The sequence below is a fragment of the Microcoleus sp. S28C3 genome (genome assembly GCF_036700785.1).
Taxonomy (GTDB): domain Bacteria; phylum Cyanobacteriota; class Cyanobacteriia; order Cyanobacteriales; family Microcoleaceae; genus Microcoleus; species Microcoleus asticus.
Window position 1 is genome coordinate 1 of record NZ_JAUBPO010000045.1, and the last position, 57,671, is coordinate 57,671.

Sequence of the window (57,671 nt, forward strand, 5' to 3'; positions counted from 1 at the left end):
ATTGATAAGTTAGATTTAGACCCGGATTTGATTTTAAATCACCCTAACCTTCCTTCAGTCTTGTCTTATGGTACTCTGGCTGCTTAAAAACTGTCCGAACTATTGTTATATTTGTTGCCTTAGTCACTTGAGATGACAATGACAATTCGGCTTTTCAATCAAAGACTCAACCAAAGCATTCAAAGCAACCGCCGCCAACAATCCGCCGCCAAAAGTTCCCACAATCGTAATATAAGCAACGCCCGATCGCACTAACCGCCGTTTCGCCACCGGAGAATGACTAAAACCGATCGGCATTCCAACTACCAAAGCCGGTTGCAGTTGCCCAATCTCGATCGCCTCGCATACCGCCATCAGCACAGACGGCGCATATCCTATCACCAATATACATCCTTTTTCCATTTTCAACAACTTATCAAACCACTCACGCTGCTGCCAGAATTCCTGTTCCGCTTCCGCCGCAGCGTTGATATGCGGGTCATCAATTAAAGTTTCAATACTTGTTCCCAAATGCGCCAATCTTGTCCGATCCAAAGCCGCAAAAACAGGCGGCACATCAGCGACAATTTGACACTGATTTTTCAAAGCTTCCCGCGCCGATTTAATCGCCGTTGCGCTCAACTTCACAAACGGCAGCAGCGAACAATCTCCGCAGGCTAACACCAGTTTAGAAAGCAAGTCTACCTCAATTTCCGAGCGATCGGCCAAATCCGGCAACAAATGCTGCAACGACTCCCCAAAATCCTCCGGGTGAGTGTGCGCCCCCGCATCCCAACCCTCCCAAAGTTGTTCCAACTCATCCAACCCCCCCTCAGTTTCGGTCTGCAACAGCCTTAATTGCGCCAGTGCGTCCGCTTGCACCGCTTGACAAGAAATATCCCGCCCCAGCAATCCTTCCAGCGCCGAAGCCGTTTCTCTGAGGCGAACAATTTGCTGAATAACCGACAGATATTGCCGTTGCAGAGTCGCCATCAGCGCGTTAGGCGAAGCATCCGCATCAGTTTCTAACAGTTTGCGGATGTGAGACAGTTGAAAGCCTTGCTGTTTGAGTGCGACTATTCTTTGCAGTCTTTGCACGTCGCTGCGGGTGTACAGTCTGTAGTTAGAGGTCGATCGCACCGCCGGAGATAGCAGCCCCAAAGCGTGATAATGCCGCACCATCCGAGGGGTAATTGTGCCTTTTACCGCTTCTGTAAGTTGTTTGATTGTCAGGTATTCTTGCATGGGATTTTTGGATTTTGGGATTGTATATTTGGCTTTCTGATTCACCCAGAGTCCGCCGGGGAATCAATTCCCCGTCTCATAGCAGAACTCGGTTAAAACCGACTAAAACATTAAATTCAATTCTCAACTCTCTTGAGTCCTCTTTCAGAGGATTTGCGCTATGAGACAGGGATTTCAATCCCTGTCGGAATCTGGGACTCAACTATTCTTATTGCATTAAATTTTTGGATTTTGGGATTGTATATTTGGCTTTCTGATTCACCCAGAGTCCGCCGGGGAATCAATTCCCCGTCTCATAGCAGAAGTCGGTTAAAACCGACTAAAACATTAAATTCAATTCTCAACTCTCTTGAGTCCTCTTTCAGAGGACTTGCGCTATGAGACAGGGATTTCAATCCCTGTCGGACTGTCGGACTCTGGGACTCAACGAGGGGCGAGTTGATGCTGGATTTATTTTGGTTTCACTCTTGACATTGACATTAATGTCAATGTTTAAGCTACAGGAGTCATTCTACCAACTCAAATTTCCCCAATGACTCCCAATTCCCTGCCCATCTCTCGCCTCTGGCGCATCGCCGAAGAACACCCCGATGCTGTGACTGCCGCCCTGTGCGGAATTCTAGTAATCTTGGGTTCGCTAGCCCTGCAATTCGGCTGGCTGGGTGTAGCCGTGTTAATTTTGCCCGCAGCTTATGTTATTGGTGGCTATTCCAGCACCCGCGAAGGCTTAACTACGCTTTTTCAAGAACGCGAATTAGATGTAGATTTGTTAATGATTGTCGCTGCTTTGGGCGCGGCCGGTTTGGGGCTGTGGCGGCAAGAATATCATTTAATTGTTGACGGTGCGGTGCTGATTTTAATCTTTGCAATTAGCGGCGCGCTTGAAGGTTATGCTATGCAGCGGACTGAACGCAGCATCCGCAGTTTGATGAGTTTGACTGCGGATACTGCTAGGGTGGTAATGTACGGCGGGGAACGGCAAGTTGCGATCGACAAATTGGAAATTGGCGATTACATTTTAGTCAAGCCCGGAGAAATCATCCCCACAGATGCGATAATTGTTGAAGGCTACAGTGCGATCGATCAAGCCTCGATTACCGGCGAATCGATGCCCGTGGAAAAAACCAGGGGCGATGAAGTCTATGCAGGTACAATAAACGGTGTCGGCGCGCTGAAACTCGAAGTTCATAAAACTCCCGAAAGCAGCTTGATTCAGCGAGTGATTCGACTGGTTCAAGAAGCGCAAACAGCCGCGCCGCCTTCTCAAATGTTTGTGGAAAAATTCGAGCGCGGATATGCCAAATTAATTGTCGGTTTAGGCTTGCTGCTGGCAACTTTGCCACCCTTTGTTTTGGGCTGGAATTGGGAAGAGACAATCTACCGGGCGCTGATTTTCCTAGTAGTCGCCTCCCCCTGCGCGCTGATGGCTTCGATTATGCCGGCGCTGCTTTCGGGAATTGCTAACGGGGCGAGACAGGGGATTTTGTTTAAAAGCGGCGCGCAATTAGAGATGATTGGTAAAGTCAGGGCGATCGCCTTTGATAAAACCGGAACTCTCACCACGGGAAAACCCGAAGTTATCCAAATCGTACCAGCAGCCGGATATACTGAAACAGAAGTTCTGCAATTGGCTGCTGCCCTAGAAGCTCATTCCGAACACGCGATCGCCTCTTCAATTGTCAGCGCCGCCCAGCAGCAACAGTTACAATTGTCAACCGCTACCGACGTACAAGCAAAAATCGGTCAAGGAATTATCGGCAAAGTCAACAATCAAATCATTGCCATTGGTAAAGCCGATTTTGTCGAAGCAACTTCCGAATTGAGTCAAATCAGCCAGCAGTTGCAAGCAGAAGGTAAAACTGTTGTTTGGGTGGCAAAGGGCGATCGACTTTTAGGAATCATTGCAGTGGCAGATACCATCCGTCCCGAAGCAGCAGCAACGGTAAAACGCTTGCAAAAATTAGGCGTAGAACATATAATTATGCTAACCGGCGACAACGAGCAAACAGCTCAACACATCGCCCGTCAATTAGGCATCAAAGAAGTGTACGCCGAACTTTTGCCAGAAGACAAAGTGCAGGCAATTAAACAACTGCAAACCCAGTATCAAACTGTAGCAATGGTAGGAGACGGCATCAACGACGCCCCCGCCCTCGCTCAAGCTTCCGTGGGCATTGCGATGGGAATTTCCGGCAGCGATGTTGCTTTAGAAACTGCTGATATCGTATTAATGGCAGATAAGTTAGAGCAACTAGCTAAAGCAATTATTTTGGGCCGCCGCGCTCAAAAGGTTGTTAAACAAAATATTGTTTTTGCACTCAGTTGCATTATACTGTTACTGGCTGCCAATTTCCTAGGAAACATCACCATGCCTTTAGGCGTAATCGGTCATGAAGGGTCTACAGTAATAGTCACATTAAGCGGTTTGCGAATGCTCAGAAATTAGACCAATCGAGACAGAGGAAGAGTGATATCAAATCCGCTCTTCATCGGAATTATTAGTCTCTCTCTTCTCTTCCTCTGCGTTCTCTGCGTTCTCTGCGGTTAAAAATTCCCAATATTAAGAAAAACTACAATTTGTGTTTTGTTACTAAAAACACGCTAGGGTCAAAAGTATAGAATCATACCAAAACCTGAAGTTGCTCGAAAATGCAATAAAAATTAACCTAGAAAAAGTCTAGAAAATGGTATAGAACTGGTTGCACCAAGAGCAATGGAAAACAAGTTTTCTGTTGGAGGCAATATGAACGAAAAAGTCATTGGGGCCACGCGGAACGTTGCAATTGTTGGCCCTTATTTAAGCGGTAAAACCGCACTGCTCGAAAGTTTGCTGTCGGTGACAGGGACAATTACCCGCAAAGGAAATGTCAAAGATGGCAACACAATAGGTGATAGTTCGCCGGAAGCACGCGATCGCCAAATGAGCGTAGAAGTAAACGCCGCCACTGCTGAATATGAAGGCGTCCGCTTCACATTTCTCGACTGTCCGGGATCGGTAGAATTTGTCCAAGAAACTTACAATGCGCTGATTGGTGTGGATGCGGCGATAATTGTTTGCGAACCCCTTGCCGATCGCACTTTAACCCTCGCACCCCTGTTTAAATTCCTCGACGATTGGGAAATTCCCCACTTAGTTTTCATCAACAAGATAGATCGAGCTTACACAGACGAAACTACTTGTGGCACCAACTTCACCGAGGTGATCGACGCGCTCAAATCCGTTTCCAGTAGACCGATCGTACCTCATCAATATCCGATCGGCAAAAACGAACAAATCATCGGTTTTATCGACTTAGTAACCGAACAAGCTTACCACTACCATCCGGGCGCCGCCGCAGATCCAGTCCCGCTTCCAGAACACCTCAAAGCACAAGAAAGCGCAGCGCGGCAGCAAATGCTCGAAGAATTGGCGAATTTTGACGACCATTTACTCGAAGAATTGCTCGAAGAAATCAATCCCGACGCCGAAGAAATTACCCGCGATTTAAAGATGGAATTAGGCGCAGATTTAATTGTGCCAGTATTCATCGGCATCGCCGAACAAGATTTCGGCGTGCGGCCTCTGCTGGAAGCTTTGCTGAGGGAAGCGCCGACACCGGAAACTACAGCCGATCGCCGCGGCATTATACTAAGTGAAAACAAAGTTCTGGCTCAAATCCTCAAAACCTATTACACGCCCCAGGGAGGCAAACTATCGTTAGTGAGAATGTGGCGGGGGACGCTGACTGACGGAGCAATTTTGAACGGCATTCGAGTTAACGGTTTGTACCGCTTGACCGGCCAGCAAACGCAAAGTTTGCAATCCGTCAGCGCGGGGGAAATTGTGGCTTTGGGAAGGCTAGAAGGAGTGAAAACAGGCGATACGCTGGCGATTGACCGATCGGAAGAATTGCCAAAAGCCGAAATCATCCCGCCTGTCTACGCACTGGCGATCGTCCCAGAAAAGCGCAACGATGAAGTTAAGCTGAGCTCGGCTTTAGCTAAATTGCTAGAAGAAGACCCATCTTTAGTCTGGGAACAGCACGGCGACACTCACGAAATTATACTTTGGGGTCAAGGCGAAATCCACCTGAAAGTAGCTTTAGACAGGTTGCGCCGCAAGTATAACTTGCCGATGGTAACTCACTTACCGCAAGTGCCGTACAAAGAAACCATCCGCAAACCTGCATCTTCTATCCACGGGCGCTACAAACACCAAAGCGGCGGACACGGACAGTTTGGCGACGTGTACCTCGACATTCAACCGCAGCCACGAGGAGAAGGCTTCAATTTCACCGACAAAATAGTCGGCGGCGTCGTCCCAAAACAGTACATTCCCGGCGTAGAAGTGGGAGTGCGCGAGTATTTGGATCGCGGCCCGCTGGGTTTCCCGGTGGTAGACGTAGCGGTGACCCTGACGAACGGTTCCTACCATTCTGTGGACAGTTCCGAACAAGCTTTCAAGCAAGCGGCGCGTTTGGCGATGCAGGAGGGAATGGTCAAGTGCGAACCGGCATTGCTGGAGCCGATCGCCAAAGTTGAAATTTGCGCTCCGAACGAGTGTACATCAAAGGTGTTGCAGTTGGTCAGCGGACACCGCGGCCAAATTCTCGGCTACGAAGGTAAACAAGACTGGAAGGGATGGGATGCAGTTTCTGCTTATTTGCCGATCGCAGAAATGCAGAATTTGATCGTAGAATTGCGATCGCAGACAATGGGAGTCGGATTTTTTAATTGGGAGTTCGATCGATTGCAAGAAGTGCCGGAACCTTTAGCTAAACGGGTTTTGCTAACAACTGGCGGCAATGGAAACAGTAACGGTAAAAGTTAAGCTGTAAGGGCGGGTTTCATCAACCCTCTTGGGAAGAATTCAAAGGATAAATAAACCCGCCCCCGCCCCACGACCAATCTGAATGTAAATTTAGATTGTTCCTTGGGTGGGTGCGGGTTTTCGAGATTGTTTTTTTTCGGCGATTCGGGTTTGTGAAACCCGCCACTACGATCGCACAAATTATACGATCGCGAATCAACGAGACATGATATTAGAGAAGTCGATAATTCATCCGTGTATCCGTGTCAAAACCTGTGTGGTGCCTTCTTCCTTACCCTAAAAAGAAATAATCAAGTAACCATTCAGGAACTTAGCACCAGTAACAGACTTTCCAGTTAGCGCCGGAGGCAGCAAAATATTGCGCCGCTGATCGCCCGCTTCGATCGTCACTTCCGGCCCAGATTGAATCAATTTAATTTCTTTCTTGTCAAACCCAGGCAAAAACAAACTAACTTGACGCTGTGCAATGTTTATGTTAATCGGTTTAGGAGCTTTTGCCGCCTCAGAAAAATCTGGCAAAGCATCAATTAGCGGCTGCCAGTTATTGTCACTGTGCGCCGGAACCGAAACAGCCGTCAAAGGCTCAAAATCGGCAGTAATAGCTTCTGTAACCGATGCTTGATTAACAATGACACCGCCCACAGTCAAACCAACTTGTTGAGAACTTCCCCAAAGATAGCGAGCAGTTGCGATCGCACTTGCATCCCCAGTCGTCACCAAAAAAGCCGCCGTGCGGTTCGGATCTGCCAGCGCTTCCTTACCCTTATCCAAAAGATTATCGACTTGCTTAGTAGATTGAAAAGCATTGTCTCCCGACAAATCCACAGTCAACACGGTACTCACAACCGGTTGAATAAAAGGTGAAAGCGCTTTCCCCAAATCCGAATCTACCAAAGCTTGACGGAACCTGCGGATGTACCAACTCAGAATTTCCGGCATTCCCAGCATCCGCAGCGTATCCATGCCGCCATTGCCGTCATAAACAATTACATCGTATTGTTTGCTGTCCTCGTATTCCCGAAGTTCGTTCAACGCCAGCGCGCTGTCCATTCCCGGCAACACCCCTAATTCTTGACCGTAAATCTGCTTGAAAAACGGAGTGCGGACATATTGAGCTTCTAGTTGTTTAACTTCGTCCCACCTGCGTTCTAGCAGCGGCGCGCTTTGCACCTGAACTGCTTTGAGGTTGGGGGCGATTTCCTGGGGGTTGAGAGTCAGGGGAGCCCCTAGCAGGATGCCCAATGCAGGGCCCGGATCTTGGCCGAGCAGCAGAACTCGCTTGCCTTGAGCCGCGTATTTTTTAGCTGTTGCGATCGCGATCGTGCTGCGGCCAGTGCCGCCTTTGCCCAAAAATGTCAAAATCAAAGCCATTTTCTGTTCTCACTGCCAAAGCTTACTCTTTAACATTTAAGCGCAACCTTCAGCCAGAGTGGGGGAGGCGGGAGAGTGGAGGAAGAGGAGAGTCGGCGAGTGGGAGAGTGGGAGAGGGGAAGAATTGGGAAAATTTTTCCTCTTCCTTCTTCCATCGGACTGACATCCGTTACATCCGTTACATCCGTTACAGAATCCGTTGCCGAACTTCCTTCTTCCTTCTTCCTTCTACATCTGTTAAACGGGTTCTAGCTCATCTTCAAAGAACCAAGTCGCAAAACCATCAAACTTGACAACCACACCTACTCCGCTACCGTCAACCATTTTGAATCCGTCAACAGTGCCTACTGGATTCTCCTTTATCTTGCCCACTATATTTGGAGGTATCCGATCTCTGAGACGGCGCACCTTCACTCTCTGACCTACTTCTATTGCCACTGAAATTGTTCTCCTGCTCTATATAACCTATATACAACCGTCCATTTTACAGTTTGGCGTCTACTTCGGAACAGCAACACCAGCAAGCGATCGCTCGCTATGATTTTCCATCGAAATTTCCACCAACTTCCCCTAAAAAACCCTCTTCTAGTCGGGGTTGGTCGATCGTGTACCTTGATTCGCTTGGGTTTGCCTCATCAGGTTCCACAGCAGCAAGCTCAACTCCCAGACTCTCGCGCACCGCGAAGATAATTATTTTTTATCCCTTTGCAAAAACAATCTTTTTATTAATTGCCACAACTACAGGATTTCTCCCCAATTAGTCATCCTTCCGGCAGAAGCCAAAAAGCATTCAGAAGCAGTAATTAATTTTATGTTTGCTATATATAAATCTGCGCTCTCTAAAGTTGACCTCGGCTAAAATCCATACTGCAAAGCACTTTGAGTCTGGTCGGCCAAATTTCCCGAAGGTCAGATTTTAGTAAACTGCCATCTTGTAACAGTTTACTAAAATCTGAAAAAAAAAAAAGATTTAATGCTAAAATTTCAGGTTGAGAAAGTCTATTTTTGCTGTTGTCTTACCGCATAAAAAGTGGAACGCTTGCCGGATTTAGGGTGTCCAAGAGAGCAAATGAAGTCAAGGAACTTCAAGATCACAAAATTGAAATAATGAATAAAATTTTTACCTGCTGGCGATCGACCCAAATTCCGCTCCTAAGTTTATCGTTAGCTGTGTTCGCCTGTCTGCCGCTCGGTCGTGGGGCGATCGCCAGTCCGCTCTCTCCATCCCCCAAACAGCCGTCAAACGCTACTAAAATTGTCTCGGTCGATCGACCGCCAGCATTGCCAACAAACTCACAATCTCCAAAAAATCCGGCAACAGTGGCGGCGAATTCATCCCCAGCAGAGACAATAAAGGCTCAGGGAACAGCCGTCGGACGATCGCTCGAAATCCAAGAAATTCGCGGTACAGTCAGCTTTAAAGGGCGGCCGGCAGTTGTGGGCGATCGGCTTGTCGCCCCCGGAGACGAAATCATCACCGGCCCCGATTCCACAGCCCGTTTAGCGATCGACAACTACACCGGCATCGTGGAAGTTGCCGAAAAAACCGCAGTCAGAATATCCACTTTGTCAAACAGTGCAGGCGGCGAAAAAGACACAGCCATTTTTGTCAGCAGGGGGCGAGTCAGGTTGTCGATCGGCAAAACTGCCGCGACAACTCCCGCAGCCAACACCTCAACAATTATCCCGCCGAACCAAATAGCCGCCCTAAATACCTTCAGCGGACTCGGCAAATCCAGTCAAATTGCCCAACAAAAAAGTTCTGCCAAAACCGCCCCAGTCAGGGTTGAAACCCCAGAAGGCGTTGCCGGAGTTCGCGGCACCTCCTTTGGCGTCAGCGTCGGCGAAGGCAAAACCGCAGTCGAAACTATTGAAGGTGCAGTCGCAGTATCCGGCGGCAGCAGCGACTCAGAAATAGTTGTCAACGGCGGCAACGCCACGACAATTTTCCCTCAAACCTCGCCCGTGGCGCCCTCAGCGAGTCCTCGCCTAGCTCAACTCAAAGTCCGCAGTTTGGGGAGACTCAGCGGCAATATCTATCGCCTCAGCGGTCAAATTAACCCGATCGACATAATTTATGTCAACAACGAAGCGATTAAGATCGATCGAAAGGGCAACTTCAAAATCCAAGGAATTTTACCTACAAGTCGCCGCCTCACAATCGTAGTGCGAGGCCCGTCAACCACAGAACGGCATTACAGCCTCGCTGTTCCCTAAACAACCTTTTTAAGAGTAAAGTGCGCGGGCAGTCTCTGAGGAGCTGAGTTAGATTGTAAGTCCTATCTGGGTTGATTATCATGTGTAAGTGCGAAGCATTTCGCGGTGAAACTCCCTCAGCCCAGGTGCATCTAAATCTTACAGTTAAGTTTGATGCAATTATTGTGGGGGTGTCCCGTCAGCCGCAAAATACAATTTAGATTCCCAACAGATTAGTCAAAATCAATAAATTTTGCGGCTACCCTTCGCCCTTACGGTATTGTAAAACTTCATGACCAAAAATTTTTTGATGCTACAAGCCCCCGGATTTATCCGTGGAATCAATCCAAAATCTAAAATCTAAAATCTAAAATCTAAAATCTAAAATCGAATGACTCGCACTCCTCTCGAAGGTCGGACTCGAATGTTACTTTTTGCGTCAAATTAATTGCATGAAGTTCAAAAAATGGATCGACGAGCATCTCAAAGACAATCAACTGATCGGCCTGCGGCAATATATAATCACAAATCCTCCCTGGATAACAGGTGCCATAGCAGGTATAATGTCTGTAGCCATGCTGCAATTTGGAATGTGGAAACCCCTTGAATATTTGGGATACAAAACGCTATTTCAAATTCGAGAAGCGGGAATTTTGCCAAATCCCGGATGGGATTCTAGAATTGCCGTAATTGCGATCGAACGGCATTCCTTGCAGGAATACGGTCAATTTCCTTGGCCTCGCGACCGCTACGCCCAACTGCTAGAAGCACTGAAAAAATCTCCCCCCACAGCCGTTGGTTTTGACATTCTTTTCCTCGATCCGAGTCCGAAAGATGATATTTTAGCTGCTGCGATCGCCGCCAACGGCAAAGTTGTACTCCCTAGAACCATTAAAGAAGAACCAGTAGCATCTTTAAAAGCAGTCGCCGCAGGTGTCGGCCACATCAGCCAGGAAGCCGATAGTGACGGTATTAGCCGCAACTCAAAAATTTTTCTCAACGGGATTCCTAATTTCGGTTTAGCAATGACTCACAGGTACAATGCTGCTAATCCCCAAGATCCAGTATTGCTCCCACATTCCAAAAATAAGCAGGAAAAAAAAGTTTGGGTTAACTGGCCGGGGAAAACTGAAAATCTACCTACTTATGCTTTTGTTGATGTCGTAGAAGGTAAAATTCCCGCAGATGCTCTGACCAATAAGTTAGTTTTAGTGGGCATAGTTGCTACCGGTTTAGACCCGATATCTTCACCTCTCAATAAGACTACGGCTGGGGTTTATTTATATGCAGCTTTGGTTGACAATTTGCTCAATCAACGCTTGCTGCGGCGGCTGCCGGTACTCCTAGAAATTTTGTTATTGTTGGGGATTGGCCCGCTTACCGCTTTGGTTCTGGGCAACCGAGGTGTTACAGAGAGAATTGCGATCGCTCTCGGTTTGCCTATAGTTTGGATTGCGGCTGCTGCTTTGTTATTTGGCTTATTTTTTTGGTGGGTTCCGATTGCCGCACCTATTGGCACTCTCATTTTATCTGGCACTGCTTTGCAACTCCGGGAACAGTACGAAAAGCAGCAGTTGATGAGGTTATTTGAAAAGCACGTCGATCCAGAGACTGCTCAGCTTATTTGGCAACGCAAAGCGGAGATCTTTGAACAGGGAGAACTCGAACCTCAAGAACTTACAGCAACGGTGCTGTTTATGGATATTCGCAGTTTTACTTCGATTTCAGAAAAAATGCGACCGCGAGATTTACTCACCTGGTTGAACAATTATTTGGAAGCGATGACTAACTGTATTATGGATCACGGCGGCGTTGTAGATAAATACATCGGTGATGCAATTATGGCAGTTTTTGGGGTGCCTTTTTGCCATACCGAATATAGAGAAATTCAACAAGATGCTTTGAATGCAGTTGCGGCTTGCATTGCGATGCACGAACGGCTGCACCAACTTAATCAGCAGCTTAGAAGCGAACACAAACCTTTAATTAAGTTTGGCATAGGTTTGCATACCGGACAGTTAGTTGCTGGCAGCGTGGGCGGTTCCCGGCGTTTGAATTATTCTGTGATCGGTGATGCTGTCAACGTTGCTGCTAGATTGGAGGCGATGAATAAGGAAATTGTTTCTGACAGTCCTTTTAATTTGTTGGTGACGGGGAGGACTTTTGCTTACGTGCGCGATCGCTACGAAGGCCAAAAAGTAGGATCGATTCAATTGCGCGGAAAAAAAGAACTGACTGTGGTTTATGCTATTATGGGCGAAAAGCATTAGTCAGTAGTCAGTAGTCAGTTGTCAGTAGGGAAAAATAGCTTTTTCCCAATTCCCAATTCCTAATGACTACTGACTACTGACCAATCTAATCAAATACGCTCAGCCGCAGAGTTTTAGCTATTTGTTCTAACAGAAATAAGCCGCCGACAGAATTTCCCTCTTTATCCAGGGGCGGACTGTAAAAGCCGATCGCACCTTGACCCGGAATTACCGACAGCAAAGCCCCGCTAACTCCCGACTTAGCCGGCAGTCCCACCCGCAGCGCAAAGCGGCCCGATGCTTCATACAAACCGCAAGTTGCCATCAGTGCTTTGACAGTACGGCAGTTTTCCCGCATTGCTCGATCGCCACTATTTACCAAAACCATCCCCAGCTTAGCTAAATCCTCCACAGTTCCCGACAAACAGCAGACGCGATTGTAAGTTTCTAAAGCAATTTCCGCATTTTGAATATAACCCGATTCTACGATTTTTAAGGCAAGATTCCAATTATTTTGATTCGGGTTTTCCTTCACTGAATCGAGCATTAACTCGTCAACAAATAACTGACTTTTTGCCTGTTGATTCAGCCAACCGAGCAAGTTTTGACAGCGCGCCGCAGCATTTTGACCGGGAATCAAAGACGCTAGGGCGATCGCGCCGCTATTAATCATCGGGTTTCTCGGCTTTCCTTGGTCTATTTCGAGTTGAGTTAAGGAATTGAAAGGCAGTTCCGAAGGCTCCCAGCCAACGCAGTCAAATACTATTTTTTCGCCCAATTCGCACAGCAAATAAAGCAGGACGAAGGGCTTGACTGCACTCATCAGCGGGAATGTTTGATCGATGCTGCCCCAGCTCAAAATTTGACCGTCCGTTGCCAGAATTTGCACGGCAAACCTTTGTCTGTCTGCTTGTGCAAGGAGAGGTATGTACGCGGGAATTTGACCGGATTTACTGCGATTTATTGCCTCTTTTGCCCATGCGGTCAGTTGTTCTGGTTGCAGGGAAGATAGTTTGCTGGTGGATATTGTCAAATTAGATAACTTATTGGTTTAATCTAAAATAAAGTGCGATCGCCCGATCGAGATCACAAACTTTTCCATGCCCGATTTTAAAATAAATCTGACCAAGAAAATTACTTTGCATAAAAACCTGCTATTTGCCCAGATAAATAAGTAGCAGCTTCCAGGCAAAGTGGTTTCCCGACAACAACCAGCACTAGCTCAAAAGGGCGACCGATGGTGATTTCCCTGCCCCGCTGTCAGGGCAGGGTGCTTCTCTAACTTAATTCTCAAGGGAGAAATTCGCAATCCTTTCCGGATACCCCCCGAACCTCTGAGAATTTACCATCCAACCGAATCTACCAAAATCAGGATAAAAAAATGCCAGACGAAGCAAAAGCAGAAGCACCAAAACCAGAAGCACCAAAACCAGCTCCGCTGACTTTTAAGGGTGTGTGCAGCGACGGAGTTCTCAAAGGCAAAGAAATTCAAGGCAAACTAGATATCAAAGTCAACGTCGAATCTGTCACAACCCCTGAAACAAAGCCCAAAAAATCCGAGTGGGAGCCAGTGATCTTTTGGGTATTGTTTGCTTTCATGGCAAACTTGATTGTCGGCGACCCCGCCGGAATGAGAAAAAAATACAACTCCCCACAAAGGTCTGATTCTCATCAGATGTTAAACCAATCTGGGGAGCAGTCGCTGTTGCCTAAGAAAAACACCAACAACTCGCCGCTTTAGGCCCTGGGAGACTGCCAGCCGCGCAAATAGTAATAAAAAGACCCGAAATATTCCTCGAATACTCGCGTCGTAGTTACCAAAGCTTCTGCACGAGGCAAAAAATCTCCCGCGTCTAAGCGGAGTCTGGATTTCCCTCCTGATGTGGGTTGATAAGTGTAGAAGTCGGTAGCTCTAGGAATCACCTGAATTCCCATATTCGCAAATGCTAGGCTGGCTCGGCGCATCTGAATCGCAGATGTTACCAGAATTACTTTGCGCCCGACACCGCGGCCGTCGAGTATCTTTCTGACTTCTTCAGCACTGGTGCGTATGTTGCTGCCGTTATCGTCGAGAACGATACTGCTGCGCGGGACGCCCATGTTGTTTGCCAGCAACGTTTCGATATCCTTACCTTCGCCAACATAACCCTCCCACTCGGGTCTCGGGCCAGCGGTAACGATGACCATAGGTGCTAGTTGTTTTTTGTACAAAACTGCAGCATAGGGCAGGCGATTGCCTGCATCTGTCAGTTGAATCGCTTCTCGGTTGGCGGTGTGGTTGTTAGTCGTTCCCTTGCCGAGGAGGACGATTGCCGCTGCTGTTTCGTCGCAGCAAACTGTGCGAGCAGCAGCGTCCCGTTCTGCTTGGTCGGCGAACCAGTAAGCTACAACTGGCATACTCGAAAGGATCAAAACTAACAGCGCTGCCAGGATCATTCTCGGCGCCGGGTTGCGGATGCCCCCGTTCGTGATCAGCGCCGATGCAATCACCAGCAGCGTGATCGAAAAACCTAACGGCGTAAAGAAGAAGGCTATTATGCCGAAAATCGCTGCTCCGACTGGCGTGTCTGGCGCAAAAAAAGCCAGGAACAAAAGGCTGATCAGCAGCAAAACGCGCAGCCGGTCTAATAACGGATTGTCTTTGCCTCCTGATTGATCCCACCACGATTTGAGCAGTGAGAACAGGAGGAATAGAAATAGAATGCGAGCTAACAGTTCTGGCATCTTGCAATATTCTGTGTCTTCATAAATTAGTACAGAAGTTTGGAAACGAGCGCGAATTTAGCTGCGGGAGGAAATACGGGCATCGGTGGGTTTTTAACTTTCGCGAATCACGCAGTCCGATCGCATTTATCCTGATGCTCGATTCCGGTCAGCTATCAACCATTGGTTGCAGGGTGAAACCCGCTACTTCCAGTCACAGATTGCTGACAGTTAATTGGTAATTGATAACTGGTAATGGTTGATTGGTAATTGGTAATGGAGCGAGCACAGGCAGGTTGAATAGACAATTCAAGCCTGCTTTCTTCTGCCTACTTTTTTCCCCATTACCTGTTACCGATTTACCAATCCCAATTTATCGGCGCTTCAGTTGATTCCGAATTGCCTGCGTTACCGTTTGAATTACTTTAACACGAGCATAATACTTGTTATTGGCCGCAATTAGCGTCCAGGGAGCAGCAGGGGCACTGGTGCGCTGAATCATTTGATTCACCGCCACTTCATAATAATTCCACTTTTCCCGATTCCGCCAATCTTCCTCGGTGAGTTTGTATTGTTTAAATGGATTGTTTTGCCGCTCTGTAAACCGCTTTAGTTCTTCGTCAGGACTGATGTGCAGCCAGAATTTAACTAACACACAACCGAAACTGGTGAGTTGCTCCTCAAATTCGTTGATTTCCTGGTAAGCTCGACGCCATTCGGGTTCGGCGGCAAATCCTTCGACTCGCTCGACCAGCACTCTACCATACCAACTGCGATCGTAAATGCTGATTTTACCAGCCGTTGGCAGCCGCTGCCAGAACCGCCAGAGGTAGTGATGCGCTTTTTCTTCGTCTGTCGGGGCCCCAAAGGCATTAACGGTGTAACTGCGGGGGTCTAATACGTCCGTCAAGCGTTTGATCGCTCCTCCTTTACCGGCGGCGTCCCAACCTTCAAACATCACTAACACGGGGATTTTATCTTCGTAAATGCTTTGTTGCAGTTTACCAAAACGGGTTTGTTCCTCGCGAAGTTGCTCTTTGTATTCGTCGGGCGACAGCGATTGAGTTAAATCTACTTGGGCCAGTAAGTCGGGTTCGGTGGGTTCCAACCTTTCTTGAGGTGGCAATTTCACGGGTGCAGATTGCATCGGCAGTCTGTCTAAGGCTTCTGTAATTGTCGCGGCCATTTGCGTTAAAACTTTGACTCTCGCCCACCGCTGACAATCGCCTTCTACTAGCGTCCAAGGTGCGGAGCCCGTGCCGGTTTGGGCTACCATTTCTTCTGCTAAAGTTGTGTATTCTTGGTATTTTTTGGCTTGTTTCCAATCTTCGGGCCGCACTCGCCAAGCTTGTAAGGTATCGTCTTCTAGTTTTTTGAGCCGGTGCTTGAGTTCTTTTTTGCTCAGGTGAATCCAAAATTTGGCAATTGCCGCGCCGTCATCTACCATCTGCCGCTCGAAAGCGTTGATTTGCCTGATGACTGTGGGTACTTGGGCGTCGGAGACTCGATCGAACAATCGGTCTTCTAAAACATGAGTGTACCAACTGTGGTAGAAAAAACCAATTTTGCCGCGGGCGGGGAGTTGCTGCCAAAATCGCCACAGAAAAGGATAGCCCTTTTCTGCGGCTGACGGCGGCCAAATCGGGTGGACGGCAAACCCCCGCGGGTCCATGTACCCTACCATTTGTTTGACTAAAGCGCCTTTGCCCGCGGCTGCCCAGCCTTCGAGGACGATAATTGCGGGCAATTTTTTTTCCCAGCAGGCCAGTTGGAGCGATCGCAACTGTTTCATTAAAACTTCTATCTTGGCATCGTAGGTTTCTTTATCGAGGGAGATATCTAAATCGAGGTTTTCGAGCATATTTACCTCATATAAATCTGAGAAAACTGTTTAACGTTAGTTTAACGTTTGGATAAAATTAAATCCTCAAGTCCGGGAAAAACGTTATAAAAATTACAGTTACGGCTGCTTAAAAGCACGATCGCTCCTGCCCTCAAATGGCAGCCTCGTTAATACTAGCAAGATTCCCTCAATTTCAAACTTGCCAAAAAAAACGGCTCAGGTTATAGTTGAAATAGGTAACTTTTAAATAAGTTCAACTTCTCCCCTCCCCCGATCGGGCGAGTTAACAGGAGGAGGCAAAAATCCCTGAAAAAGGATTTAGTGTAAAAGAGAGCAAAAGTAAAAATCAACTACCCGGTGGGGGTGACAACTTCTTTACTTAGCTGTAAAAACTTTATTCAAACAATAGTTACTTAAGCACCAAGCTTGGTAACGAAAGAGAGCGCGACTCATCGACATCCAGCCATAAACTCACATATAAAACTAGCCCGGAAGGGCAAACCAATTTTTATGATTGCCTAATTAGATAAAACCTGAAAGCCTGGGTGATATAAACAGGTTTCTGAGTTTTATCGACACCACAATAAATCTGCATTACATCCGCGTTTCTCCGCATTCGGAAGCGGTTAAAAATCAAAAACTCGGATTTTTGCCAGAAATTCACTGTACTTATTTGCCAATACCAATTAAGAGGAACAGTCCGAAATTACGGATTGCAAGTTTTCTATGAATATCTTAACAACACGCTCCTACAAGGGCCAAACTGACTGGTGCGCGATCGCCAATTTAATCGATGCTTGCGAAGCAGTCGATCGCCTCGGCGAAGAAGTCTCAGCAACTGAACTCAAGCTAATACTTGATGCACCCAAACTCGACAAAGCCCGCGACGTGCAGTTGTGGGAAGATGGTAATTACAAACTAATCGGTTTGTCACTCCTAGATATGCCCGATTCCCAGGATGAAATAGACGCTTGTCTGTGGTTTTACGTGCATCCAAATCTGCGTAGCGAAGGTTTAGAAAAAGAGATAATTAAGTGGGGCGAAAAGCGGCTGCGCGAAGTCGCAAAAGAACGGAATTTGCCCGCGAAATTGCGTACCTACAGCCGCGAGGATAAAAAAGATGAGATGCGACTGTTAGAAAAACAGGGCTTTGAGGTCGATCGCTATTTTTGGACAATGGCCCGATCCCTTGCTGAACCCATTCCCACACCGGAATTTCCCGCAGATTTTGCGCTAACCCACGTATCGGGAGAACAAGACATTCAACCGTGGGTAGAAATGTTCAACCAGTCATTTATCGATCACTGGAACCACCACGATTTAACTGCGGAAACCGTGCGCTACTGGATGCAAGATCCGAATTATCAGCCGGAATTAGACTTGATTGCTGTTTCGGGCGATCGCAAATTTGCTGCTTTCTGCGACTGTCAAATCAAACCCCAAAAAAACGCCCGCAGCGGTACAAAAGACGGTTGGATTGAATTGTTGGGTACGCGGCGCGATTTTCGGAAAATGGGTTTAGGAAAAGCGATGCTGCTGGCTGGCTTGCACTCCTTAAAAGCGGCGGGTGCAAATACTGCGAAACTCAGTGTCGATGCTGACAGTTTGACGGGGGCGACAAAGCTTTACAAATCAGTCGGTTTCCGCCCGATGGAAACTTGGATCGAGTGGGCTAAGACTGTGTAGAAAAGGTTGGCCCTGAAGGCGAGAATCCCGACTGCTTAAAGAAGTCGGGGTTCTCAAGTGCGATATTGGGTCAAGTGCGAGATCCCTTTTGGATCGAACGGGCGATCGCGCTTTTCTTCATTTCCTAAATCAACCGGAAATTAGCGGATGTAATCGCATTGGCACTCACTCCAATCATCACACCTAACTCCTCTCCTGTCGAGAGATTCTTGATGAGAGTTCCCTGAGTATTTTGAGTTATTTCTAACTGACCAAAACTTAAACCTCCGCTTAATCCTATCAAATCTTGACCCCCTCTAAAATCAGCGATGATATCAAATACTCTACATACTGCGCATCGGCTATACTACAGGAGATATCGACATTCACGATATCCCTGTGGCTAAAAATAATCAAATCCTTTTTATTAGCACTTTGTTTATCAGTTAATTACTGTGGAACTTTAACCGCAAATAGTGGCGGATATACGCGGATGAACGCAGCTTAGGATACAGTTTGTTTAGTCACTTCGACATAAATATGTTCTAACCGCACCGGATACCGAGCGATTGAATCAATAGAAATTCCATCGAACAGCAAAATAATTTCTTTTAATTCTAAACGTTCGGGCAGCCAAAAAGCTAAATCGCTACCGTAGCGGCGGGGGATAAAACTGTATTGTTTAGCGCGGGCGATGACTTCAGCTTCTTCGTCGGTTTTTACCACGATAATTTCTTGAGCCGGAATCAGTTTTTGCAACTCTTCTAAACTGCCCTCAGCCACAATACTCCCATTTTTCAGAATTCCGATTCTCTGACACAGCCGCTCAGCTTCATCCAACAAGTGAGTTGTCAGCAAAATTGTAATTCCTTCCGATTGCAATCGCTGAATTAAATCCCAAATTTCGTAGCGAGCCTCAATATCTAAACCCGTTGTCGGTTCATCTAAAATTACTAATTTAGGCTGGTGTACCAAAGCCACGGCAATATTCAAACGGCGCTGCATTCCTCCGCTCAAAGTTTCCACCGGGCTTGTAGCTCTATCTGTCAAATTTACTGCTTTCAAACAGTGTCTTACTTGATAGCGGCGCTGCTTGCGCTCTAAACCATAAATTTGAGCAAAAAAGTTGAGGTTTTCTTCGCAGCTAAGGCTTTTGTAAAGCAAATTTTCTTGGGGCGCTACACCTATTAATAATTTAGTAGTTTCGGAAACAGGTTCACCATTGATAGAAACTTGGCCGCTGTCGGCATTTAGCAAATTGCATAAAATATTGATAGTGGTAGTTTTGCCCGCCCCGTTTGGCCCCAGCAAACCGTAAATTTCTCCAGCTTGAATGTGCAGTGTTAAATCTTTAAGCACTGAACGCTCGCCGTAGGATTTATTGAGTTTTTCAATTTGCAGCACAGCTTGAAATCTCCTAGTTTTTCCTATAATATAATACCAATCCTTGCAGGAGTCGTAATTTTTTTCCCCCACCCCAACCCTCCCCGAACCCGCTGGGAGTTTGTAAGAAATTCACAAATGATGCGAGGATTGCTATAGCCGTAAGGTGCGGTGTGCATAGAACGCTAAATAGGTGTAAGGTATGGTGTGCATTGAACCCTACATAATTAGGTTCAAATGAACCATGATTGAATTATTTTAAAGTAAATTAATTCACTCCTTCCCCTTCGTTTAAAGCCTTCTTTCTACTCTCAACATCCGTCGGTAAGAAAGCCATCCGGCTACTATCATTAAAACAGCAAAAATACACAAAAACTCGAAGTGCGACGAAATATCAGCCAAATCTTTGCCGTCAGCCCACACGCCCATCAGGGCTTCGTTCATGTGATAAATTGGATTGTACTGGGCGAGTTCCAGCAGACTTTTGGGAAACAGCGAAGTTGGCAAAAATGCGCCTCCTAAAATCAACAAAGGAACGCCGAAAGCTGCTACGAGCGAGTTGACATCTTCAGTGCGCCTTGCAAACTGGGTGCCGAGAATAAAGCCTACACCTACATAAGATACAATACTGAGCAGAATAATCGCGCATCCTAACAGGATAGAGCCTTGAAATTGTGCTCCCAAAAAAGAGGCGATCGTGTATACTAAAATTACCTGACCGATACCGATGCAACTGTGAGCAATAAAAATCCCTAAAAAGTAGGAAGTGCCGCTCAGGGGGGAAATAAACAAGCGTTTGAGAGTATGCTGTTCTCGCTCTGCTACTACGGTTGCTACGCTACCGCCGAGACAGCTAAAAAATAAAGCAGCTCCTACTAAGCTTGCAGGGGCGGCTGTTTCAAAAGCTTTTGCTGTTGTCAGTTGCGCGCGTTCTGCTAAAATTAAAGCGTTAATAATCAAGATAGAAATCGGAAAGATAGCCCAAAAAATTAAACTGCGTCTTCGCCTTCCCAATTCTATTAAAATTCGCTGCGCTACAGCGAGGGTTTCATACCAGTATTTCATCTTAAGTTTGTTAGCATTGTTATTGTCTGAAATCAAAACTTAAAGTTAATATTTTATGATACAGTCATGACATAAGCTTGTCAAATAACTGTTTAAAATGTACACCATTGAATTAACATCAACGGATTGGTTAAAAACAGAATCAGCACGCAAAGGAGGAAACGGAACTGCCGTTTTCCTACCTCAAAATAATCTCCAGAGGGAGGATATAACCATAGCGCGATTAATAGTAGGAAACGGCACTGCCGTTTCCTGATTTCCGCTAATGGGTAAAATCAATCGGACGGATGGGATGATGAAATTCCTCTCTCGATCTAACGATCGACAACACCGCTCTTCAGGAGGCGGCAATGCCGTTTTCCCACCCCAAAATAATCAATAATTCTTACTTAATCGCAAAATTCGTACCTCGGTAACATCCTTGAAAAGAAGTTAAACTGGTGCGGTTTATCTGTTCCAATTTAGTCACCAGGGAAGAAGTATTGGTACTTTCAGCCGTAGCACCCCACTTGTAGATAAAGTCGCCGATATAGTTTCCAGTTTCTTCGTAGCTGTGCTCTTCAATTGGAATTCCCGAAACTCCTGAAACAGTTTGGTTGTTGTATCCGTTAACAATTATTTTTTCGATAACAGCTCCCGGTTCTGCGGTAATGTTCCATTGCACCGGTTCATAAGCTGAAAGTGCGAGAATTATTGGCTTGTTTCGGCGTTCTACTTTGATTTCGATCGCACTTTTTGACAAATCTCGGTTCTTGTGATCCGCATTGGCTTCGTAAACGCCTATTAAATGAAGTTCTTTATTTCCGCTTGAGGAACCGATATAAGCTGAAAAATCGTCGGAACCGCCAAGCCCGCAGTTTGCCGCAGAACTAATTGGGGAAATAAAAGCTGTTTTTTCGGCTAGTTTCTGCTGCACCGCCGGCACTACCCACAATCCGGTTCCGATGCCTAATGCACCTATCAAAGCAGCCGCAATACCGAAAGGAAGGGCATTTGTGAGGTGGCGAACAACTGGTTTTGCTGTTAGTTGAGATAACGTTTGCTGCCAAGTTTCACCAGTTTGTCGATCGGCATTGCCGCCATCTAGACACGCCAATAAAGCTAAACTTTCCGGCTGTTCGAGCAGACTTTGAACAGTTTTCCCTTCGCCGACGTAGAGATTTCTAGTTTCAGTGTCTAAAAGCAGCCAGTAGCGATCGCCCTCGCCGAGGTTGTACTCTTGTACCGCAGGATCGACTAAATCGTGCTGCAAAAACACCAGCCAAGCCATATTATTGCCAGTGCCGACTGTTTTGCCGTCGCTGGAAATAAGTTGGTCGATATCCGGTTCCCAGCGCCAAGCTACCCAGCGACTATCTCCTCGATAGCCGAGGGATTTTTCAAGTTGCGGATGAGCGGTTATTTCTAAGCGTTGAACTAAGTTTGACACGAGATGTCCTCCTCAAGTGCGATCGGGTCTAGAGCAATTTTGTTCCAATTTATTAAAACAAATATTTTGCTCATGAAGAGTCTCCGAATAATCGGGTTAATTTTGTCTTGCTAATGTTATCAGCCGGTACTTTCCAAACCACACTGGCTTAACAAAAATATGCCTGTTTAATGGTTTAGCTTGAGAACTTGGAGCTGGCGAGCACCCGCCTGGTAATAATTTTAACCTGTGCTGATAACTAATCTTGTTACGGATTAAAGCTGGCTATCTATCACTGCTTCTACCTGGTTGTCCAGTTTTGAAAGAGTGCTTGGTCGATAGCGTCTACAAGTTCTTAGCTTAACTTTTATTTAGCTACTCTGCTACAAAATATGCCGATCGCACCTGACATCAATATTACCCATGCAAATAAATATCCCGGCTTTCTTGCGGGTGAAATATCCCTGAAAAAGAGACTGTTTGAGAGAAACCCGGTTTCTGTAAAAGTTCGCACACTTCGCCTATTACTGGCGGGGGCCATCAATCGCATCTCTAGTCGGTGCAACGCCTCCGGGGCTAAAGGAACTCGGCGGCACTCTCGGAAGATTGAGATTGGGATTGGGAACTAAATCGCTGTTGCTGTCACCAGCAGTTCCACCCGTGGGAGACGCACTGTTATTGGGAGTGGTATAGGGCGAACTTCCCGGATTGAGATTATTCTGATTGGTATTCGGCGAAGTTCCCGGATTGGCATTATTCGGAGTGGTACTCGGCGAAGTTCCCGGATTGGCATTATTCGGAGTGGTATAGGGCGAACTTCCCGGATTGAGATTATTGGGATTGGTACTCGGTGAACTTCCCGGATTGGCATTATTGGGAGTACCTGCGGGCGAAGTTCCCGGATTCTGATTATTCTGATCGGTATTGGGCGAAGTTCCCGGATTCTGATTATTCTGATTGTTGGGATTTGGCGTGCCTGTTGGAGTAGTTATCGGGGTGCCGACAGCATCTCTGGTGATGGGGTTGGGGTTCGGGGCAGCAGCCGGAGTGCCCCCATTGGGGTTATTTGCAGGAGCATTGGCGGGGTTGCCCGCAACCGGAGCAGTGTTTTGGGGAGCTGCATTGCTGCCGCACAAGCTTACTAAATCAAAAGTTGTGCCGCCTGGAGTTTCGAGGAAGCAAACCGGCACATTTACTTGGGGGTTTGAGGCTCTGGGAAAATCGGCTGTTCCCGGCATGGGACGGCTAAAGGCAGCTTCAGCCATCAGTGGGGTCAATGCCGCCGATAGAGCGGCGATTGTTCGCAATAATCTCATCAGCGTTTCCTCAAATATTGAACTGTGTTTGATCCAGTATTGCCTAGAAACTAGAAATTGTCTTCTTCCCAAAATAGGAGCTTTTGCTACTCCTGCTGATGTAGGCTGCGCCACTGAGCTTCAGAATTAAGACATTTGCATCTCAAGTAATTCCTGATGGTAACGTTCCAACTCATGCGGTTGATGGATCAGCGGCTGAAGTTGGCCGTTGTGGAGTTGGTAGGCTTGTGTGATTCCAATGCGGCTGAGAAAGTCGAGGTCGTGGGAAATGACCCAGAGGGCGCTCTGAAACTCATTGACTCCATCAACAATCTGATTCACTGTTTCCAAATCCAAATTATTTGTTGGTTCATCTAAAATGAGCCAATCAATTTGAGAAATGCCGATCGCAGCCAGCCCTAATCTCGCTAACTCACCGCCGCTTAAGGCAGATGCAGGCTTGTTCACCTCATCATTAAAAAATAGAAAATTTCCTAATTGCTGTCGCAGCAATTGATAGTCTAAGTTTGGGTTGGCCATTTGCATATTTTCTAGGACTGTCCGAGAGCGATCGACCATTTCATAGCTTTGATCGAGATATACCCCTTTTATGGCAGATTTTATGGCAATTTCACCGGCTTCTAAAATTGCTGGAGTTCGCTCCATTCCTAGAATGGCTTGAGCTAAACAGGATTTTCCTGAGCCGTTCTTTCCAGCAATAGCAATGCGCGAGTCTGACGATACATGAAGCTGAATGTTTTTGATTAATCGGCGCGCTCCTAATCTCAAATCAGCACCTTGGATATCGATTAAGTTTTTGTGTTTGTGACTGCATTCTTCTAATTTAACGCGGGTTGTTTTCGTCGTTCTGATTTTGGTTGCGGTAACTTGATTAGTTGCTTGTTCTACGGCTAGTTCATGTTTTTTCTTAGCAATTCCTGCCGTTACTTCAGCTTGTCGCTTCAACGCACCAGCGAGAATTTTCGGAATGCTGTCGGCACGTTTGCGACCTTGTTGGCGAGATTGGGCGGCTCGTTGTTGTTCGTGAGCTGCTGATGTTTTCGCTCGCTTTAGTTCTTTTCGCGCTACTTCGTGGGCGCGTAATGCGGCTTGATGTTCGGTTTCTTTTTGCGATCGGTAGAAGGAGTAGTTGCCACCGTAAACCTTTAACTCCGCTGGCGTTAATTCCCAAATCGTATCGACGGTGCGATCGAGAAAAAACGGCTTGTGCGAGACAATAACGAAAGCACCAGAAAATTCTTGCAGTGCTGTCTGCAACTGTTCCAAGGTTAACAGGTCTAAATGATTTGTTGGCTCATCTAACAACAGAATATCAGGCTGCTTCGATAGAGCGATCGCCAACCAAAGTTTCGTCAGTTCTCCGCCGCTCACTGTACTCAGAGGCTGAGATAGCGAGACTTCCGAGGGAAACTTCTCCTCTAGCAACGTCGTCACCGTCCACCATTCATCCGAATGAGAAGCGATCCAGTCCAGTACCAATTCATTCGATGCAGACAGATTCAGCGTACTGACTTGAGGCAGATAGTAAACACTACCTGTCCTCGCGACTCTGCCAATCTGCGGGATTAGTTGTCCGGCAAGTAGCTTGAGCAAGGTCGATTTACCGCTGCCGTTGCGACCGACTAAGCCAATGCGCGAGCTTTCATGAATCGCAACAGTGATATCTGCGAACAAAGTCCGTGTGGGTGCGACTTCGCAGGTCAAATTAGCTGCGTTGAGAATTGCTTTCTTTTGCATATTTCTGCTCCATCTTGGTTTGCTGAGCCGTCCTCGTAGTGCTGGACGCTCGATCGCAGTACGATCGAGAGGTCGCTACCCAATTCAAATCTCTGGCTTTCGTAGTTTTTAAAGCACAGAGCGTTGGAAATCGATCGGGATGGGTTAGCAACCAGCAGTTAGCTTCATGGCAGTAAGAATTAATAAACTACAATAAATTACAGTATATTACACGAGTTTTACGTTGTCAAGCCACAGATGTTTTGAATTCTGCGGTACAACGGATACAGTCTTGGACGCAAGGAATCTATTTGAACAGCATCTGTAGTGGTAAGGCGCCCACTGTACGCCATACTGGCTCTTCCGTACTTACTGTGCTTTTCTATCTGAAAATAATGGCACAAATTCTTATATAGCAAAGATTTCTGGTCTTATTTTAGTTGATTTTCGCCTTTTTGTTATTAAATTAAGACATAAATTGATTTTCAACTACTTAAACTAATAGTTTTGGACAGTAAGTAAGGAAGAGCCGGATATGCTGTATGATGTCCGGTCAATTACTTGTAATTGACCGGACATCATATAATAACAACTAACTTCCTTTAATACCTAATTCGCGGGTCAACGTAAGCATTCAAAATATCAATTACAATGCTGGCAATTACAACAATTGCTGCAAAAAACACCACAATACCTTGAACAGTTGGATAATCCCGCAAGCTAATCGCTTCGTAAAGGCGATTTGCCAGCCCCGGCCAAGAAAAAGTAACCTCTGTTAAAATAGCACCGCCCAACAGTGCAGCAAAAGTCAATCCTAAGACAGTAATCACCGGAATTAGCGCATTTTTCAGAGCGTGAGCCCATAAAATTTGCAATTCGGGAATGCCTCTAGCTCTAGCTGCTTCGACATAATCTGCTTGCAAAGTTTGCTTGAGATTCACTCTGACAATGCGCTCGAAAATGCCGCTCAAAAGAATCCCCAACGTCAAACTCGGAAGTGCCAAATAATGCAAAGATGTGAGAAACTGACCGGGGTTAGCGCTCAGGAGACTGTCAATCGTGTACAGTCCTGTGTAGCCTTGGGGGGCTGGAAATGTCACGGGAAAGCGAGTTCCCAAGGGAAACCAGCCCAACTGCACCGCGAAAATCAATTGCAAAACCATGCCGGCCCAAAAAGCGGGCAGCGAGTAAGTGATAATGCCAAACAAACGGCCGACAGCATCGAAAATAGTGTTGGGGCGGGATGCTGCCAGGGAACCGATACTGATGCCGACAATTAAAGCTATGGCCATGCTACAAACTGCTAATTCCACTGTAGCGGGGAAATAGTCTCCGATAATTTGCCACACGGTTTGTCCGCGAGTGGTGATGGAGGTTCCCAAGTCCAGACTTAATAAGTCTTTCATGTACTTAAAATATTGCTCCCACAGGGGTGCATCGAGGCCGAGTTGGGTTCGCATTGCTGCTTTGGTGGCTGCTGGAGCTCGCGAACCGAGAATGGCATCTATGGGGTCGCCCGGAGTGGCTCGCAGCAACAAAAATACTGCTGTGGTGATTGTCCACAACATTAGCGGTGCGAGAAGCAAGCGGAGAAAAATATAAGATTGCAGGGCTTTGGAACGAGACATAATATTTGGGAATTGCCAATTGCGAAATCATTAATCATTAGCCAGATGTGGAAGGCATCAGGCAGATGGAAGGTAGAAGCTGGAAGAAACAGATATTTTATATCTGCGACTTCCGTGCCGCGAATCAGGGGAATTGAGAATTGCGAATAGACAGTTAAGTTGATTTTTGCGAAAAAGCCGATCGACTTTTTCGCAATTCCCGATTTTCCTATTCGCCCAGCAGCGATTCAAATGCAGCTTGCAAAGACTTGATATCGCCTACTCTCGCTACTAACAAGTTTTCGCTGCCTGCATCCTGCAGCCTGTGCTTCCAATACTGGATGCTATCCGAGTTGTTCATCCAGAAACTAATCACGGTGTCTACAACTCGATCGACATCCCAGCCGCGATCGGGAGAAACTGTCTCCACGGATGCCACAAACGCATCGAGAGTACACTTCCGGTTTGCCAAGTATTCTACACCCGACGGCTGCTGTTGTTGCAGCAATTCCTGCTGCTGGTTAAAAAATGTTAAAGTTGGAGATACGCCCAGGATTTCAAATGTATAGTTCATGTCATCCTCCAGAAGTATTATTTTGCCAAAAGATCGATCGTCCAAAAAAGCCAAAAACGCTTTACTTTGCTGCCCTTGATGAAATGCAGATGCTTCAATTATCCTCTTTGTAGTCAGTCGATCGGAATGTTGGCCGCTTATCTTATTAATAGCAAATTATTTAATACCCGATTGTCAAATAATTTACATTTGTCCTGCCACAGTAGAAAAATTTTAAATCTAATTTTTATTAAGCAGCCGTAAAGGAGACCCTCCGCACCCGGAGAAAGCGATCCCATTGTAAATGAAAAATTTTAGATTAAAGAATTAAATAATTGGGAAGGACTGAAGACAACCAGGGTGTGGAGCACGGGCCTAAAGTTGCTTCTTTTACTGGGTGTGACGTTTTGACCGCGAGTCCGCAGAGCGATCGGCACATTCAGGCAAGTAGTGGCATCATTAATATTACAAGTTTTTACAGTAGCGGCGAAAACCTCAGCCAATTTTTGAGCGGCCGGTCACCGCACTTCACTCTTGCTGTACAACTTTGTAACTTATATCAAGGGCATCTTTTAAACGACAAACGATACGCAAACTCGGTAGGTGTCAGAATATTGATGTTATTGAAAAATCTGAGCAGTTGTCTGATGAAAAGCTCGCCCAAGATGTCACTGAGCCTAGTTTTGTTGATACCGCTGGTGGTGCAAATCTCCGTAGCAGTCGGCGTGACTGGATGGCTGTCGTTTCGCAACGGCCAGAAAGCCGTCAATGACCTTGCTACTAGGTTAAGTTTGGAAGTTGCAGCGAGGACTAAAGAAAATTTCCGCAGTTTTGGGGATGTGTCTCATTTATTCCTGCAAATGAATGCTGCTGCGATCGCCTCTGGAAACTTAGACCCGGAAGACTTCCCCAATTTAGAGCGCTATTTGTGGAACCAGACCAAGCTGAGCGATCGAACTACAACCATCTACTACGGCGACGAACAGGGCAAATTCCTCTTGCTCAAGCGAGAAGCAGAAAGCTTAGTATACATCAGAGACGAATCAACCGCTCCAAACCGCCAAATTTATCGCCTAGACAGCCAAGGAAATCGCACTGAGCTAATCAAAACCGTCGCTTATGACCCCCGTACTAGACCGTGGTACAAAGCTGCCAAACAGTTAGGAAAAGCCTCTTGGTCTCCTATCTACGTTTTCGCAGCCCCGCCAGTTCTGGGGATTACGCCGGTGAGGCCCATCTACAGCGAAACGGGTAGCCTGCAGGGGGTACTGGCAATTGACCTAACTCTTTCTCAAATCAGCGATTTTCTCAAAAGCATCAAAATTAGCCCGTCGGGACAAGTTTTTGCGATCGAACGCAGCGGAGAAATAGTCGCCAGTTCCACAGACGAACTGCCCTTTGTCACTGGCCAAGACGGACAAAAACGGCTGTTAGCGACACAGAGCAAAAATTTGCTAATTCGATCGGCCTCCACATACTTGCAAAAACGATTTGGCAATTTTGAACAAATTGACAGCCAAGGACAGTTTACCTTCGATATTGACGGCAAACGTCAATTCATTACAGTTGCTCCCCTGCAAGACGGCCGCGGTCTTGATTGGCTGATTGTAGTCGCTATCCCAGAAGCAGACTTCATGGGGCAAATTAACGCCAACACTCGCACAACTATCTTATTGTGCTTTTTTGCCTTCGTACTGGCGATCGGACTCGGAATTTTTACCACTCGCTGGGTTGTCAAACCGATTACCCGATTGCTGGAAGCTTCCAAAGCTTTAAGAAAAATGTCTGAGTCATCCGACTTCACCTCCGCAGAATTAAACGGCGAAGTCGAAGTCCAAGGCGTCAAAGAACTCGGCCTCCTAGCTCAGTCTTTTAATGAAATGGCCCGACAATTGCGATCGTCTTTTGTTGCCCTAGAACAAACCAACTCTAGTTTAGAACAGCGAGTAGCAGAGCGGACGGCAGAACTCGAAGCCGCCGAAGCAGAATTGCGGGCTTTGTTTGCAGCCATGAACGAATTAATTCTAGTTTTGGACGCCAGCGGTCGCTATTTAAAAATCGCACCCACAAATCTTTCCCTACTCTACAAACCAGCCGAAGAATTAGTTGGCAAAAAAGTCGGAGAGGTGTTTCCGCAAGCTACAGCCGACAATTTTCTCAACCACATCCGAGCAGCTTTAGATACTAAGCAAACTGTCAGCATCGAGTACGATTTAACCATTGACGACCGCAAAGTTTGTTTTGCCGCCAGCATTTCGCCGCTTTCAGAAGAATCCGTCATTTTTGTAGCCCGCGACATTACCGAAGAGAAGCGAGCGGAATCCGGGCGGCGCCAAAGGCAAAAACAATTGCTCACACAAAATACGGTTTTGGTAGAATTGGCAAGAAATAAAGCGCTGTATCGAGGCGATTTGCAAGTAGCTTTGAGGCAAATCACCGAAGCAGCAGCTCATACCCTACAGACAGAAAAAGTCGGCGCGTGGCTGTATGATGAGACTCGATCGAAATTGCAATGTCTCGACCAATTTCACCGCAGCAGCGAACAGCATGAAGCAGGGGCAGAACTCGCAGCAGCAGACTATCCAGCTTATTTTAAAGCTTTGGAAGAACACCGGACGATCGCAGCCGACGATGCTTTCTCAGATATTAGAACCAGAGAATTTGTGGCATCTTACTTTGGACTCACCGGCATCAAATCAATCCTAGGTGCGCCGATTCGACTTGGCGGACAAACAGTCGGAGTTATCTCTATCGAACAAGTGGGAACTCATCGCAACTGGACATTAGAAGAACAAAATTTTGCAGCTTCTCTGGCAGATTTAGTGTCCCTAGCCATAGAAGCTAGCGAGCGCGAGCGCACACAAATCGCTCTGCGTCAAGCAGAACAAAAATACCGCAGCATCTTTGAAAATGCCGTCGAAGGCATTTTTCAAAGAACCCCCGAAGGCCACTTCTTGAGTGTAAATCCAGCTTTAGCCCGCATCTACGGCTACGCCACTCCCGAAGAATTGATATCAAACCTCACAAACATCAGACAGCAAGCTTACGTCGATCCTCAGCGGCGCGACAAGTTTATGCAGGTGATGGAAGAATTCGGAGAAATTTCGGGGTTTGAGTCAGAAGTTTACCGCGTTGACGGCAGCGTAATTTGGATTTCCGAAAGCGCGCGTGCAGTGTGCGACGCCGACGGCGAGGTACTCTACTATGAAGGCAGCGTTGAGGATATTAGCGATCGAAAAGTCTTTGAATCCGCCTTGCAACTCGCAGCAGAAGCAGCCGAAGCCGCTTCCACCGCAAAAAGCGCATTTTTGGCAAACATGAGCCACGAACTGCGAACACCTCTGAATGCCATCATCGGCTACAGCGAAATGCTCCAAGAAGAAACCGAAGAATTGGGCTACAATGAACTCACCCCAGATTTAGACAAAATCCGCACTTCCGGCAGACACTTGCTGTCACTAATTAACGACATTCTCGACATTTCTAAAATCGAAGCCGGCCGCATGGATCTTTACTTAGAAACCTTCGACATCGCCGCCTTGATTGAAGAAGTCGCATCTACCGCCGCGCCGCTAATTGAGAAAAACGGCAACACTCTAAACTTGGATCGAATTACGAATATCGGCACTATGCACGGTGACATTACCAAAGTGCAGCAGATTTTATTAAATTTGCTGAGCAATGCCGCCAAATTCACTCAAAACGGTACAATTACCCTCACCGCCAGCCGAGAAAAAATCGCGGGCGACAGCAGCGAAGCCAGACAAGAAAACACTTCTGAATCTGTGGCGAATTCAGAATCTTCAATTCCTAGTAAAGAATTTTTAGTTTTTAATTGTACAGATACAGGAATTGGGATGAATCCGGATCAGTTGCAGCACATTTTCCAACCCTTTACCCAAGCAGACGCTTCCACCACGCGCAAGTACGGCGGCACCGGTTTGGGACTAGCAATCAGCCAGCGTTTTTGCCTAATGATGGGCGGAAATATTTCAGTAACAAGTCAGGAGGGTGTTGGTTCTACTTTTACTATCCGCTTACCTGTTAACAATTAAAAGTAGGGTGCGTCACTGCTGCCCAAGCTGTGCCTGGGAACGAGAAATTACCTTTGAATGCTTCTCGGATCGAGAGCATCGCGCAACCCATCCCCCAATAAATTAAACGCCAAAACAGTCAAAATAATCAGTATTGCCGGAGGCCAAACCAACCAAGGCTGCAATACTAAAATGGAAGCATTAGTAGACAGGGATAGCAAATTTCCCCAAGAAGGATCTGGCTGTTGAATTCCCAACCCAATTAAACTCAAAACCGACTCCGCCACAATAAAACCAGGAACCGACAAAGTGGCAGAAATAATTACGTAAGTTGCCGTTTGTGGCAACACGTGGCGGACAATAATATAAATTGGATTAGCGCCCATTGCCCGCGCCGCTTGCACGAATTCTAGCTGTTTAATTGACAGTACCTGACCGCGAATTACCCGCGCTAAACTCGCCCAACTAATAAATGAAGTAATCAGCACAATCAATATAAATCGCTCAGCGCTTGTCAATCCCGGAGGCAGCACTGCTGCTAGCGCTACTAATAAATAAAGACCGGGAATCGTCATCAATACTTCGGCGAAGCGCATTAAAATACTGTCAATCCAACTGCCGAAATAACCCGAGATTCCTCCGATTAACAATCCCAAGGGAAATGAAATTGCTATTCCTACTAAACCGATGCAGAGGCTAATTCTGCTGCCCTGTACTAAGCGACTGAATTGATCGCGAGCTTGTTCGTCCGTTCCTAAAATGTTAATTTGGCCTTCTCCTGTAGTACCAAACAAGTGCCTGTCTAATGGCAAAACTCCTAAAAACTTATAGGGAGAACCTTTGACAAATAAACCTAAAGCAGAGGGTTTTTGCCAGTCTACAATTACCTCGCGATCGCCCGTATTCGCATCCACCGGGCCCTGAGTAGTCGGATAAACGTGGGGCCCGATAAATCGCCCGTCTTTGGTGCTTAAATAAATCTGGGTCGGCGGCAGCAATGAACCGTTTAATTGAGAGTCGTAGGGGTCGTAAGGTGCCACAAATTCGGCAAAAAGTGCGACTGTATAAAAAATTAACAGCAGCACTGCTCCCAACCGAGCTAGAGGATTTTTTCTAAGATTTTGCCACCAATTCATAAGTTTTTAGGTTTGAGATTTTAAGTGGGTTAGTAATAAAGACTAAAGTGCTTAAAGTTCTTAGTAAAGACTTTAGCCTTTTCTTAATGGACTCAGCAGCCAAAAGTTAATTTCTGGCTTAGACAAGTTTTCATGACTGAAATACTTACTACAAAAATTAGACTATTTTTGTTCATCTGAAACCAAAATGATTCTACTTTCATCTTCGGATATTTTACCCAATTCCTCGCCGCTAAAAGGATTGTAGAAAAACGAGCCTGTTTGCGGTGGCAATTTGGGATTGAGTACAATTTCTACTATACTTTTTACTACCCCTGTTAGCGGAATTGCCAGGATAACTCCTAACAACCCTCCCACTCTACCTCCTAATAGTAAAGCTGTGAAAATAATTACCGGGCTCAATCCGGTGAGATTGCCCATGATTCGGGGCGCTACTAAATTATCCTTGATTTGCTGGAGACCGATCGCCACTACCAAGACTTGCAGCGCCAGCCACCAATCAATAAACGCTACAATTATACTAACAGTGCCAATCCCCAGCGTTGCTCCGATGAACGGAATTATTTCCGTCAATCCTATAAAGACGGCAAACAAGAGAAAAAACGGAACTTGCAGCCACCAAAAAGCCAGAGTTAGCGAGAGGGCCATAAATAGTCCCAGCAATAACTGTCCCGACACAAATCGCTGGAGGTTTCGCTCCAAAGTCTCTGTTAAAACATAGCGAATGTCTGGGGAAAAAATGCTGGTCAAACCCTGCCACACTCTTTTCCCGTCTAGGAGCATATAAAAGGAAATCACCACAATAAAAATTAAGTCCAAAAACCAGTTAAAAGTACCTACAACTAAGCCTAAACCCGTACCGGCGATCGCCTGTACTTGTCCCTGGACTCTAGCTGACAGTTGCTGCTCCAATATTTGCACGTCAAACGGTAAATTGCGCTCGGCACTCCAGGCTTGAAATTCACCTAGCTGCAGCCGCCCCGACTCCAGCAATTCCGGGAACCTCACCCCCAACTGCCTAGCTTGGCTGAACACCGGCGGCACAATAGTTAAACCGATTACTACTACTATCACACCCGCAGTTAAATAAACCAGCCCCGCCGCTACTCCCCGAGGCAAAAATACTTGCAGTCTTTTTACTGCATAATTTAATAAAAATGCAATGAGTCCCGCTGTTACTAAAATGCTGACGATTTCCCCAACATAACTGACAGCAGTCAGGGTAAACCATCCCGTCACTAGCACTAGCAGCCAAGTAATTAGAAACTGTTGGAGGGGAGAAAAGAGACTCTTCATTTTGATTTTATTTAAATAAACTGGCACAACTTTTTTAGCCGATGTGCCGTATTCTACAATAAACACATTAGAGTATAGATTAGCAATAATCAGTTCAAGATTAGACTGAATTCTCTCAGCATCGATCGGTTAGGTGATGGCAAAACCGCTTCGGGACAGACAATGCGAGTCCGATCGACCCCACGCTGCAAAATCACCCTAAAATTCAGTATGCCCGGGAGCCCGATCGAATTAAATGTCGATCGTACAAAGGCTCAATTCGACATTGTAAGGTGAAATGGCGCTACACTCACCCAAAAGGAGGACGCGCAACTGCTCAGGCCCTTCGTTAAAATGAATCAGATATAAAAACCGCAATCTTTCTTTACAATAAAAAAACCACAGGCTAATAGCGGCGAGAGGAATTACCGTGACCAATCAAGTTTTTTCAGAAGCGGAAGAAAAGAAACCCATTCCCCCCGTGCAGAGCGGACGCGACAACAACTCAGCAGTGGACATACCTGAAAGTGGACTCTCAGACCGCTCTCGCTGGCAATTTTCTCCTGAGGAAGATGAACGAGAAGTTGCCCTAGAATCTCCAGAAATGGAGGCGGAAGAATCTGAAGTTTTGGAGCCTGAAGAGCCAGAAGCCTCGCCCAGCAAAGGACTCAGGTGGCCTACCATGTTGGCGGGCGCAGGCATTGGCGTGGCTGCAACGCTGCTAGCAGTACAGTTGACTGGTGGGGGCAAGCAGAGCGCGCGTCCCGCAGCTCCAATTCCACCGGCAAATCAGCAGGCTACGGCTCAGACTGTGACAGTGGCGCCTGTGGAATCTGCCGAGGTGGGTGAAACTCTGGAAGCGACGGGCACCGTGGTCGCCTACGACTTGCTGCCGGTGCTGCCGCAGGCTAACGGTTTGCAAATCAAGCAGGTGTTGGTGGCGGAGGGAGATGCGGTAGAAAAAGGTCAGACGATGGCGGTTTTGGACGATTCGGTGCTGCGATCGCAAATTGCCGAAGCGCTTGCTGGAGTACAATCGGCTAATTCTACGGTAGAACAAGCCGAAGCTCAGGTGCAGCAAGCTCAGTCAGCCCAACAAGAAGCCCAAGCCGGCGTCGCTCAAGCTCAAGCTGGCGTTGAAAAAGCCATCGCTGACGCAGCGCAAGCCCAAACAGGCGTCGGCCAGGCCAGGGCCGGTGTGGAGCAAGCTAAAGCCGGTGTCACTCAAGCTAGAGCGGGAATTGCTTCCGCCCAGGCTAAATTAGCTCAAGCTCAAAGAGAAGTAAACCGCAGCCAAAATTTGGCTACTCAGGGAGTAATTAGTCAGCAAGATTTAGAAAAGCGCAAGACGGAGCGAGACACGGCCGTTCAAGACTTGAACAAAACTAAAGCTGACTTGAATACAGCTTTGGAAGAACAGAATAAAGCAGCGGAAGAAGTGCGATCGGCTATTGCTAAAGTAGCTACTGCTGAAGCTAATATCAGTACGGCTAGAGCGGCCCTCAGCAGCGCTCGCGCTAAAGTGAATACGGCCGGAGCGAGTGTCAGCAGTGCGAGAGCAAATGTCGGAAATAACGCAGCAACTGTCCGCAGCAATGATGCGCGAGTCCAACAGTTACAAACTCAACTAGAACAAACTATAGTGCGAGCACCGGATAGCGGCACTGTGGCTGAAAGAATTGGTCGAGTTGGGGATGTTTCTTCGGGGAGTCAAAAACTCTTTTCAATTATTCGGGGAAACAAGCTGGAACTACAATTGAAAGTGCCGGAAACTCAGGTTGCGCAAGTGCGGCCGGGAACAGCGGTGCAGATTACTTCTGACTCTGACAAGCGGATTAAGTTGTCAGGAACTGTGCGAGATATTTCGCCGCTAGTTGACCCGCAAAATCGGCAAGCTACGGTGAAGATTGATTTGCCGGCAAGCGCGTTTTTGCGATCGGGAATGTTTTTGCGCGCATCCCTTTCGACGGCAACGGCTCAAGGTTTGAAAGTCCCCGCTAAAGCTATTTTGCCGCAATCTGACGGCAGTTCTATTGTTTACAAACTTGTCGGCGAGGACAAGGTACAGGCTCAACCAGTGGAAGTTGGGGAAATTTCCGGGGGTGCTGTAGGCGATTTGACTGCTGCTAAGGTGGAGGTTAAAAAGGGTTTGAAGGCGGGCGATCGGGTAGTTATTGCTGGGGCTGGTTATCTGAAAGATGGCGATCGGGTTAAGGTTGTTAAATAGTTATTAGTGATTAGTTAGTAGTCAGTAGTCAGTAGTCAGTAGTCAGTAGTCATTAGTCAGTATTCAGTAAGTGTAAGGTGCGGACTTAGCACCCTACAGTATTACTTTTTTTAAACGAACGGCGAAGACGCGAAGGACGCAAAGGAAGAGAATAAAGAAGAGAATAAAGAAGAGAGAAAGCAGGAACTGTATTACCAATGCCCAATGCCCAATGCCCCATTCCCCATTCCCCATTATGTCTTTCAACATTTCGGCTTGGTCGATAAAACAGCCAGTGCCCACGATTGTTTTATTCTTAGTTCTGACAATCGGGGGTTTACTATCATTTCCGCTTTTAGGCATTGATGATTCACCGAATATTGATGTGCCTTCAGTTTCGATATCCGTCAGCCAACCGGGGGCAGATCCAGCAGAACTTGAATCTCAAGTCACGAAAAAAGTAGAAGATGCTGTTGCTGGTTTGGGTAATATCGACCACATTATCTCTACAGTGAATGATGGTTCTTCTAATACAACAGTTAACTTTTTATTGGGAACAAATAGCGATCGCGCTACTAACGATGTCCGCAACGCGATCGCCCAAATCCGCCAAAGCTTGCCCCAAGACATTAACGACCCCGTTGTCAAGCGAGTCGAATTTGCCGGCAGTTCAATTATGTCTTACGCGGTTGTTTCCGATCGCCAAACCGTAGAACAGTTAAGCGAATTAATCGACCAAAACATCAGCCGCGTCCTCCTCTCCGTCAAAGGTGTCGCTCAAGTGCAGCGAATCGGAGGCAGAGACAGGGATATTCGAGTCGATTTAAACCCCGAACAACTGCAAAGTCTCGGCATTACAGCTACTCAAGTTAACGACCAAATTCGCAATTTTAACATCAATTTACCGGGCGGCAGAACTGAAATTGGCAATTCCGAGCAAACAGTCCGCACCCTCGGCAGTGCCAAAACAATCGAACAGTTGAAAACTTATCAAATTACCTTGCCTAAAGGTGGTTTTGTGCCGCTTTCCACTTTGGGAGAAGTTGGTGAAGGCTATGCAGAAGCGCGTCAGGCGGCACGGCTCAATAACAAACCTGTAGTGGCTTTTTCCATCCTCCGCAGTACCGGCAGCACTCTGGTAACAGTAGAAGAAGCGGTGCGGGAAACTGTTAAAAGACTGGAAAAAACTTTGCCGCCTGATGTCAAGCTGGAACTTATTTATACTTTAGCCGACCACATTCGAGATTCTTATGAAGCTTCTGTAGATGCTTTAATTTTGGGGGCGGCTTTAGCGGTAATAACTATTTTAATCTTTTTGCGGGATTGGCGCGCAACTTTAATTGCTTCTGTTGCCTTACCGCTGTCGGCAATTCCTACTTTTGCTGTGCTCCGGCTTTTGGGCTACACCCTCAACAGTATGACTTTGTTGGCGCTGTCGCTGGTGGTGGGAATATTAGTAGATGATGCGATCGTCGAAATTGAGAATATCGAACGTCACGTCGGGATGGGGAAAACTCCCTATCAAGCTTCTTTGGATGCTTCGGCTGAAATTGGTTTGGCTGTTGTTGCTACTACGATGACGATTGTTGCGGTATTTGCGCCGGTGGCTTTTATGCCGGGAATTCCCGGTCAGTTTTTTCGGCCTTTTGGGGTGACGGTTTCGGCGTCGGTGTTATTTTCGCTGTTAGTAGCCCGAACCGTTACTCCGATGATGGCGGCTTATTTGTTTAAGGAGAAAGGACACCATCAGGAACTCAAAAAAGACCAACTTTCTTATCAGTACCGCAGGCTTTTGACTTGGGCGCTGAAGCATCGGGCGATCGTCTTAATTTTAAGTGTAGCTTTGTTTTTCGGCAGCGTTCAATTAATACCTTACATTCCGACTGGGTTTATCGATCGCGATGATACCGGACTTTCGACTGTCTCTATTGAATTGCCTCCGGGCTCGACTTTACAGCAGACAGATTCAGCAGTGCAGCAAGCAACTCAATTATTGCTCGCTCATCCAGCCGTAGATAGCGTTTTGGAGACTGAAGGTGCTCCGACAGTTTCCGGGGGTGCCGGAGGCGGCGGCGGGGGCGCTAGCGGGGTGAATACAGCCAGTCTTTACGTGAAATTGAAACCCGCCGATAAGCGGATCGGACAACAGCGATTTGAAGAGGAAATGCGGCCGAAACTTCGCGATGTTCCCGGTGTGCGGCTGAGTTTTGCTCAAGGGCGTGTGGGCGGTAGGAAGCAAATGTCGATCGTCCTAAAAAGCGAAAATGCCGAAGCTTTAACTAAAACTGCTGAAGCTCTCACGCTACAAATGAGGCAAGTTCCGGGACTGATTGAGGTACAGTCTAGCGCGAGTTTGGTAAAGCCAGAAATTTTGGTGAAACCCGATCCGAATCGGGCGGCGGATCAGGGTGTATCGGTGCAGCAAATTGCTCGAACTGCATCTCTGGCAACGATTGGAGATATTGACTCGAATCTTGCTAAATTTGATTTGCCGGACAGACAAATTCCGATTCATGTAATGTTGGCGCCACAGTTTCGCAGCGATATCGAAACAATTAAGAATCTGCAAGTACCGGCGAAAAATAATACTTTGGTGCCGTTGAGGGCCGTGGCGGATATTGGTTTGGGCAGCGGGCCTTCTCAGATCGATCGCTACGACAGAGCCCGTCAAGTATCTGTAGAGGGGAATTTGTTGCAGGGTACGACTTTGGGAGAAGCTTCGGTGGCGGTGAAGAAACTGCCTGCAATGAATCCTTTGCCCCCCGGCGTGGAACAGGAATCTTCGGGAGATGCGAAGGTGATGCAGGATGTGTTCAGCGGTTTTGCGGGGGCTCTGGGAACGGCGGTACTGTTTATTTATGCTGTGTTGGTGCTGCTGTTTGCCAATTTCCTGCATCCGGTGACAATTATGGCCGCCTTGCCTTTGTCTCTGGGTGGCGCGCTGCTGGGACTGCTGGTGGGACAAAAGTCTCTCGGGCTGTACGCTTTGATTGGCGTGGTTTTGCTGATGGGAATTGTGACGAAAAATTCGATTTTGCTGGTGGATTACGCGATTATGAATCAGCAGGAAGGCAAGCCGATGTACGAGGCGACGCTGGATTCGGGGGTGGCGCGGTTGCGGCCGATTTTGATGACGACGATCGCGATGATCGCTGGGATGGTGCCAATTGCTCTGGGAATTGGCGCTGGTTCGCAAACTCGCAGCCCGATGGCAATGGCGGTAATTGGCGGTTTGATGACTTCTACGCTGCTGACTCTGGTGGTGATTCCGGTGGTTTTTACTTATATGGACGGTTTGCAAATCTGGATTTTTAATCTGATGCGGGGGAAGAAAAGGGAGAGAAGGGCGATCGAAGGCAACATAGAAAGCCCAAATGGTAGAGTCAAAATTGGAAAATAGCGATCGGCTGCCGCCCAATATTGACCGTCAAAATGTTATACTCAAAATCAGAAAATAGTTGTACAATGTTTTTCTAGTCGTTTTTTACCGCGACGCCTCAAAAATCAAAGAAGGTGAAAGCAGGTAAAAAACACTAAGCGCGGGCGTAATTCAGTGGTAGAATGTCAGCTTCCCATGCTGAACGTCGTGGGTTCGAGTCCCACCGTCCGCTTTGAATGAATTTTCATAGAATTATGAAAATTAATTAGTGCTATAAATTCAATCTATGGCTTATTTCTTAACCGCTGCTTTATATAAGTTCGTTGAACTACCTGATTTTGCTGAGCTGAAAGCACCGCTACTCGATTGTTGCAACAACAACAACGTCAAAGGCACTATCTTGCTGGCCCAAGAAGGCATCAATGGCACTATTGCCGGTACGTCCGAGGGCGTACACGCAGTGCTGGCATTCTTGCGCAGTGACCCGCGTTTTGCCGATCTGGTACACAAGGAATCTTTCTCGGAAAAAGCACCTTTTTATCGCTTGAAAATACGCTTGAAGCGCGAAATAGTCACGATGGGGGTACCGGACATTAATCCCCGCCTCATGGCTGGCAAATATGTTAAGCCTGATGAGTGGAATAAGCTGCTTGACGATCCCGATGTTGTCGTGGTTGATGTGCGTAACGACTTCGAGGTATCTATGGGTACTTTTGAAGGCGCGATTAATCCAAAAACAAAAAGCTTTTCCGAATTACCTGAATGGGTGCTGCGGGAAACTGCTTTACGCAATAAACCCAAGGTGGCAATGTTTTGCACGGGTGGTATTCGCTGCGAGAAATCTACTGCTTTTTTGCGCAGTCAAGGTTTTGATGAAGTCTATCATCTCGAAGGCGGAATTTTAAAATATTTGGAAACGGTGCCGGAAGCAGAAAGTCGTTGGGAAGGTGAATGTTTTGTCTTTGATGAACGGGTTTCTGTTGGTCAGGGGTTAAAGTCGGGTAATTATGAACTTTGTCGCGGTTGTCGTCACCCGATTAGTCAGGAAGATAAGGCTTCTGAATTATTTGTACTTGGTGTGAGTTGTCCTCATTGTCATGACTCCAAAACTGAAACCAAAAAACAAGCCTTATCTGAACGTCAACGTCAGATTGAGCTTGCTAAGCGTCGCAACCAAGTACATATAGGCGCGCGCTACGATGATGCGAAGGAAAAAGTAGATGGTGCGATCGACTAATATGATTATTCACTAAGCTCAAAGAAACCCGGTTTCTCCGAAAAATCTTGTTTGGCGATGAGAAATATAGAAAGAAATCGGGTTTCTGACTCGTGTAGTATTGGCACTAAGCTCAAAGAAACCCAGTTTATACGAAAAATCTTGTTTGGCGACGAGAAATATACCAAGAAACCGGGTTTGGAACCCGAAAAACCCGATCGCGCGATCGACTAATTATATGTCAGCAACATATCCGATTTTGTATTCCTTTCGCCGCTGTCCCTATGCTATGCGCGCGCGCTTGGCCTTGATGGTTAGCAATCGGGTGTGTGAGTTGCGGGAAGTTGTTTTGCGAGACAAACCACAAGAGATGTTGGAAGTATCTGCCAAAGGTACAGTACCAATATTGATTGATGTTGACGGGCGCGTACTCGATCAAAGTATCGATATCATGTTGTGGGCATTGAGACAACACGATCCTGAAAAATGGTTGATGCCACAGCAAGGTTCTGTTGCAGAAATGCTGGAACAAATTGCTCTATTTGATGATAGGTTTAAATATCATCTTGACCATTATAAGTACCCCGATCGTTATCGCGGTGTTGATGCCCAAGTACATCGTTATGAAGGTTCTTTACTCCTGGAAAAACTCAACTCACAGTTAAGTGCCACTAAATATTTATTTGGTAACAATGTAGCATTCGCTGATATGGCGATCGCACCTTTTGTTCGTCAATTCGCTCATACCGATCGAAATTGGTTCAACGAACAGCCTTGGCCGCAGCTACAAGCTTGGTTAGCAGGGTTTACAGAGTCGGAAATTTATAGCAGTGTTATGCAGAAATATCCGAAATGGGAATCCGGTAATGCAGGCGTTATTTTTCCTTCCTCGTAATTACTTATTCTTATTCGCTGCCCGCATATTTATTAACTTCCCAAAATGTTATTTACCATGCTAAACTTATTGTTTTGAGAATACTAGATTTACTGTCATTTGACTAGAAAAGTGACGCAGGCAAAAATCGCCTTTTGCTAATTTTTTTAACGTGAAAGGATTTGCTGTATTCTAGTAAATGTTATCAGGCTAAAACTATGATTGATGTTGGTTCGTTAGTTCGATCGCCCAGAAACGATTTGGGAGTCGGAAAAGTTGTCGAGGTATCGCGTACTGATGCCGTAGTTGAATATTTTTGCTCAGTTAAAAACCGCATCCGCAAAACTGTGCCATTGGGTTTGCTGCAAGAAGCTAGACTTCAGCGCCAAACCCGCTGCTACCTCTGGAGTACAACTCAGGAAAGATGGATAATTGGGCGAGTTTATGACTGGGATGAAGATAAATTAGAGTACGAAATTGACCTCCCCGACAGCCAAAGTTTGCAAGCTGTCGAAACCGAACTTTACGTCCGCTGCAATATCCCGATCGCCGATCCGATCGACATTTTAGCAGTCAAAGGTCAAGAAACGCCGTATTTTCACGATCGCCGATTGGCATTCGTTCAATCTGCGATCGAACAGCGGGCCGTCAGCCGCGGCATGACGGGTTTAATTTCTGCTAACATAGACCTCTATCCGCACCAAGTAGAAGTCGTCCGCCGCGTCCTAGAAGACCCAATCGTGCGCTATTTATTGGCAGACGAACCAGGACTGGGAAAAACAGTAGAAGCCGGCACAATTCTCCGCCAATTCCTGCTAGACGAACCTAACGGACGCGCTGTGGTACTGGTTCCGAAATATTTGCTCGAACAGTGGCGGCAGGAGTTGGAAAATAAATTCTATTTGTCTCATTTTGCTGACCGAGTGCAGCTTGTTGCTGTTAGCGACATCAATCAAATTAGCCGCAACGCTAACCTAGATTTTTTGATTGTGGATGAAGCGCATGATGTGGCGGCAATGGCAAATTCGAGCGATCGCGCTCAGCAGCAGTCCTTTGAACTTTGTCAGAAACTAGCTCAAAAAAGTAAAAATGTATTGTTATTATCTGCAACGCCAGTTCTCGGCCGCGAGCAAGATTTTCTAACGATGCTGCACTTGCTAGATCCCACAACTTACCGTCAAGACGATCTGGAAAGCTTCAAAGAACAGGTGCAAAACCGTCAAGAAATCGGCCGCGCTTTGCTGGATTTTCGAGAAAATGCCAAGCCTGCTGTTTTGCAAACCAAACTCGCTCAACTCCGCACTCTTTTTGCAAAAGATGATTATTTAATCGGATTGGCAACAGAGTTAGAAAGCTGTTTGAAAACTAAAGAAACAGCAGAACAGGCTCGCCTTGTCCGAACTATTCGCACTCACGTTAGCGATACTTACCGCCTGCATCGCCGCATCCTTCGCAACCGCCGGGATGCGGTTGAGGATGTGATTTTCGACCGAGATGCTGTCCCCAAAGCCGAGTACGATCTGAATGATGAACAGTGGTCGGAAATTCAAACCGTACTCGATAAATGGCGCACAGTCGCTCCCAAGTCGAGCGAATATCAGAGAATTTTTCTGCTGTTTTTCCGCGCTTCTGGTACTTGGCTGAATGTTTTAGAACGGGTTGTCAAAGCTCGCTTGCAGAAAAAATCGACTCCAGAACTCGATCGCGAATTTGGACAAAATGACACAGCAATTTTGACCAAAACTGCGCTGTTTCCCGAAGAAAGGGAAATGCTGGAAACCTTGCTCAACACGCTGGAAAAGCCCCAGGAAGGGCTCGATCGACTGAGTTTGTTACGAATCGCCATTCTCCGATTTCTCGCAGTTGCTTTGAAGGTTCCGCGCGAGTATCACAGCAATTCTCGCGATTTGCTGTCGAGAATTCAACAGCAAATTAAACGACCGATTCCCGGCGAGCGTTTCCCGAAAATTGTGATTTTTACCAGTTTTACGGCAACTTGTAAAGAGATTGCAGAAAATTTAGCTAAAATCTTTGGTAAAAATGCGATCGCCAGCCATGACACGAGCAAATCGGCTGATGATGTTGAGGCTAGTCTCAAGCGGTTTAAGACTGAACCCCATTGCTTTATCTTAGTGTGCGATCGATCGGCGGAAGTAGGGGTAAACCTGCAATTGACAGATTGGTTAGTTCACTTCGATTTGCCCTGGTTTCCCAACCAGTTAGAACAAAGACTCGGCAGAGTCGATCGCATTGGCAGCAAAATGGGAGTGCAATTTTGTTTGTTTGCAGGGCCGGATTTGCCAGAGAGTCCCCACGAAGCTTGGTTTCAAGTTTTAAAAGATGGGTTTGATATCTTCAACAAATCTATTGCCAGCCTTCAGTTTTATGCTGAGGCAAAAATTATCAAACTTGAAGAAAAGTTGTTTGCTGAGGGAGGCAAGGGCTTATCCAGCGAAATTGAAGCGATTAAAACTGAAATCGAACAAGAGAAAATCAAAATTGACGAACAGTACGTTCTCGATGAAATTGATACTCTTGATGACAGTGCATCTCAGTATTTTGAATCTCTCGACAACTGCGATGCTAAGCATAAAGAAATGCAGCGGGCGACTGAAGGTTGGTTGTGTCAAGCTCTCCACTTCAAACAAATCGAACATCCGAGTGTATCGGGGTTGCTGCGCTATCAACCTACTCAAAAAACGTTGATTCCGTCGAACGATTTGAGAACCAGATTGATTCCTTATTGCCAGCAATATGGCAGTTACAATCGCCGTATTGCTTATCAGAATGCGGATGTCGCTCTTTACCGAATTGGTGAGGGATTAGTTGATGCACTTGGCTCTTATATTCGCTGGGACGATCGCGGTCAAGCTTTTGCCATGTGGCGCCATGATGAAAGTTGGGATGATGCGCCTGGGAAGGAGTGGTTCGGCTTCCAGTTTAATTATTCAATCCAGACTGATGTGCAGCCTGCCGAGCAAGTTTTGCAAGCACAAAATATCGAAAATTACAACTTGAAAGCTTTGCAGCGCCGCGCTGATGCTCTGTTTCTGCAAACTTTTGAAACTGTGTTTGTAGATGCTCGTACCGAGCCGATGTCTCTGGTGGAAGATGCGGAACTTCTGGCGATTTTGCAGCGGGCTTATAAGGGGAAAGGCGGGCCGAATCGGGATTACAATTTGTCGAAAAATCGCACGTCGCTGATTGACAGTTTTGTCGATCCGCTAGAATGGGATGATTTTTGTCAAAAGGGACGGGTGGTATCGGAGGAATTGCTGCGCGGGCGATCGGCTTTTGTGGAAATGTGCGAGCAATCTGCTGTCAGTGCTGCAATCCAACTCGAAAACCGGGTAAATCAATTGCAATTGCGCTTGAATCGACTTTCTAAATCCGAACAAGCTTTAGAATCGGTTTTGGCTGATGAAATCAGTACGGAAAGTTTGTTGAGTCAAGCGGTTTTAGCGGGTATTCGCCGCCCGCACATGACTCTTGAGTCTGTGGGATTTATTGTGATTTCTGGGCGTGCTCCTGTAAAGTCGGAGGATGAAGGATAATTTGTTTGGAAGTTCGATCGCTCTTTTTGACCCCATTCGGAAGCACAGGCGAGACGCTCGTGCCACGAGGGACGGATATGGATAAAAGGGCGATCGCTTTTTATTTAATTAAACTGTAAGAGTGAAAACAGCTTTAGGGTGGAAAGTAGCGATAAATATCTTTCCGGTGAAGAACTCTTGCAAAAGTAACTGTTTCGCCATCAAAATAAAAACCTATTCGATAGTCGCCAACCCGAAACCGATACGCATTATCCTCGCCTTTCAATTTTTTTAAGTTATAGCGTTTCCTATAGTAATGAGGTACAGTAGCAACAATGAGCAAACCAGTTACGAATATCTTTTTTAGTAACTTGTAGCATCGCATCTGTAATTGAATCAATTAAGTCTAAATAATTTCTGGCTTTAAGTTTTCTTAACAGAGATTTCACTTTTGACCAAAAATTTTCAATTGGGGAAAAGTCGGGAGAGTAAGGAGATAAATAAATTAACTTTGCTCCTGCCTCTTCGATAAATTCTTTCACCATTTCTCCGCAATAAATTTTAGCATTATCCATAACTACACAAGCACCTTGCCAAAGTTTAGGGACTAATTCTCTCAGGATAAATGCTTCAAATGTTATGACATTTACTGCACCATAAATATTTGTTGAAGCTACCACTTCTGTACTCGATAAAGCAGATATTAAAGAAATATTAGTTCCCCTTTTTAGTGGTTTTTCTCCTCTCGCTCTTTTACCTTTTAAGGCTCTGACTTATAGTCGTACCATTGCTAGATTAACTCCGGATTCATCTATAACTATCAGGTCTTCTGCCCTGATGCCCCTGATTTTATCCCAAAATTCTACTCGGGATTTTTGAACTCGTTCGCTTGTTTTCTCTGCCGCATATAGTGTTTTTTTTTGAAAGTATAATTGAGTTGATTGCTAATTCTTCCCATGGTCGATATACTTAATTTTATTCCGGTTTTTAACTCAAGCATTTCAGTGAGTTATTTTAAAGTTGCATCATTATTTTCTTCTATTATTTCCACTAAAGTCACTAATTGTTCGCTCTTTAATTTTGTGGGTGGACTTCTTCCTCGAGCATTCTTGACTTATATCTCCTGTCTACGCAGGCTCTTTTTAGTAATTTTTGAACAAAGCTCTTGGCTACCTTAAAACGTTCTGCTAGTTTTCTTATTGAGATATTTTCTTGTTCTCTCACTTCTATTATTTTTTTTCTAAAATCTAGTGAATACGGTTGCATTGATGATTTTCTTCTAAATAGTTTTACTTTACCAAGTGTACCTCATAGCTGTGAAAAACGCTATATATTTCTACACAAAGGGGTATTGACAAAATTTCCTCCCTTCTAACTTGTTACCAATGGGGTAACATTATCTTTGGGGTAGGCTAGCTTGTAACAATTCGGTTGCCTATCTTTTTTTAGCATAAATGGGCAAAATCTTTACTCCATAAAGATTTCAGGCGGGTTGTCACCCTCCCAGGGCGATCGCAAAAGTCGTTATTGCAGTTAGAAGAAAATGCTGGAACTTTGGAAAAACCTTTTTGCTATAGCACCGTTTATCCCTCACGGGCATTGCTATCTCTGGAAGCCAGGATTGGTGAGCCTTCATATCGCTTCCGACTCGCTGATTGCCCTGGCTTATTATTCAATTCCCATCACCTTGCTCTATTTTGTTCGCAAGCGACAAGATTTGCCCTACCCTTGGATATTTCTGCTATTTAGCACGTTTATCATCGCTTGTGGCACCACTCACCTGATGGAGATCTGGACGCTTTGGCATCCTACCTATTGGCTGAGTGGCTGCCTCAAAGCCATCACCGCATTGGTTTCAGTGGTGACAGCTATAGCGCTGGTGCCGTTAATCCCAAAAATATTAGCACTCCCCAGTCCCGCACAATTGGAGGCAGCTAATCGAGAACTAAAGCAGGAAATTAGAGAGCGTATCAAGGTAGAAGCAACCCTTCAAGAGCGGGAGCAGTTTTTAAGCAACATTTATAACTCTGTGACAGACACCCTTTGGGTGGTGGAGCAGCTTGAGGATGGCGAATTTCAATTTGTCAGCATGAATCGAGCTATTGGAACCCCAAGTGGAACTTTGGACGAGCATTGGATTGGTAAACGGCTGGACGAACTGTGGGACATCGAGACAACTGCTACGATTCGGGTGCGCTACTATGACTGTTTGCAGCAAGGTAAAACAATCTCTTATGAGGAGAATCTGCCTTTTGGAGAACAGATTTGTTGCTTTCTCACCACCTTAACGCCTTTAGTAGATCGCGATTTGCGAACTCGCTTACTCGGTATCAGCGTGAATATCACGGAGCGCAAGCGGGTTGAAAACGCTTTGAAAGAAAGTGAAGCTCGCTTCCAAGCATTCATGGATCACAGTCCTGCTGCTGCTTGGATTACCGATAGAAATGGACGATTTCTTTACTGCAGCCAAACCTATTTCCGGATGTTCAATTTGCCAAGTAACTATTCAATTGGCAAAACAGACCTTTCCATCTATCCAGCAGAATTCAGTCAAGAATATTTGAAAAATATTCGTAAAGTTGTAGAAACCAATCAAACGCTCGAAGCAATTGAACTGGCTCCCCTTGAGGACGGCAGCATTGGCGAGTTTTTGGTTTACAAGTTTCCTCTGCCCAGTTCATCAGGGCAAGTGTTGGTTGGCGGAGTCGCGATTGATATTACCGATCGCAAAAAAGCAGAGGCAGCTCTACAACAGCGAGAACAAGAGTTCCGCGCTTTAGTAGAAAATGCGCCCGACATTATCATGCGATTGGATCGGGAGTGCCGCTATCTTTATATCAACCCCACGGTTGAAAAACAATCGGGAATTCCTCCCGCTGCATTTATCGGTAAAACTATTAACGAGTTGGGTACGCCCGAAACGCTAGTTAATCTTTGGCGAACAGCCATTGAGCAAGTATTTGAAACAGGTCGCGAGCAAAACATTGAATACGAAATTCCATCTGTTGCAGGGCTAACTTATTATGCTTCTCGCGTGGTGCCTGAGTTTGGCAGTGATGGCTCGGTGCAATCGGTTTTAGCGATCGCTCGCGATATCAGCGAGCGCAAACTTGCAGAAGCAGCTCTAAAACAAGCTCGCGACGAGTTAGAAGTCAGAGTCAAACAACGTACTGCCCTACTCGCAACAGCAAATAAGGAATTGCAGCAGGAAATTAGCGAACGGCAAGCCGCGCTACGCGAACTCAAACAAGCACAAGCTGCCCTGAAAGCATCGGAAACCAGGCTCAAAGAAGTGCTTGACAATACAGCCGCTTTTATTTCCTCTGCCCGCATCCATCCCGATAAAGTTTGGGAATACAACTACTATTCCCCCAATGGAGAGGAGATTCTTGGCTACAAAGGAGAACAATTTGCTGCCGATCCTAATTTGTGGCTTTCTAGAGTTCCTGCCGAAGATATAGAGGCCATCGTGCTGCCAGCAATGGAAGATTTGTATGCCGGACGGCAAATAACCATCGAGTATCGATTCAGCCATAAAGATGGTAATTTGCGCTGGTTATCTAACACTTTGCTGGCTAGAAAACACAAATCTGAGGATTACTGGTTTGCCACCGGAATTGTTACCGACATCACCGAACGCAAACAAGCAGAAAAAGCATTGCAGGAAAGCGAACAGCGTTTTGCAACTTTAGCGAAAACTGCACCTGTAGGAATTTTCCGTAACGATACTCAAGGCTATTGCGTGTACGTCAACGAACGCTGTTTAGAGATGACCGGGCTTTCTTTAGGAGAATTAATCGGTGAGGGTTGGGCAACGCCGATATATCCAGACGATCGCGATCGCGTTACTACTGCTTGGTATAGCTTCGTACAACAAGGCATTCCCTATTACTGCGAAATCCGCTTGCAGCGGCGTGATAGCAGCATTATCTGGGTATTGGCACAAGCGATCGCCCAAAAAGACGCTGATGGAAACATCATCGGTTACATCGGCACTCTTACCGACATTACCGAGCGCAAACAATCAGAACAACTCCTAAAAGATTACAATCAACTTCTAGAAGCTCAGGTACAAGAACGCACGGCTGCACTGACTCAAACAAATGCTCAATTAGAGCAGGAAATTGAGGAACGCAAGCAAATAGAAGACCAATTACGGCGCAGCGAAGCTAAACTATCAGCCGTCCTAGATAATGCAGGGGCTTGTATTTATATCAAAGATTTGAATGGCACCTACATCTATGTCAATCGCTTAACTGAGGAATTTTTTGGGTGTAGCGCATCTGAAATTATTGGAGCGAACGATTGCAAATTTTTTGCTGAAGAATTTGTTTTAGCTTACAAAGAAACTTGCGATCGCGTAACAAACAGCGGTGTCGTCCATCGCTTTGAGGAAATTGGAATTGATAATAATGGAGAGCTGCATCACGTTTTATCGACCAAAGTTCCTCTAAAAAATTCTGACGGCAATGTTTATGGCCTGTGCGGTATTTCGACAGATATTACCGAACTCAAGAAGACAGAAGCCGCTCTCCGACAAAGCGAAGAACGAATGCAGGCGCTTTTGAGTGCCATCCCCGATTTGATGTTTAGGCATCGAGTAGATGGCACTTATTTAGATGTGGCAGGAAATGACACCTCCTTGTTGGTACCGCGCGAAATGCTAATTGGCACAAAGTTACAGGAAACGCCCATTCCCGAACAAATTAAAACCGACTTGCTCGAACGTTTCCAGGCAGTTGCGGAAACTGGAACGCCACAACTTTACGAACACGACCTGGAAAAACCGGATGGCATCTACAGCTACGAAACGCGCATTGTGAAAAGTGCTGTCGATGAGGTCGTGTGTCTCGTGCGCGATATCACCGAACGCAAGCGCGCGCAAGCCGCTCTCCAAGAAAGCGAAGAACGCTACCGTAGTGTGATAGCAGCGATGGCAGAGGGTATTGTCTTGCAAGATGCTAACGGTGCGATTCGTACTTGTAATGCCAGTGCCAAACGCATTTTGGGCTTGTCTCGCAAGCAAATGATGGGGCGCACTTCTCTCGATCCCGCTTGGCGAACACTTCGCGAAGACGGTTCGCCCTTCCCCGGAGAAGAACACCCGGCAATGGTGACGCTGCGAACGGGTAAAGCTTTCTCTAACGTGGTGATGGGAGTCCACAAACCAGATGGTAGTTTTACCTGGATTTCCATTAATACTCGACCTATATTTCGATTTGATGAATCTCTTCCTAAGGGAGTTGTATGCTCGTTTGCTGATATTACTGCTTCTAAACAGGCAGAAGAGGCCCTGCGGCAAAGTGAAGCGCGTTATCGTGGCATTCTTGAAGATCAGACAGAACTAATTGCTCGGTTGTTACCCGATGGCACTTTTACTTATGTCAACGAAGCTTACTGCCAATTTTTTGGCATAACGCGGGAAGAACTTGTGGGATATAACTACGAACCCGTTGTGCTTGAGGAAGATCGAGAATATGTCACTCAATGCGTCAATAAAATCAGTTGGCAAAATCCAGTTGTTACTGTTGAAAATCGAGTCATTGCTTGCGGGAAAATACGTTGGACACAATGGATTAACCGAGGCATATTTGATGACAACGGTCAGCTCGTAAAATTGCAAGTAGTAGGGAGAGATATCACCGATCGCAAACTTGCTGAAGAAAACTTGCGCCGCTACGAAAAGATTGTTGCCACTACTACTGATGCAATTTGTTTAATCGATCGCAACTATACCTATCAAATTGTTAACCAAGCATACTTGATTTGGCATAACCGCTGTCAGGAAGAGATACTCGGATATACTGTTAGTGAATTTTTAGGTAAAGACCTGTTTGAAACGCAAATCAAACCTAAAGTAGACCGATGTTTAGGTGGAGAGATTGTTCAATACGAAGAGTGGTTTAAATATGCAAACGGCGAAGAGAAATTTCTCAGCGCTATCTACTCTCCTTATGTAGAGCCAGATGGCAGTATTTCAGGCGTGGTGGCAAGTTTGCGTAACCTCACCAAACTGAAACAAATGGAAGTAGCTTTGCAGCAGAGCGAGTCTACCCTGCGAGCTTTCTTCAATAGCAGCGTCATGATGATGGGGATTGTAGAGCTGTATGAAGATGATATTTTGCTTCTGTCTGCTAACCTAGCAACAGGGCAGTTATTAAGCACCACTCTAGAAGCGTTGCAGAATCAATTCGTTAGCCAAACGGGAGTGCCGCGATCGCTTTTAGAACTTTGGCTGGGTCACTACAGGGAAGCTGTAAAAACTCAAGTTCCGGTTAGATTTGAATACTGTCGCGAAACTCCTACAGGACAAAAGTGGCTCTCTGCCAGCGTTTGCCCGATTTCCATTTGCTCCAGCGGTCGTCCGAGATTGTCGTATATTATCGAAGATATTAGCGATCGCAAACGAGCAGAAGAAGCACTGCGCCTTAGCGAAGGTCGGCTCAAACACCTAACGGCTAGTATTCCGGGAACCCTTTACTCCTATGGATACTATCCCGATGGTTCGACCAAGTTTGAATATATCAGTCTCGGTTGCCGAGATATGTTTGAAATTGAGCCGGAGCAGGCACTAGAAGAGCAAAGTACCATTTTGAAGCAATTTTCTTCTGAAGACGAACCTGAGCATAAAGAAGCAGTTGTTCGCGCCGTTCAAAACGTGCAACCTCTCACTTCTGAATGGCGCAATATAACTCCTTCTGGAAAACAAAGATGGCTGCGCGCCCAAGCTCAACCCGAATGCCGCGAAGATGGTTCTAAAGTTTGGCATGGGGTGATATTAGATATTACCGAGCGCAAACTTGCAGAAGAAAAGCTCGAACGGGCAGAGCATAAATATCGCACCTTGGTTGAGCAAATTCCAGGAGTCGTTTATATCTCTCCAATTGAGACAACAACCGAGAAAGCTTATATCAGCCCGCAACTGCAACAATTGCTGGAAATTCCTTCAGAAGAGTGGTCTGCTGGCTTCTTTAATAGTTGGGCTGATTTCGTACATCCAGAAGATCGCGATCGCGTTTTGCAAACCATAAGCACCAGTATTTCCACGAGAGAGCCATTGAGCGTCGAATATCGCATGATGACTCGCAATGGTAAAACGATCTGGGTAAGAGATATCTCAAATTTCGTTCTTGCCGCTGACGGACAGACTCAAGTGCTTCAGGGTTTAGCCTTCGATATTAGCGATCGCAAGCAAATGGAGCAAGCGCTGCAACAAAGCAACGAGCGTTTTCAACTAGCAGCATCGGCAGTAAAAGGATTTATTTACGACTCGGATCTCAAGCATAATATCGTTTTACGGACGCGGGGATTGTTTGAACTCGTTGGATACCTTCCTGAAGAAGCTGAAGCTAACTTCGAGTGGTGGAACGAACACGTTCACCCAGAAGATTTCCCCAAAATTTCTCAGCAACGATCTGAAGCCTTTGCGAACGAAACTCAAAGTTATTACGTGTTGGAATACCAACTTCGCCATCGAGATGGTCACTACGTTTACCTGTCCGATTACGGCACGATCGCGCGAGATGCCAACGGACAAGCAATTCGTGCCGTAGGTCATGCCATAGATGTCAGCGAACAGCAAGCTGCGCTTCAAGAACGCAGAAAGGCAGAAACAGCCTTGCAAAAAGCGCTCCAAGCCGCCCAAGCTGCATCCATCGCTAAAAGCCGCTTCCTATCCAACATGAGCCACGAACTGCGTACTCCTCTCAACGCCATTCTCGGTTTTAGCCAGGTGATGGTTCGCAGTAGTTCCGTTGCCTCTGAGCAAAAAGAACAGCTAAGAATCATCAATCGTAGTGGCGAACATTTGCTCAATTTAATCAACGATATTTTGTCAATGGCAAAAATTGAAGCAGGTCAAACTACGCTCAATGAAAATCGCTTTGACCTGTATCAGCTACTGAACGATCTAGAACAGATGCTCAAACTCAAAGCGATTTCCAAAGGCTTGCAGCTAACCTTTGAACCACCAGCATCAAATATTCCCCAATACGTGCAAGCTGACGAAAATAAATTGCGTCAAGTTTTAATTAATATTTTGGGAAATGCCATAAAATTTACTGCTTTTGGTCACATTGCATTGCGAGTGAAAAAGGGTCGGATATCCGAAAAATCTGACCTCCAAAACTTCAGCTCCAAAACCTATTTGTTGTTTGAAATTGAAGACACTGGCCCCGGCATTGCCCCCAATGAACTGGATACTTTATTTGACCCTTTCGTCCAAACAGAAGCAGGTCGCAAATCGATGCAAGGAACGGGGTTGGGCTTACCCATCAGCAAACAATTCATAGAGATGATGGGAGGAGAAATTGCTGTCAGCAGTCAACTCGGTCAGGGAACAATTTTCACTTTTGATATCCTCGCGAGCGAGGTTGCTGAACCTGATGAGAAGAGTTTATCGATTACCCAGCCGGTTATTGGATTAGAGCCAAATCAACCTGTGTACCGCATTCTAGTTGTTGAGGATGTCGAAGAGAACCGTCAGTTGCTCTTAAAAATACTCAAACCGTTAGGATTTGAAGTGCGAGAAGCGGTTAACGGTCAAGAAGCGATCGCTTTGTGGTCAACTTGGAAACCGCACCTAATCTGGATGGATATGCGAATGCCCGTCATGGACGGCTACGAAGCAACTAGAGAAATAAAAGCTCTGGAACAGCAAAGTGGAATAGCTGGAGAGAATCACAACTTACCTGCCAACTCATCACCTACTAACGCAACAAAAATTATTGCTTTAACTGCTAGTGCTTTTGACGAAGATCGAGCCAAGATTATGACAGCAGGCTGCGATGACTTTATACATAAGCCTTTCCGAGAGTCGATGCTATTTGACAAGATGGCTCAACACTTAGGAGTCCGTTATATCTATCAAGAGGATTTGCAGCATAGCTCACCCCAGCCAGCAACACTGAGAAACTTAACACCAGAGGATCTAAACGTCATGCCTTCGGAGTGGATAGCACAGTTCCGACAAGAGGTGCTTTATGCCAACGACGAGTTAATATTGCAGTTAATCGACCAAATTCCCGAAAGCGAGGCAAGTTTAGCACACACCCTCACAGATTTGGTTAATAACTTTCGCTTAGATATACTTTTCGATCTAATCCGAGCATCTATTAATGAATAATCATCAAGTACCCGCTTCCTTTGGGAACATCCTCATCGTTGACGATCATCCAGACAACCTCCGAGTTTTGTCCGCTATCCTTACCGAGTCTGGATATCAAGTCCGGAAGGCAATTAACGGTCAGCTAGCTTTAAAAGTTGCCCAAAATTCTCCCCCTACTCTGATTTTACTTGACATCTTGATGCCAGAAATGGATGGCTATGAGGTTTCCTCGTTGCTCAAAACTCATCCACAAACAGCGGAGATTCCAGTAATTTTTATCAGCGCTCTCGATGATGTATTTGATAAAGTAAAAGCCTTTGATGCTGGAGGGGTAGATTACATTACCAAACCCTTTCAGTCAGCCGAAGTTTTAGCTCGCATTAAAAACCAACTAATTATCCGCAATCTGTATCTCCAACTTCAGAAGCAAGCAGAGAAAATCGCCGAGCAAAATGCATTGCTACAACAGGAAATTAAAGATCGCAAACAAGCAGAATCTGCTTTGGTTGAAGCTAATATCAAGCTACAGTGTCTCGCCTCTTTAGATAGCTTAACAGGGGTCGCTAATCGTCGTCAGTTCGATGAATCTCTCAATAAAGACTGGCAACGGATGGCACGAGATCAATTACCCTTATCTTTGATTTTAGGCGACATTGATTATTTCAAAAAATACAATGATACTTATGGTCATTTAGCCGGGGATTTCTGTCTACAGCAAGTGGCTCAAGCGATTAGCCGTGCTATTAAGCGTCCGGCAGATATATTGGCTCGTTACGGAGGTGAAGAATTCGCTGTAATTCTACCTAATACAAAAGCTGAAGGAGCGCTAAAAGTCGCTGAGGCGATGCGGCATGAAGTGCTAGATCTTAAAATTGCCCACCCTCAATCTGCTGTTAATAAATACGTCACTTTGAGTCTGGGCGTTTCCAGTGTAGTTCCCCAGCACACCTCTGACCCCTCAATCTTGATTGCTGCGGCTGATAAAGTATTATATGAAGCTAAAGAGCAGGGGAGAAACCGCTCAATTGTGAAAACTTTTTAATCATTAGGCTTTGAGTTCAACTCAACTTGCTTCCCAGATAAATTGATTTATAGCGTTTCCTATAGTAATGAGGTACAGTAGCAACAATGAGCAAACCAGTTACGAATATCTTTTTTAGTAACTTGTAGCATCGCATCTGTAATTGAATCAATTAAGTCTAAATAATTTCTGGCTTTAAGTTTTCTTAACAGAGATTTCACTTTTGACCAAAAATTTTCAATTGGGGAAAAGTCGGGAGAGTAAGGAGATAAATAAATTAACTTGGCTCCTGCCTCTTCGATAAATTATTTCACCATTTCTCCGCAATGAATTTTAGCATTATCCATAACTACACAAGCACCTTGCCAAAGTTTAGGGACTAATTTTCTCAGGATAAATGCTTCAAATGTTATGACATTTACTGCACCATAAATATTTCTTGAAGCTACTACTTCTGTACTCGATAAAGCAGATATTAAAGAAATATTAGTTCCCCTTTTTAGTGGTTTTTCTCCTCTCGCTCTTTTACCTTTTAAGGCTCTGACCTATAGTCGTACCATTGCTATATCAACTCCGGATTCATCTATAAATATCAGGTCTTCTGCCCTGATGACCCTGATTTTATCCCAAAATTCTACTCGGACTTTTTAAACTCGTTCGCTTGTTTTCTCTGCCGCATATAGTGTTTTTTTTGAAAGTATAATTGAGTTGATTGCTAATTCTTCCCATGGTCGATATACTTACTTTTATTCCGGTTTTTAACTCAAGCATTTCAGTGAGTTCTTTTAAAGTTGCATCATTATTTTCTTCTATTATTTCCACTAAAGTCACTAATTGTTCGCTCTTGAATTTGGTGGGTGGACTTCCTCATCGAGCATTCTTGACTTATATCTCCTGTCTACGCAGGCTCTTTTTAGTAATTTTTGAACAAAGCTCTTGGCTACCTTAAAACGTTCTGCTAGTTTTCTTATTGAGATATTTTCTTGTTCTCTCACTTCTATTATTTTTTTTCTAAAATCTAGTGAATACGGTTGCATTGATGATTTTATTCTAAATAGTTTTACTTTACCAAGTGTACCTCATAGCTGTGAAAAACGCTATAACTATTGTCTGTAAATCATTAACATTGGGAATTTCCCCAAAAGCAAACTCCTTGATTTGCTGAAAAACAGGCGTACTTTTAAGAGCTTTTAAATCCTTCACAAAACTGGGCAGATATTCTACTTTCATTCTGTTTCCAGTTCTGCAAGTGCTTGCCGCAAATTTAACGGCTTTTCATTTTTTACTTCGCGCATAGCCAACAGAAGTCCTCTATCTTCGATAGCTTCTAGGAAATACTGATAGTCGGTATAATCTAGAATGACTTGACTAATGTTGCCTTCGGCATCTAATATTAATTTTTTGGCAAGTGGATAATCTTCTATCTTCATATACTTTTATGTTGAGATGAGTTGGGAGGGAATGATGGTTCTATTTTAACAGCGATTTTTTTTACAAGGTTTGATGATGGTCGATTCCCTACGGGATAGCTACGCTTCACGCTTTTTTTGAACCGCAGATGCAGGCGGATAAACGGGGATGGACGCAGATGGATCAAAGGGATCTCGCACTTAGGGACTAAACTTCCTCAAAAATTGCGCCTCGCTGCTGTAGATTCACCTGCATCTCCTCATCCATGCCTGAATTGTTCCCAAATCTGGCTGCCTCGACATTCGCACCGCTGAAATTAGTATTTGTTAAGTTCACTTCCAGCAGATTTGCGCCGCTCAAATTGGCACCGCTGAGGTTAGCTAAAGCCAGACTTGCTTTGTGCAAATCTGCGCCGCTTAAATCAGCATTTCCTAAGAAAGCGCCACTCAAATCTGCACCGCCGAATTTGGCATTTTGCAGGTTGGCGTCGCTGAAATCGGCATCGCTTAAGTTTGCACCCCGGAAATTTGCCCGATCGAGATTTGCGCTGCTAAAATCCACTGCACTTAAAGTCGTTCCGCGCAAGCTGCTACCCGCGAAATCCAGTGCTGGATTGAGATTGGCAATTTTTGCCAACTCCACAAAGTTGTCTGTTTCAGCGGAGATAACGCGATCGACCATTTTCTGCAATTCCGATTCAGCTTCCGGGACAATTTCCGCTTCGCGCGGTTCAACCGGAGGCAAATTGTAGGAAAATAGCGCCCAACTGAGAGCTGGTTGGAGTTTATTTGCTTGCAAATATACAGTCAGGATTCTTTCTAAAACTGAATGTTGATTTGGCGTGATATCGTGCGGCCATAAACCCTCCGCATCTGTGAGATAAATATCTTCTTTAGCCGCTTCAAAAGCCGCTGCCATCCGAAATTCATCGGCAGCTACTTCTCCTAGCTTAGCACTTTTTAGCAAACCTTTTAATACTGATTTGCCCTGTTCTACTGCAAAAATCCAAGCTGGCGTTGTATCATTGCTTATTGTGGAAACTTGACAAAATATGCTCTCTGTTTCCTTGCTTTTTTGCGGATTCTCGCCGCCCTGAACTCCCCGCTGATTTTCGCTAACTAAAATTTCTGCACTATTTTTAATCGGCAGGGTTTCTTCTATTGGCAAAAGCTTAAAAGAACCGACTAGCTGACGCGATGCTACGGGAATTTCGCAATTTTCTAGATAAAGATTGAGCGTCCCGCCTTGCAGACCAAATTTGACGCGACCACCTAGCAGGGGTTCCCAATGCTCGTTAAAATTCAGGCTCAAGTGAATGTCGAACTGCTGGGTTTGGGCTGCAACCGATGGAACTGGAATTGCTTCTAATTGC

Annotated in this window: 36 protein-coding genes, 1 tRNA gene and 2 pseudogenes (1 of these 39 running past the window's edge); 17 read left to right on the forward strand and 22 right to left on the reverse strand. The window is 45.9% G+C overall.

Going from position 1 to position 57,671, the window contains the following annotated elements:
• Positions 1-123 precede the first annotated feature (123 nt).
• Positions 124-1,224 carry a precorrin-8X methylmutase gene (locus QUA13_RS15065; RefSeq protein WP_333199698.1) on the reverse strand — a complete coding sequence of 367 codons (1,101 nt, stop codon included), beginning with the start codon at positions 1,222-1,224 and terminating at the stop codon, positions 124-126.
• A gap of 377 nt (positions 1,225-1,601) precedes the next feature.
• Between QUA13_RS15065 and QUA13_RS15070 the strand changes: the two genes are divergently transcribed.
• From QUA13_RS15070 to QUA13_RS15080, 3 genes are all read left to right on the forward strand, one after another.
• Entirely contained in the window at positions 1,602-1,760 is a 159-nt protein-coding gene (locus QUA13_RS15070) for a hypothetical protein (RefSeq protein ID WP_333199699.1), read from the forward strand.
• Positions 1,757-3,670 (forward strand): heavy metal translocating P-type ATPase, encoded by a 1,914-nt coding sequence (locus QUA13_RS15075; RefSeq protein WP_333199701.1) that lies wholly within the window; start codon positions 1,757-1,759, stop codon positions 3,668-3,670. The genes QUA13_RS15070 and QUA13_RS15075 overlap by 4 nt, the downstream gene beginning before the upstream one ends.
• Positions 3,671-3,967: 297 nt before the next feature.
• The gene (locus tag QUA13_RS15080; RefSeq protein ID WP_333199703.1) at positions 3,968-6,034 is read left to right on the forward strand and encodes an elongation factor G; all 2,067 of its coding nucleotides are present in this window, start codon (positions 3,968-3,970) and stop codon (positions 6,032-6,034) included.
• A gap of 276 nt (positions 6,035-6,310) precedes the next feature.
• Here QUA13_RS15080 and QUA13_RS15085 read toward each other — a convergent pair whose 3' ends face one another.
• Both QUA13_RS15085 and petP read right to left on the reverse strand, forming a co-directional pair.
• Entirely contained in the window at positions 6,311-7,405 is a 1,095-nt protein-coding gene (locus QUA13_RS15085; RefSeq protein WP_333199705.1) for a Get3/ArsA fold putative tail anchor-mediating ATPase NosAFP, read from the reverse strand.
• A gap of 237 nt (positions 7,406-7,642) precedes the next feature.
• Positions 7,643-7,843, reverse strand: a complete 201-nt coding sequence (gene petP, locus QUA13_RS15090; protein ID WP_333064930.1) for a cytochrome b6f subunit PetP — start codon at positions 7,841-7,843, stop codon at positions 7,643-7,645.
• A gap of 669 nt (positions 7,844-8,512) precedes the next feature.
• Between petP and QUA13_RS15095 the strand changes: the two genes are divergently transcribed.
• Positions 8,513-9,622 (forward strand): FecR domain-containing protein, encoded by a 1,110-nt coding sequence (locus tag QUA13_RS15095; protein WP_333199707.1) that lies wholly within the window; start codon positions 8,513-8,515, stop codon positions 9,620-9,622.
• A gap of 431 nt (positions 9,623-10,053) precedes the next feature.
• Complete coding sequence (locus tag QUA13_RS15100) at positions 10,054-11,871, forward strand: adenylate/guanylate cyclase domain-containing protein (RefSeq protein ID WP_333199709.1); 1,818 nt, start codon at positions 10,054-10,056, stop codon at positions 11,869-11,871.
• 85 nt (positions 11,872-11,956) lie between these two features.
• Here the strand turns inward: QUA13_RS15100 and glsA are convergent, their stop codons facing one another.
• Positions 11,957-12,883, reverse strand: a complete 927-nt coding sequence (gene glsA, locus QUA13_RS15105) for a glutaminase A (protein ID WP_333199711.1) — start codon at positions 12,881-12,883, stop codon at positions 11,957-11,959.
• A gap of 348 nt (positions 12,884-13,231) precedes the next feature.
• On the opposite strand from glsA, the gene QUA13_RS15110 reads away from it, so the two are divergent.
• The gene (locus QUA13_RS15110) at positions 13,232-13,591 is read left to right on the forward strand and encodes a hypothetical protein (protein WP_333199713.1); all 360 of its coding nucleotides are present in this window, start codon (positions 13,232-13,234) and stop codon (positions 13,589-13,591) included.
• On the opposite strand, the gene QUA13_RS15115 is transcribed toward QUA13_RS15110, so the two are convergent.
• Together QUA13_RS15115 and pap are read right to left on the reverse strand one after the other, a co-directional pair.
• On the reverse strand, positions 13,588-14,574 hold the full coding sequence (locus tag QUA13_RS15115; RefSeq protein WP_333199714.1) for a YdcF family protein: 987 nt from the start codon (positions 14,572-14,574) through the stop codon (positions 13,588-13,590). The two genes, QUA13_RS15110 and QUA13_RS15115, sit on opposite strands and share 4 nt — an antisense overlap.
• Positions 14,575-14,926: 352 nt before the next feature.
• Positions 14,927-16,414, reverse strand: coding sequence for a polyphosphate:AMP phosphotransferase (gene pap, locus QUA13_RS15120; protein WP_333199716.1), 1,488 nt, complete (start codon positions 16,412-16,414; stop codon positions 14,927-14,929).
• Positions 16,415-17,122: 708 nt separating this feature from the next.
• Here pap and QUA13_RS15125 point away from each other — a divergent pair.
• Positions 17,123-18,082, forward strand: coding sequence for a GNAT family N-acetyltransferase (locus QUA13_RS15125; protein WP_333199718.1), 960 nt, complete (start codon positions 17,123-17,125; stop codon positions 18,080-18,082).
• Positions 18,083-18,206: 124 nt separating this feature from the next.
• Here the strand turns inward: QUA13_RS15125 and QUA13_RS15130 are convergent, their stop codons facing one another.
• From QUA13_RS15130 to QUA13_RS15165, 8 genes are all read right to left on the reverse strand, one after another.
• A complete protein-coding gene (locus tag QUA13_RS15130) occupies positions 18,207-18,365 on the reverse strand; it encodes a hypothetical protein (RefSeq protein ID WP_333199720.1) in 159 nt (52 codons plus the stop codon).
• Between the two features lie 200 nt (positions 18,366-18,565).
• Positions 18,566-19,465: an ATP-binding cassette domain-containing protein gene (locus tag QUA13_RS15135; RefSeq protein WP_172186835.1), complete on the reverse strand. Its 900-nt coding sequence runs from the start codon at positions 19,463-19,465 to the stop codon at positions 18,566-18,568.
• Positions 19,466-19,735: 270 nt separating this feature from the next.
• Positions 19,736-20,509, reverse strand: a complete 774-nt coding sequence (locus QUA13_RS15140) for an ABC transporter permease (protein ID WP_172186836.1) — start codon at positions 20,507-20,509, stop codon at positions 19,736-19,738.
• A gap of 385 nt (positions 20,510-20,894) precedes the next feature.
• The gene (locus QUA13_RS15145) at positions 20,895-21,938 is read right to left on the reverse strand and encodes a hypothetical protein (RefSeq protein ID WP_333185288.1); all 1,044 of its coding nucleotides are present in this window, start codon (positions 21,936-21,938) and stop codon (positions 20,895-20,897) included.
• Between the two features lie 503 nt (positions 21,939-22,441).
• Complete coding sequence (locus QUA13_RS15150; protein ID WP_333199722.1) at positions 22,442-23,233, reverse strand: hypothetical protein; 792 nt, start codon at positions 23,231-23,233, stop codon at positions 22,442-22,444.
• Between the two features lie 126 nt (positions 23,234-23,359).
• Complete coding sequence (abc-f, locus tag QUA13_RS15155; RefSeq protein ID WP_333199724.1) at positions 23,360-24,970, reverse strand: ribosomal protection-like ABC-F family protein; 1,611 nt, start codon at positions 24,968-24,970, stop codon at positions 23,360-23,362.
• 581 nt (positions 24,971-25,551) lie between these two features.
• A complete protein-coding gene (locus QUA13_RS15160) occupies positions 25,552-26,577 on the reverse strand; it encodes an ABC transporter permease (protein WP_333199726.1) in 1,026 nt (341 codons plus the stop codon).
• 208 nt (positions 26,578-26,785) lie between these two features.
• Positions 26,786-27,130, reverse strand: a complete 345-nt coding sequence (locus QUA13_RS15165; RefSeq protein WP_172186840.1) for a hypothetical protein — start codon at positions 27,128-27,130, stop codon at positions 26,786-26,788.
• Positions 27,131-27,444: 314 nt separating this feature from the next.
• Here QUA13_RS15165 and QUA13_RS15170 point away from each other — a divergent pair, with 314 nt between their 5' ends.
• Positions 27,445-31,164, forward strand: coding sequence for a PAS domain S-box protein (locus tag QUA13_RS15170; protein ID WP_445242717.1), 3,720 nt, complete (start codon positions 27,445-27,447; stop codon positions 31,162-31,164).
• Between the two features lie 47 nt (positions 31,165-31,211).
• Here the strand turns inward: QUA13_RS15170 and QUA13_RS15175 are convergent, their stop codons facing one another.
• A complete protein-coding gene (locus QUA13_RS15175) occupies positions 31,212-32,279 on the reverse strand; it encodes an ABC transporter permease (RefSeq protein WP_333199728.1) in 1,068 nt (355 codons plus the stop codon).
• Between the two features lie 162 nt (positions 32,280-32,441).
• Positions 32,442-33,575: an AI-2E family transporter gene (locus tag QUA13_RS15180; RefSeq protein ID WP_333199730.1), complete on the reverse strand. Its 1,134-nt coding sequence runs from the start codon at positions 33,573-33,575 to the stop codon at positions 32,442-32,444.
• Positions 33,576-33,984: 409 nt separating this feature from the next.
• Here QUA13_RS15180 and QUA13_RS15185 point away from each other — a divergent pair, with 409 nt between their 5' ends.
• The 7 genes from QUA13_RS15185 to dpdE all read left to right on the forward strand — a co-directional run bounded on the left by QUA13_RS15185 (position 33,985) and on the right by dpdE (position 44,783).
• Positions 33,985-35,781, forward strand: coding sequence for an efflux RND transporter periplasmic adaptor subunit (locus QUA13_RS15185; protein WP_333199732.1), 1,797 nt, complete (start codon positions 33,985-33,987; stop codon positions 35,779-35,781).
• A gap of 235 nt (positions 35,782-36,016) precedes the next feature.
• Entirely contained in the window at positions 36,017-39,160 is a 3,144-nt protein-coding gene (locus tag QUA13_RS15190; protein WP_333199735.1) for an efflux RND transporter permease subunit, read from the forward strand.
• Positions 39,161-39,299: 139 nt separating this feature from the next.
• A tRNA-Gly gene (locus QUA13_RS15195) sits at positions 39,300-39,371 on the forward strand.
• Positions 39,372-39,425: 54 nt separating this feature from the next.
• Positions 39,426-40,376, forward strand: coding sequence for an oxygen-dependent tRNA uridine(34) hydroxylase TrhO (gene trhO / locus QUA13_RS15200; RefSeq protein WP_333199737.1), 951 nt, complete (start codon positions 39,426-39,428; stop codon positions 40,374-40,376).
• Positions 40,377-40,433: 57 nt separating this feature from the next.
• A complete protein-coding gene (locus QUA13_RS15205) occupies positions 40,434-40,589 on the forward strand; it encodes a hypothetical protein (RefSeq protein ID WP_333199738.1) in 156 nt (51 codons plus the stop codon).
• Positions 40,590-40,593: 4 nt separating this feature from the next.
• On the forward strand, positions 40,594-41,250 hold the full coding sequence (locus QUA13_RS15210) for a glutathione S-transferase (RefSeq protein WP_333199740.1): 657 nt from the start codon (positions 40,594-40,596) through the stop codon (positions 41,248-41,250).
• A 197-nt stretch (positions 41,251-41,447) separates the two neighbouring features.
• Positions 41,448-44,783: a protein DpdE gene (dpdE, locus tag QUA13_RS15215; protein WP_333199742.1), complete on the forward strand. Its 3,336-nt coding sequence runs from the start codon at positions 41,448-41,450 to the stop codon at positions 44,781-44,783.
• Positions 44,784-44,916: 133 nt separating this feature from the next.
• Here dpdE and QUA13_RS15220 read toward each other — a convergent pair whose 3' ends face one another.
• On the reverse strand, positions 44,917-45,147 hold the full coding sequence (locus tag QUA13_RS15220; protein ID WP_333199744.1) for a type II toxin-antitoxin system RelE/ParE family toxin: 231 nt from the start codon (positions 45,145-45,147) through the stop codon (positions 44,917-44,919).
• Positions 45,071-46,028: pseudogene (locus QUA13_RS15225) on the reverse strand (IS630 family transposase). Before QUA13_RS15225 ends, QUA13_RS15220 begins: the two are co-directional and overlap by 77 nt.
• Before the next feature lie 277 nt (positions 46,029-46,305).
• Between QUA13_RS15225 and QUA13_RS15230 the strand changes: the two are divergent.
• Together QUA13_RS15230 and QUA13_RS15235 are read left to right on the forward strand one after the other, a co-directional pair.
• Positions 46,306-53,886, forward strand: coding sequence for a PAS domain S-box protein (locus tag QUA13_RS15230; protein ID WP_333199746.1), 7,581 nt, complete (start codon positions 46,306-46,308; stop codon positions 53,884-53,886).
• Complete coding sequence (locus tag QUA13_RS15235; RefSeq protein ID WP_333199748.1) at positions 53,879-54,910, forward strand: PleD family two-component system response regulator; 1,032 nt, start codon at positions 53,879-53,881, stop codon at positions 54,908-54,910. The genes QUA13_RS15230 and QUA13_RS15235 overlap by 8 nt, the downstream gene beginning before the upstream one ends.
• A 59-nt stretch (positions 54,911-54,969) precedes the next feature.
• Here QUA13_RS15235 and QUA13_RS15240 read toward each other — a convergent pair.
• From QUA13_RS15240 to QUA13_RS15255, 4 genes and pseudogenes are all read right to left on the reverse strand, one after another.
• Positions 54,970-55,926 (reverse strand): annotated as a pseudogene (locus tag QUA13_RS15240) (IS630 family transposase).
• 28 nt (positions 55,927-55,954) lie between these two features.
• Positions 55,955-56,119 carry a hypothetical protein gene (locus tag QUA13_RS15245; protein ID WP_333199750.1) on the reverse strand — a complete coding sequence of 55 codons (165 nt, stop codon included), beginning with the start codon at positions 56,117-56,119 and terminating at the stop codon, positions 55,955-55,957.
• The gene (locus QUA13_RS15250) at positions 56,116-56,319 is read right to left on the reverse strand and encodes a hypothetical protein (protein ID WP_172186847.1); all 204 of its coding nucleotides are present in this window, start codon (positions 56,317-56,319) and stop codon (positions 56,116-56,118) included. The genes QUA13_RS15245 and QUA13_RS15250 overlap by 4 nt, the downstream gene beginning before the upstream one ends.
• 187 nt (positions 56,320-56,506) lie before the next feature.
• Positions 56,507-57,671, reverse strand: partial view of a pentapeptide repeat-containing protein gene (locus QUA13_RS15255; RefSeq protein ID WP_333199752.1) — the 3' portion only. The gene runs 47 nt beyond the window's last position; the window shows 1,165 of its 1,212 coding nt (coding positions 48-1,212); its start codon lies off the right edge, out of view; its stop codon occupies positions 56,507-56,509.

Excerpts from the sequence above, each read along its gene's own strand:
- dpdE (WP_333199742.1), top strand. The coding sequence starts at position 41,448 with ATGATTGATGTTGGTTCGTTAGTTCGATCGCCCAGAAACGATTTGGGA.
- QUA13_RS15065 (WP_333199698.1), bottom strand. The coding sequence starts at position 1,224 with ATGCAAGAATACCTGACAATCAAACAACTTACAGAAGCGGTAAAAGGC.
- QUA13_RS15080 (WP_333199703.1), top strand. The coding sequence starts at position 3,968 with ATGAACGAAAAAGTCATTGGGGCCACGCGGAACGTTGCAATTGTTGGC.
- QUA13_RS15110 (WP_333199713.1), top strand. The coding sequence starts at position 13,232 with ATGCCAGACGAAGCAAAAGCAGAAGCACCAAAACCAGAAGCACCAAAA.
- QUA13_RS15125 (WP_333199718.1), top strand. The coding sequence starts at position 17,123 with ATGAATATCTTAACAACACGCTCCTACAAGGGCCAAACTGACTGGTGC.
- QUA13_RS15210 (WP_333199740.1), top strand. The coding sequence starts at position 40,594 with ATGTCAGCAACATATCCGATTTTGTATTCCTTTCGCCGCTGTCCCTAT.
- QUA13_RS15180 (WP_333199730.1), bottom strand. The coding sequence starts at position 33,575 with ATGAAGAGTCTCTTTTCTCCCCTCCAACAGTTTCTAATTACTTGGCTG.
- QUA13_RS15100 (WP_333199709.1), top strand. The coding sequence starts at position 10,054 with ATGAAGTTCAAAAAATGGATCGACGAGCATCTCAAAGACAATCAACTG.
- trhO (WP_333199737.1), top strand. The coding sequence starts at position 39,426 with ATGGCTTATTTCTTAACCGCTGCTTTATATAAGTTCGTTGAACTACCT.
- QUA13_RS15190 (WP_333199735.1), top strand. The coding sequence starts at position 36,017 with ATGTCTTTCAACATTTCGGCTTGGTCGATAAAACAGCCAGTGCCCACG.
- pap (WP_333199716.1), bottom strand. The coding sequence starts at position 16,414 with ATGCTCGAAAACCTCGATTTAGATATCTCCCTCGATAAAGAAACCTAC.
- QUA13_RS15115 (WP_333199714.1), bottom strand. The coding sequence starts at position 14,574 with ATGCCAGAACTGTTAGCTCGCATTCTATTTCTATTCCTCCTGTTCTCA.
- QUA13_RS15175 (WP_333199728.1), bottom strand. The coding sequence starts at position 32,279 with ATGAATTGGTGGCAAAATCTTAGAAAAAATCCTCTAGCTCGGTTGGGA.
- QUA13_RS15085 (WP_333199705.1), bottom strand. The coding sequence starts at position 7,405 with ATGGCTTTGATTTTGACATTTTTGGGCAAAGGCGGCACTGGCCGCAGC.
- QUA13_RS15220 (WP_333199744.1), bottom strand. The coding sequence starts at position 45,147 with ATGCGATGCTACAAGTTACTAAAAAAGATATTCGTAACTGGTTTGCTC.
- QUA13_RS15165 (WP_172186840.1), bottom strand. The coding sequence starts at position 27,130 with ATGAACTATACATTTGAAATCCTGGGCGTATCTCCAACTTTAACATTT.
- QUA13_RS15235 (WP_333199748.1), top strand. The coding sequence starts at position 53,879 with ATGAATAATCATCAAGTACCCGCTTCCTTTGGGAACATCCTCATCGTT.
- abc-f (WP_333199724.1), bottom strand. The coding sequence starts at position 24,970 with ATGCAAAAGAAAGCAATTCTCAACGCAGCTAATTTGACCTGCGAAGTC.
- QUA13_RS15205 (WP_333199738.1), top strand. The coding sequence starts at position 40,434 with ATGAGAAATATAGAAAGAAATCGGGTTTCTGACTCGTGTAGTATTGGC.
- QUA13_RS15095 (WP_333199707.1), top strand. The coding sequence starts at position 8,513 with ATGAATAAAATTTTTACCTGCTGGCGATCGACCCAAATTCCGCTCCTA.
- QUA13_RS15160 (WP_333199726.1), bottom strand. The coding sequence starts at position 26,577 with ATGTCTCGTTCCAAAGCCCTGCAATCTTATATTTTTCTCCGCTTGCTT.
- QUA13_RS15075 (WP_333199701.1), top strand. The coding sequence starts at position 1,757 with ATGACTCCCAATTCCCTGCCCATCTCTCGCCTCTGGCGCATCGCCGAA.
- QUA13_RS15140 (WP_172186836.1), bottom strand. The coding sequence starts at position 20,509 with ATGAAATACTGGTATGAAACCCTCGCTGTAGCGCAGCGAATTTTAATA.
- QUA13_RS15230 (WP_333199746.1), top strand. The coding sequence starts at position 46,306 with ATGCTGGAACTTTGGAAAAACCTTTTTGCTATAGCACCGTTTATCCCT.
- QUA13_RS15070 (WP_333199699.1), top strand. The coding sequence starts at position 1,602 with ATGAGACAGGGATTTCAATCCCTGTCGGACTGTCGGACTCTGGGACTC.
- QUA13_RS15150 (WP_333199722.1), bottom strand. The coding sequence starts at position 23,233 with ATGAGATTATTGCGAACAATCGCCGCTCTATCGGCGGCATTGACCCCA.
- QUA13_RS15250 (WP_172186847.1), bottom strand. The coding sequence starts at position 56,319 with ATGAAGATAGAAGATTATCCACTTGCCAAAAAATTAATATTAGATGCC.
- QUA13_RS15245 (WP_333199750.1), bottom strand. The coding sequence starts at position 56,119 with ATGAAAGTAGAATATCTGCCCAGTTTTGTGAAGGATTTAAAAGCTCTT.